Annotated in this window: 56 protein-coding genes and 1 pseudogene (2 of these 57 only partly in view); 44 read left to right on the top strand and 13 right to left on the bottom strand. The window is 72.5% G+C overall.

What is annotated here, in order from left to right; genetic code table 11:
- Window positions 1-202: the end of a nicotinate phosphoribosyltransferase gene (pncB, locus tag Q0863_RS07050; protein WP_298576773.1), read on the top strand. 1,103 nt of this gene lie to the left of the window's left edge; only the last 202 of its 1,305 coding nucleotides appear in the window; its start codon lies off the left edge, out of view; the stop codon is at window positions 200-202.
- Between the two features lie 81 nt (window positions 203-283).
- Here pncB and Q0863_RS07055 read toward each other — a convergent pair whose 3' ends face one another.
- Window positions 284-1,561, bottom strand: coding sequence for an acetyl-CoA C-acetyltransferase (locus Q0863_RS07055; protein WP_298576775.1), 1,278 nt, complete (start codon window positions 1,559-1,561; stop codon window positions 284-286).
- Between the two features lie 79 nt (window positions 1,562-1,640).
- Here Q0863_RS07055 and Q0863_RS07060 point away from each other — a divergent pair, with 79 nt between their 5' ends.
- A complete protein-coding gene (locus tag Q0863_RS07060) occupies window positions 1,641-2,546 on the top strand; it encodes a hypothetical protein (RefSeq protein ID WP_298576777.1) in 906 nt (301 codons plus the stop codon).
- A 203-nt stretch (window positions 2,547-2,749) separates the two neighbouring features.
- On the opposite strand, the gene Q0863_RS07065 is transcribed toward Q0863_RS07060, so the two are convergent.
- From Q0863_RS07065 to Q0863_RS07100, 8 genes are all read right to left on the bottom strand, one after another.
- Window positions 2,750-3,373 (bottom strand): superoxide dismutase family protein, encoded by a 624-nt coding sequence (locus Q0863_RS07065; RefSeq protein ID WP_298576779.1) that lies wholly within the window; start codon window positions 3,371-3,373, stop codon window positions 2,750-2,752.
- A 44-nt stretch (window positions 3,374-3,417) separates the two neighbouring features.
- The gene (locus Q0863_RS07070) at window positions 3,418-3,978 is read right to left on the bottom strand and encodes a superoxide dismutase family protein (protein ID WP_298576781.1); all 561 of its coding nucleotides are present in this window, start codon (window positions 3,976-3,978) and stop codon (window positions 3,418-3,420) included.
- 62 nt (window positions 3,979-4,040) lie between these two features.
- Window positions 4,041-5,450 (bottom strand): nitrogen regulation protein NR(I), encoded by a 1,410-nt coding sequence (gene ntrC / locus Q0863_RS07075; protein WP_298576783.1) that lies wholly within the window; start codon window positions 5,448-5,450, stop codon window positions 4,041-4,043.
- The gene (locus tag Q0863_RS07080) at window positions 5,440-6,537 is read right to left on the bottom strand and encodes an ATP-binding protein (protein ID WP_298576785.1); all 1,098 of its coding nucleotides are present in this window, start codon (window positions 6,535-6,537) and stop codon (window positions 5,440-5,442) included. Before Q0863_RS07080 ends, ntrC begins: the two co-directional genes overlap by 11 nt.
- Before the next feature lie 48 nt (window positions 6,538-6,585).
- On the bottom strand, window positions 6,586-7,125 hold the full coding sequence (locus Q0863_RS07085) for a spore coat U domain-containing protein (protein ID WP_298576786.1): 540 nt from the start codon (window positions 7,123-7,125) through the stop codon (window positions 6,586-6,588).
- Entirely contained in the window at window positions 7,122-9,491 is a 2,370-nt protein-coding gene (locus Q0863_RS07090; protein WP_298576787.1) for a fimbria/pilus outer membrane usher protein, read from the bottom strand. The genes Q0863_RS07085 and Q0863_RS07090 overlap by 4 nt, the downstream gene beginning before the upstream one ends.
- The gene (locus Q0863_RS07095; RefSeq protein WP_298576789.1) at window positions 9,479-10,258 is read right to left on the bottom strand and encodes a fimbria/pilus periplasmic chaperone; all 780 of its coding nucleotides are present in this window, start codon (window positions 10,256-10,258) and stop codon (window positions 9,479-9,481) included. The genes Q0863_RS07090 and Q0863_RS07095 overlap by 13 nt, the downstream gene beginning before the upstream one ends.
- A 48-nt stretch (window positions 10,259-10,306) precedes the next feature.
- Window positions 10,307-10,837 carry a spore coat U domain-containing protein gene (locus Q0863_RS07100; protein WP_298576791.1) on the bottom strand — a complete coding sequence of 177 codons (531 nt, stop codon included), beginning with the start codon at window positions 10,835-10,837 and terminating at the stop codon, window positions 10,307-10,309.
- A 356-nt stretch (window positions 10,838-11,193) separates the two neighbouring features.
- Here Q0863_RS07100 and Q0863_RS07105 point away from each other — a divergent pair, with 356 nt between their 5' ends.
- Together Q0863_RS07105 and Q0863_RS07110 are read left to right on the top strand one after the other, a co-directional pair.
- Window positions 11,194-11,625, top strand: coding sequence for a hypothetical protein (locus tag Q0863_RS07105; RefSeq protein ID WP_298576792.1), 432 nt, complete (start codon window positions 11,194-11,196; stop codon window positions 11,623-11,625).
- An 80-nt stretch (window positions 11,626-11,705) separates the two neighbouring features.
- On the top strand, window positions 11,706-13,445 hold the full coding sequence (locus tag Q0863_RS07110; RefSeq protein WP_298576794.1) for an EAL domain-containing protein: 1,740 nt from the start codon (window positions 11,706-11,708) through the stop codon (window positions 13,443-13,445).
- On the opposite strand, the gene Q0863_RS07115 is transcribed toward Q0863_RS07110, so the two are convergent.
- The 4 genes from Q0863_RS07115 to flgA form a co-directional block, all read right to left on the bottom strand.
- Window positions 13,439-14,710, bottom strand: coding sequence for an ATP-binding protein (locus Q0863_RS07115; RefSeq protein WP_298576796.1), 1,272 nt, complete (start codon window positions 14,708-14,710; stop codon window positions 13,439-13,441). The genes Q0863_RS07110 and Q0863_RS07115 overlap by 7 nt on opposite strands.
- Window positions 14,707-15,054 carry a flagellar protein FlgN gene (locus Q0863_RS07120; RefSeq protein WP_298576798.1) on the bottom strand — a complete coding sequence of 116 codons (348 nt, stop codon included), beginning with the start codon at window positions 15,052-15,054 and terminating at the stop codon, window positions 14,707-14,709. Before Q0863_RS07120 ends, Q0863_RS07115 begins: the two co-directional genes overlap by 4 nt.
- 2 nt (window positions 15,055-15,056) lie before the next feature.
- Window positions 15,057-15,365, bottom strand: a complete 309-nt coding sequence (flgM, locus tag Q0863_RS07125; RefSeq protein ID WP_298576800.1) for a flagellar biosynthesis anti-sigma factor FlgM — start codon at window positions 15,363-15,365, stop codon at window positions 15,057-15,059.
- 88 nt (window positions 15,366-15,453) lie between these two features.
- Window positions 15,454-16,161: a flagellar basal body P-ring formation chaperone FlgA gene (flgA, locus tag Q0863_RS07130; RefSeq protein ID WP_298576801.1), complete on the bottom strand. Its 708-nt coding sequence runs from the start codon at window positions 16,159-16,161 to the stop codon at window positions 15,454-15,456.
- 659 nt (window positions 16,162-16,820) lie between these two features.
- Here flgA and Q0863_RS07135 point away from each other — a divergent pair.
- From Q0863_RS07135 to Q0863_RS07330, 40 genes and pseudogenes are all read left to right on the top strand, one after another.
- Entirely contained in the window at window positions 16,821-17,741 is a 921-nt protein-coding gene (locus Q0863_RS07135; RefSeq protein ID WP_298576802.1) for a chemotaxis protein CheV, read from the top strand.
- A 257-nt stretch (window positions 17,742-17,998) separates the two neighbouring features.
- Window positions 17,999-18,361, top strand: a complete 363-nt coding sequence (flgB, locus tag Q0863_RS07140; protein WP_298576803.1) for a flagellar basal body rod protein FlgB — start codon at window positions 17,999-18,001, stop codon at window positions 18,359-18,361.
- Between the two features lie 22 nt (window positions 18,362-18,383).
- Window positions 18,384-18,791, top strand: a complete 408-nt coding sequence (flgC, locus tag Q0863_RS07145) for a flagellar basal body rod protein FlgC (RefSeq protein WP_298576804.1) — start codon at window positions 18,384-18,386, stop codon at window positions 18,789-18,791.
- 23 nt (window positions 18,792-18,814) lie between these two features.
- Entirely contained in the window at window positions 18,815-19,483 is a 669-nt protein-coding gene (locus tag Q0863_RS07150) for a flagellar hook capping FlgD N-terminal domain-containing protein (protein ID WP_298576805.1), read from the top strand.
- A gap of 48 nt (window positions 19,484-19,531) precedes the next feature.
- Complete coding sequence (flgE, locus tag Q0863_RS07155; protein WP_298576806.1) at window positions 19,532-20,752, top strand: flagellar hook protein FlgE; 1,221 nt, start codon at window positions 19,532-19,534, stop codon at window positions 20,750-20,752.
- A 103-nt stretch (window positions 20,753-20,855) separates the two neighbouring features.
- Window positions 20,856-21,602: a flagellar basal body rod protein FlgF gene (locus Q0863_RS07160; protein WP_298576807.1), complete on the top strand. Its 747-nt coding sequence runs from the start codon at window positions 20,856-20,858 to the stop codon at window positions 21,600-21,602.
- Between the two features lie 31 nt (window positions 21,603-21,633).
- Window positions 21,634-22,419, top strand: coding sequence for a flagellar basal-body rod protein FlgG (flgG, locus tag Q0863_RS07165; RefSeq protein ID WP_298576809.1), 786 nt, complete (start codon window positions 21,634-21,636; stop codon window positions 22,417-22,419).
- Window positions 22,420-22,427: 8 nt separating this feature from the next.
- Complete coding sequence (gene flgH, locus Q0863_RS07170) at window positions 22,428-23,141, top strand: flagellar basal body L-ring protein FlgH (RefSeq protein ID WP_298576811.1); 714 nt, start codon at window positions 22,428-22,430, stop codon at window positions 23,139-23,141.
- 37 nt (window positions 23,142-23,178) lie between these two features.
- The gene (locus Q0863_RS07175) at window positions 23,179-24,273 is read left to right on the top strand and encodes a flagellar basal body P-ring protein FlgI (protein ID WP_298577075.1); all 1,095 of its coding nucleotides are present in this window, start codon (window positions 23,179-23,181) and stop codon (window positions 24,271-24,273) included.
- 184 nt (window positions 24,274-24,457) lie between these two features.
- Window positions 24,458-25,534, top strand: coding sequence for a flagellar assembly peptidoglycan hydrolase FlgJ (gene flgJ, locus Q0863_RS07180; protein ID WP_298576812.1), 1,077 nt, complete (start codon window positions 24,458-24,460; stop codon window positions 25,532-25,534).
- 3 nt (window positions 25,535-25,537) lie between these two features.
- Window positions 25,538-27,415 carry a flagellar hook-associated protein FlgK gene (gene flgK, locus Q0863_RS07185; protein WP_298576814.1) on the top strand — a complete coding sequence of 626 codons (1,878 nt, stop codon included), beginning with the start codon at window positions 25,538-25,540 and terminating at the stop codon, window positions 27,413-27,415.
- 20 nt (window positions 27,416-27,435) lie between these two features.
- Complete coding sequence (gene flgL, locus Q0863_RS07190) at window positions 27,436-28,629, top strand: flagellar hook-associated protein FlgL (protein WP_298576815.1); 1,194 nt, start codon at window positions 27,436-27,438, stop codon at window positions 28,627-28,629.
- Window positions 28,630-28,801: 172 nt separating this feature from the next.
- Window positions 28,802-29,962, top strand: a complete 1,161-nt coding sequence (locus tag Q0863_RS07195) for a flagellin (RefSeq protein ID WP_298576817.1) — start codon at window positions 28,802-28,804, stop codon at window positions 29,960-29,962.
- Window positions 29,963-30,388: 426 nt separating this feature from the next.
- Window positions 30,389-31,738: a flagellar filament capping protein FliD gene (gene fliD, locus Q0863_RS07200; RefSeq protein ID WP_298576818.1), complete on the top strand. Its 1,350-nt coding sequence runs from the start codon at window positions 30,389-30,391 to the stop codon at window positions 31,736-31,738.
- Between the two features lie 4 nt (window positions 31,739-31,742).
- Complete coding sequence (fliS, locus tag Q0863_RS07205) at window positions 31,743-32,135, top strand: flagellar export chaperone FliS (RefSeq protein ID WP_298576820.1); 393 nt, start codon at window positions 31,743-31,745, stop codon at window positions 32,133-32,135.
- On the top strand, window positions 32,132-32,413 hold the full coding sequence (locus Q0863_RS07210; protein ID WP_298576821.1) for a hypothetical protein: 282 nt from the start codon (window positions 32,132-32,134) through the stop codon (window positions 32,411-32,413). Before fliS ends, Q0863_RS07210 begins: the two co-directional genes overlap by 4 nt.
- On the top strand, window positions 32,410-32,967 hold the full coding sequence (locus Q0863_RS07215; protein ID WP_298576823.1) for a PilZ domain-containing protein: 558 nt from the start codon (window positions 32,410-32,412) through the stop codon (window positions 32,965-32,967). Before Q0863_RS07210 ends, Q0863_RS07215 begins: the two co-directional genes overlap by 4 nt.
- Before the next feature lie 90 nt (window positions 32,968-33,057).
- The gene (locus Q0863_RS07220) at window positions 33,058-33,690 is read left to right on the top strand and encodes a response regulator transcription factor (protein WP_298577077.1); all 633 of its coding nucleotides are present in this window, start codon (window positions 33,058-33,060) and stop codon (window positions 33,688-33,690) included.
- Window positions 33,691-33,890: 200 nt separating this feature from the next.
- A complete protein-coding gene (gene rpoN, locus Q0863_RS07225; RefSeq protein WP_298576824.1) occupies window positions 33,891-35,285 on the top strand; it encodes an RNA polymerase factor sigma-54 in 1,395 nt (464 codons plus the stop codon).
- Window positions 35,285-35,689: a response regulator transcription factor gene (locus tag Q0863_RS07230; RefSeq protein ID WP_298576826.1), complete on the top strand. Its 405-nt coding sequence runs from the start codon at window positions 35,285-35,287 to the stop codon at window positions 35,687-35,689. The genes rpoN and Q0863_RS07230 overlap by 1 nt, the downstream gene beginning before the upstream one ends.
- The gene (locus Q0863_RS07235; protein WP_298576827.1) at window positions 35,686-37,143 is read left to right on the top strand and encodes a sigma-54 dependent transcriptional regulator; all 1,458 of its coding nucleotides are present in this window, start codon (window positions 35,686-35,688) and stop codon (window positions 37,141-37,143) included. Before Q0863_RS07230 ends, Q0863_RS07235 begins: the two co-directional genes overlap by 4 nt.
- Before the next feature lie 57 nt (window positions 37,144-37,200).
- Entirely contained in the window at window positions 37,201-37,548 is a 348-nt protein-coding gene (gene fliE / locus Q0863_RS07240; protein WP_298576828.1) for a flagellar hook-basal body complex protein FliE, read from the top strand.
- Between the two features lie 111 nt (window positions 37,549-37,659).
- Window positions 37,660-39,309, top strand: a complete 1,650-nt coding sequence (gene fliF / locus Q0863_RS07245; RefSeq protein ID WP_298576830.1) for a flagellar basal-body MS-ring/collar protein FliF — start codon at window positions 37,660-37,662, stop codon at window positions 39,307-39,309.
- Between the two features lie 13 nt (window positions 39,310-39,322).
- Window positions 39,323-40,309 carry a flagellar motor switch protein FliG gene (gene fliG / locus Q0863_RS07250; RefSeq protein WP_298577078.1) on the top strand — a complete coding sequence of 329 codons (987 nt, stop codon included), beginning with the start codon at window positions 39,323-39,325 and terminating at the stop codon, window positions 40,307-40,309.
- Window positions 40,310-40,314: 5 nt separating this feature from the next.
- On the top strand, window positions 40,315-40,950 hold the full coding sequence (locus tag Q0863_RS07255; RefSeq protein WP_298576831.1) for a FliH/SctL family protein: 636 nt from the start codon (window positions 40,315-40,317) through the stop codon (window positions 40,948-40,950).
- A complete protein-coding gene (gene fliI / locus Q0863_RS07260; RefSeq protein ID WP_298576833.1) occupies window positions 40,947-42,344 on the top strand; it encodes a flagellar protein export ATPase FliI in 1,398 nt (465 codons plus the stop codon). The genes Q0863_RS07255 and fliI overlap by 4 nt, the downstream gene beginning before the upstream one ends.
- Window positions 42,345-42,349: 5 nt before the next feature.
- The gene (gene fliJ, locus Q0863_RS07265; RefSeq protein ID WP_298576835.1) at window positions 42,350-42,805 is read left to right on the top strand and encodes a flagellar export protein FliJ; all 456 of its coding nucleotides are present in this window, start codon (window positions 42,350-42,352) and stop codon (window positions 42,803-42,805) included.
- The gene (locus Q0863_RS07270) at window positions 42,802-44,085 is read left to right on the top strand and encodes a flagellar hook-length control protein FliK (protein WP_298576836.1); all 1,284 of its coding nucleotides are present in this window, start codon (window positions 42,802-42,804) and stop codon (window positions 44,083-44,085) included. The genes fliJ and Q0863_RS07270 overlap by 4 nt, the downstream gene beginning before the upstream one ends.
- 237 nt (window positions 44,086-44,322) lie before the next feature.
- Window positions 44,323-44,814 carry a flagellar basal body-associated FliL family protein gene (locus tag Q0863_RS07275; RefSeq protein WP_298576838.1) on the top strand — a complete coding sequence of 164 codons (492 nt, stop codon included), beginning with the start codon at window positions 44,323-44,325 and terminating at the stop codon, window positions 44,812-44,814.
- Window positions 44,814-45,818 (top strand): flagellar motor switch protein FliM, encoded by a 1,005-nt coding sequence (fliM, locus tag Q0863_RS07280; protein ID WP_298576840.1) that lies wholly within the window; start codon window positions 44,814-44,816, stop codon window positions 45,816-45,818. Before Q0863_RS07275 ends, fliM begins: the two co-directional genes overlap by 1 nt.
- Window positions 45,815-46,156, top strand: coding sequence for a flagellar motor switch protein FliN (fliN, locus tag Q0863_RS07285; protein WP_298576841.1), 342 nt, complete (start codon window positions 45,815-45,817; stop codon window positions 46,154-46,156). Before fliM ends, fliN begins: the two co-directional genes overlap by 4 nt.
- A gap of 272 nt (window positions 46,157-46,428) precedes the next feature.
- Window positions 46,429-46,773 (top strand): annotated as a pseudogene (fliO, locus tag Q0863_RS07290) (flagellar biosynthetic protein FliO); the annotation flags it as partial.
- The gene (fliP, locus tag Q0863_RS07295) at window positions 46,770-47,606 is read left to right on the top strand and encodes a flagellar type III secretion system pore protein FliP (protein WP_298576842.1); all 837 of its coding nucleotides are present in this window, start codon (window positions 46,770-46,772) and stop codon (window positions 47,604-47,606) included. The pseudogene fliO and the gene fliP, both read left to right, overlap by 4 nt.
- Window positions 47,607-47,612: 6 nt before the next feature.
- The gene (locus tag Q0863_RS07300) at window positions 47,613-47,882 is read left to right on the top strand and encodes a flagellar biosynthetic protein FliQ (RefSeq protein ID WP_298576844.1); all 270 of its coding nucleotides are present in this window, start codon (window positions 47,613-47,615) and stop codon (window positions 47,880-47,882) included.
- 37 nt (window positions 47,883-47,919) lie between these two features.
- Window positions 47,920-48,684 carry a flagellar biosynthetic protein FliR gene (gene fliR, locus Q0863_RS07305; protein ID WP_298577080.1) on the top strand — a complete coding sequence of 255 codons (765 nt, stop codon included), beginning with the start codon at window positions 47,920-47,922 and terminating at the stop codon, window positions 48,682-48,684.
- A gap of 7 nt (window positions 48,685-48,691) precedes the next feature.
- Window positions 48,692-49,864 (top strand): flagellar biosynthesis protein FlhB, encoded by a 1,173-nt coding sequence (flhB, locus tag Q0863_RS07310; RefSeq protein WP_298576845.1) that lies wholly within the window; start codon window positions 48,692-48,694, stop codon window positions 49,862-49,864.
- On the top strand, window positions 49,861-51,936 hold the full coding sequence (gene flhA, locus Q0863_RS07315; RefSeq protein WP_298576847.1) for a flagellar biosynthesis protein FlhA: 2,076 nt from the start codon (window positions 49,861-49,863) through the stop codon (window positions 51,934-51,936). The genes flhB and flhA overlap by 4 nt, the downstream gene beginning before the upstream one ends.
- A 326-nt stretch (window positions 51,937-52,262) precedes the next feature.
- Complete coding sequence (locus tag Q0863_RS07320) at window positions 52,263-54,065, top strand: flagellar biosynthesis protein FlhF (RefSeq protein ID WP_345780517.1); 1,803 nt, start codon at window positions 52,263-52,265, stop codon at window positions 54,063-54,065.
- On the top strand, window positions 54,052-54,936 hold the full coding sequence (locus Q0863_RS07325; RefSeq protein ID WP_298576850.1) for a MinD/ParA family protein: 885 nt from the start codon (window positions 54,052-54,054) through the stop codon (window positions 54,934-54,936). Before Q0863_RS07320 ends, Q0863_RS07325 begins: the two co-directional genes overlap by 14 nt.
- Window positions 54,933-55,531, top strand: partial view of an RNA polymerase sigma factor FliA gene (locus Q0863_RS07330; RefSeq protein ID WP_298576851.1) — the 5' portion only. 163 nt of this gene lie beyond the right edge of the window; 599 of the gene's 762 nt are visible here — the first part of the coding sequence; the start codon lies at window positions 54,933-54,935; its stop codon lies beyond the right edge, outside the window. The genes Q0863_RS07325 and Q0863_RS07330 overlap by 4 nt, the downstream gene beginning before the upstream one ends.

A 55,531-nucleotide genomic window follows, 5' to 3' on the forward strand; every position in this document is an offset into this window, starting at 1 on the left:
CGACTTCCGCGACTGCGCGCCGTTCGCCACCGCCGCGCTCGATCCGATCTCGCTGGTGTGCAAGGTCACCGAAGCCAATGGCCGCCCGGCGGTGAAGCTGTCCGACAATCCCGCCAAGGCGACCGGCGATCCGGACGAGATCAAGCGCTACCTGCGCGTGTTCGGCGGCGACGGCCGCAGCGAGGCACCGGTGCTGGTGTAGCGGCGCAGGCGTCGATCGAGGGCGCCCGCAACCGCGGATAACGCCCCGCGCCGCCGCATCCGCGGCCGGCGCCGGCCGCGCTCAGCGCTCGAGGATCGCCACCACGCCCATGCCGCCGGCGGTGCAGATCGAGACCAGGGCGCGGCCGCCGCCGCGTTCCTTCAGCTGCTTGGCGGCAGTGGCGACGATGCGCGCGCCGGTCGCGGCGAACGGATGGCCGGCGGCCAGCGAGGAGCCGACCGGGTTGATCCTGTCCGGATCGATGCGGCCCAGCGGCGCGTCCAGGTGCAGGCGGGCGCGGCAGTAGTCCTCGCTCTCCCAGGCGCGCAGCGTGCACAGTACCTGCGCGGCGAAGGCTTCGTGGATCTCATAGACATCGAAGTCCTGCAGGGCCAGGCCGTTGCGCGCCAGCATCTCCGCCACGGCGATGGTGGGCGCCATCAGCAGGCCTTCGCCATGGACGAAGTCCACCGCCGACACGTGCACGTCGCGGATGTGGCACAGCACCTCGTGGCCGTGCGCGGCGGCCCAGGCGTCGCTGGCCAGCAGGCAGGCGGCGGCGCCGTCGGTGAGCGGGGTGGAGTTGGCGGCCGTCAGCGTGCCGCGGCCGGACACCTTGTCGAAGGCCGGCTTGAGCGTGGCCAGCTTCTCCAGCGAGGTGTCGGGGCGCAGGATGTTGTCGCGCGCGACGCCGCGGAAGCTCACCACGAGGTCGTCGAAGAACCCGCGCTCGTAGGCCGCGGCCAGCTTGCGGTGCGAGGCGACCGCCAGCTCGTCCTGCGAGTCGCGCGAGATGTTCCATTCCTTGGCCATGTCCTCGCAGTGCTCGCCCATCGACTTGCCGGTGCGCGGCTCGGCCACGCCGGGGAAGTCGGGCTTGAGTTCGCGCAGGCGGAATCCCTTGAACGCGGCCAGCTTGCCCTGGGTGGTCTTGGCCGCGTTGGCGTCCAGCAGGCGCCGGCGCAGCGACTTGCCGTAGACGATCGGCACGTCGGACGTGGTGTCCGAGCCGCCGCCGATGCCCGACTCGATCTGGCCGGTGGCGATCTTCGTCGCGATCAGGTTGAGGCTGTCGAGCGAGGTGCCGCAGGCGCGCTGCAGGGTGATGCCGGGGGTCAGCGCCGACAGGCCGGAGGACAGCGCGGCCTCGCGGCCGAGGTTCCAGTCGGACGAATGCTTGATCACCGCGCCCATCGCCACTTCGCCGAGCTGCTGGCCGTGCAGGCCGAACTTCTCGACCAGGGCGCCCAGGGTGCGCACCGACATGCCCAGGTTGCCCACGTCCGCGTAGGCGGTGTTCTGGCGGCAGAACGGAATGCGGACGCCGCCCAGCACGGCGACGGGACGACCTTGCAGCATCGTGGGACCTCTCGGGTGCGGGCCCGCCGGCGGCGGCAGGCATAATCGGCGAGTCTAACGTACCGTGGCGAATGGGCCGATGAACGAGGATCACATTGGCGGCGCGCATGCTGCCGCGCGCCTGCCGGGCAACATCGTCGCCGGCCTGGTGGCGCTGGAGCTGGCGCCGGGCAGCCGCATCGGGCGCGCGGCGCTGGCCCAGGACCAGGGCGCGCGCCTGGCCGCGCTGCTCGGCCGCGACCTCGCCGCGCTGGTGCCGGACGTGCGCAGGCTCGACCTGTGCCTGGCTGCCGCGCACTTCGATCCGGCCGAAGCCCTGCGACCGGGCTGGCCGCTGCACCGGCGGCTGATGGAACTGCATGCGCGCGCGCCGCGTGGCGGTGGCGAGCCGCGCATCATCGCCTTCGGCGCGGATGCCGGGGGCGAGGTGCCGCAGCCGCTGGCCGACGAGCCCGCGCTGCGCGGCGGCAGCCTGCGCGTGCTGCCATTCCTGCTGCACGGCGACCCGGAGGTGGCCGGCGACGTGGCCGAGGCCTTCGAGATCCGCCTGCTCGACGCCGGCATGGCCCAGGCCGATACCGCCCTGCTGCTGCAGGACGCGTTCGAGGCCCGCATCGAGCATGCCCGCTGCCTGACCCTGCACGACCTGGCGGCCATGGTCGCGCTGCAGTACGAGCACCTCGGGCTGGCGCCGCTGTGGCCCTTGATCGAGACCGCATTGCTGTCGCCGCAGCACGAGGCGCTGCTGGATGCGGTACCCGAACCGGTGCTGCACTATGCGGGTGGCGAGGCGCGGATGGCGCTGTTCTCGCCAGCGGCGTGGCGCGAACGCTACCGCCCCGACAGCGACGACACGGAGCGGCTGCGGCGCATGTTCGGGCATTTCGAGACGCGCCAGCGCCAGCTGGCCGCGGTGCTCGGCGCGCACGGCATCGACGTGGTGTTCGTTGAGGCCGATGCCGCGGTGGACGCGCGGACGCTGTAGGAAAGCGACGCTACGGTCCCTCGACCCTCCCTCACGGACGGAGGGGGCCCAAAGGCGCAATCGTCGCGCACGACCCGTTCCACCCCGCCCCTTCCCCTGCGCGTCGCCCCTTGCGGGGCGAGTCGACGCGATGGCGGTAGCGGTCCGTCCCTCGCCCTCCCCCGCGCGCGAGGAAGGGTCGGGGGCCACCGCAGGAACGGAGACTACTGCGCCGCGATCACGCCGCAGGCCAGGCGTCCGCCGGCGTTGCCGGTTGGCTGGGTGGTGTAGTCGTCGGGATCGGCGTGCACGATCACGCCCTTGCCGACGATGTCGGTGCCGGACCCATCGCCCAGGGTCACGCCCTGCAGCAGGGTGTCGACGGTGGCCACGCCCTGCGCGTTGGCGCTGATGTTGTCGCTGTCGCCGGCATGGTGTTCGCCCTGGCCGACGCGGCCATGCGCGGTGGAGGCCGGGTTGAAATGGCCGCCGGCGCTGCTGGCGTCGGGCGCGCTGCAGTCGCCGTTCTCGTGCACGTGGAAGCCGTGCTCGCCGCCCTGCAGGCCGGTGACCTGGCCGGTCACCCGCACTCCGCCATCGACCGAGGTGAACTCCAGCGTCCCGGCGACGCTGTTGCCCTCGGTGGCCTGGAGCGTGGCGCTGGCACGGGCGGAAACCGCCTCGCGCATCATGTCGGCATTGCCGGTCGCGGCCGCGTCTTCCACAGACGCCGGTGCTTCGGCCGGTGCGGCAGGCGCGTCGACCGGGTCGGGTTCGGCCGGTGCCTGCGGCTGGCAGGCGGCAAGCAGCAGGGCGGCGGGCAACAGCAGCAGCCGGGCGTGGCGCATGGCGGGATCTCCTCGCGAATGGGGACGCGAGGGTAGCCCGATCGTCATTTGCCGGCAGTGATGACGCCGCAGGCCACGCGCGCGCTGATCGCGCCAGGGGTCGCGCCGAGCACCAGCAGCGCGCGGCCGAGGATGTCGTTGTCCGCGCCGCCGCCCAGCACCGCGCCGCGCAGCAGCAGGTCGACCGTGGCCACGCCCTCGGGATCTGCGACGATGCGGCCGGGACTGGTGCCGACCGCGCCATCCTGGCGTGCCCCCGCCAGTGGATCGTAGTAGCGGCCCGCGCTGCGCGCGTCGACCGCGCTGCAGTCGCCGCGCTCGTGCACCTGCAGGCCGTGCGCGCCGTTGCGCACCAGGCCACCGACCTGGCCGCGCACGCGCACGCCTTCGGCGGCCTGCACCATCACCATGCGCCCGCTCACCAGGCTGCCGGAGGCCGAGGCCAGGTTGGCGATGGCGCGCGTAACCGTACCCGCTTCGGCGATCTGCCGCGGCGGCGGCGGCGCCGGTCCGGCTGCGGGTCGGGGGGCGGAAGCGCAGGCGGCCAGCAGCGCGGCCGTGCAGGCGGCCAGCAACAGGCCGCGGGAATGGGGGGATCGGGACATGGATGGGGGCATGGCTCGGGACTGGCTGCGGAAGCGTTGGGACCATCCGCGCCGCGCGGGGTTCAACCGCGGCGCGGGCGACGGCTGGCGCCGAGTTTGCGCGTGACCGTGTTGCGACCGAGTCCAAGCCGGGTCGCAGCCTCGGTGCGGCGTCCGCCGGTGTGCTCGAGCGCGGCCTCGAGCAGGGCCCGGTCGAAGCGTTCGCGGGCGTGCGCATGCAGGTCGCTCGCGCCCGCGGCCAGCTGCTCGCGTGCCCAGGCGCGGAGCACGCCATCCCACTCGCTGCCGGCGCCGGGCCGGCCGGCCTGCAGCATGCCGTCGAGGTCGGCGGTGGTGATCGTGTCCGCCGGCGCCAGCGCGGCCAGGCGCCAGCACAGGTTTTCCAGTTCGCGCACGTTGCCCGGCCAGTCGTGCGCCAGCAGCCGCTCGGTCGCGGCCTTGGAGAAGCGCTTGGGCGCGGCGGCGAAGCGCTCGGCGGCGCCGTGCAGGAAGCGCTCGGCCAGCGCCGGCACGTCGCCGCGCCGCTCGCGCAGCGGCGGCAGGCGCAGGCGCACCACGTCCAGGCGGTGCAGCAGGTCGGCGCGGAATCGGCCTTCCTGCACCAGCGTCTCCAGGTCCTGGTGGGTGGCGGCGATCACGCGCACGTCCACGCGGATCAGCTCCCGCCCGCCGACGCGGAAGAATTCGCCCTCGGCCAACACCCGCAGCAGCCGGGTCTGCAGCGAGGCCGGCATGTCGCCGATCTCGTCCAGGAACAGGGTGCCGCCGTCGGCCTGCTCGAAACGGCCGATATGGCGGCGCGCGGCACCGGTGAACGCGCCCGCCTCGTGCCCGAACAGCTCGCTTTCCAACAGTTCGGCCGGGATCGCGGCGGTGTTGAGCGCGACGAACGGCTGGCGCGCACGCGGCGACTCGCGATGCAGCGCGCGCGCGACCAGTTCCTTGCCGGTGCCGGTCTCGCCGGTGACCAGCACGCTCAGCGGCGCCTGCGCCAGGCGCCCGATCGCGCGGAACAGCTGCCGCATCGCCGGCGAATCGCCGACCAGCACGTCGCCGGCCGGTTCCAAGTCGGGCGCCGCCTCGGCACCGGCTTCGGCGCGCTCGCCCAGCACGCGCGCCGCCAACCCAACCGCCTCGTCCAGGTCGAAGGGCTTGGACAGGAACTCGTAGGCGCCACCGCGGAACGCGCCCGCGGTGCTGGCCACGTCGGTATAGGCCGACATCACCACCACCGGCAGCTCCGGGTGCGCCTGCTTGATCTTCTCCAGCAGCTTCAGGCCGTCCTCGCCGGGCATGCGCACATCGGTGAACAGCAGCTGCGGCGTGGCGCGGGAATCGAGCGCGGACAGCGCCGCATCGGCCGAGTCGAAGCCGGAAACGGCGTAGCCGGCGTCGCTGAGCGCGGTCGCCAGCACGAAGCGCACCGAACGGTCGTCGTCGACCACCCACACGGATGCGGCTTCACCGCTCATGTTCGCCCCCTCGCTGCACGGCCACGTCGGTGGCGGAATCCGGATCGCCGTCGCCGTCGTCCGGGGACAGCGGCAACAGCAGCGTGAATACGGTATGGCCGGGGCGCGAACGGTAGGCCAGCGAGCCGCGATGCTCGCGCGCGACCTGCTGCGCCATCGCCAGGCCGAGCCCGCTGCCGTCGGCGCGGCCGGACACCAGCGGCAGGAAGATCTGCTCGGCCAGCGCCTCGGGCACGCCGCGGCCGTCGTCGACGATTTCCATGCGCAGCGCCAGCGGATGCACCTGCTCGCCGATGCGCACCCCGTACTCGGCGCGGGTGCGCAGGTTGACGTTGGCCGCGCCGGCCTGGATGGCGTTGCGCACCAGGTTCCAGACCGCCTGCACCAGCCGGTCCGGATCGCCGCGCAGCGGCGGCAGGCTGGGGTCGTAGTCGCGCGCCAGGCGCACCGCCCAGCCCGCTTCCTGCTCAGCCAGGCGCACCACCTGCTCGAGCACGCCGTGGATGTTGAGCGGCTCGTGCGGGCGCGGCGGCGCCGGCGAGAGCAGTTGCTCGACCAGCTGGGTCAGCCGCTGCACTTCCGAGGCGATCAGGTTGACCAGCTCGCGCGCGTCGGCATCCACCGTGCGCCGGCCCAGCAGCTGCGCCGCGCCCTTGAGCCCGGCCAGCGGGTTGCGCAGTTCGTGGGCCAGGCCCTTGAGCGCGGCCGACAGCGCCAGCGGCAGCGCGCGGGTCGGATCCTCGCCGGGGAACTCGTCGACCGGATGCGCCTCGAGCAGGGTGCCGCCGTCGGCTTCGCGGGTCAGCCAGACGTCGGCGAAGCGCGGCTCGCCGCCCAGGAAGGCCAGTGCCACGCGCCGCAGCCGGCGCGGGCCGTCGGCATCGTCCAGCGCCTGCAGCGCGCTGCGCAGGCTGTCGCCCTCGGCCTCCAGCGCCACCAGCGGCTGGTCGGGCAGGCGCTTCTGGCTGACGCCCAGCCAGCGCGCGAAGGCCTGGTTGCAGCGGGTGACGCGGCCATGCCGGTCGGCCAGCAGCACCGGGGTGACCAGCGTATCGAGTACGGCATCGGCAGGGACGGGTGGCGGCATTGCACCAATATAGTGCTTTGCGGGGACGCGGGGCCGACGCGCCGGCACTCAGAACGTCACGACAACCGTGATGGTGTCGCCGTGCGGGCCGATGTTCGGATCCTGTCCGGGGGGAATCCGCCCGAAGACAGGAAAGCTTCGCTGCCAGGGTTGCCCCGTCCACCACCCTCCCACCGTGCCACCCGCGATCTGCGTGCCGCCGGCGCCATTGCCCCACACGGTGGTGCGCGACGCATCGGTGTACAGGTTGTACTGCAGGATCGACGGACCCTGGCGGAGGGTGCGGGCGGCGTAGGTGCCCGAGCTGCCCTGTCCCAGGGCGATGTCGACATACACGCCGAAAATATCCTCCAGCCAGTACGTCGCCCTGCAATCCACGCGCACGCCGCCGGTGCTGTCCACCGGGCCGGTCCCGGTGACGGGGTCGTAGCTGCCGAAGTTGATGGAGGTGGCCGAGACCCGGCAGTCGCCGGCCTGCGCGAGCCCGCCGGCGGCGGCCAGCAGGCAGGCCAGGACGAGGCGCGCATGCCGCACGCGACGTGCCTGCGGCCGGACGGGGCGGCGGGATCGGGATGGCGCGCGGGTCATGGTTCCCCCTGTGGGGCGATGCATTCGACGATCCCCAGGTCATGGATGCCCGCAGCCTGCGCGGCGGGCACTTCGATCGCGCATTCGGCGATGGCGCCTTCGCTTTCCACGCGCGCCCGGTGGCGGCCGGGCGGCAGCTGTTCGAAGTAGAAGCGGCCACCCGCGCCGAGCGGGCTGGTGTAGGTGCTGCCGGCGTGCTCGAGGTGCAGCAGGCCGAACGCGGCCGGGCGCGTGCCGCCGGCATCGCGCAGGTGCAGCAGGCCCGACAGCGCGCGCAGCGGCTGCACGTCGAGCACGGCCACCGCGCCGGTGTTGCGGAACACCGACAGCTGCGTGGCGCCATTGATGATCTCGTGGTCCAGCGGCACCTGCGCCGGGTCGAGCGCGACCTGGTTGGCGTAATAGGGAATCAGGTCGCGCACCAGCAGGTCGCCGCGCGCGTCGGTGCGGCCGACGGCCTGGTTCTCGCGCAGGATCGGCACGCCGGCCACGCCGGGCACGCGCACCAGCGCAAAGCCGCTTTCCATCGGCGGGGTGGCGAACGCGCGACCGCCAACGCCGACCACGGCGCCGCTCAGCAGCAGGCGCGCATCGCTGCGGCCCCCGAAGTGGCTGCCCTGCAGCGCATATCGGCCATGCCGGCCCTGGTACTCGACCTGCCCGAAACCGCTGTTGCCGATGGCGTCGTGCTGCAGGCTCAGGTCGTAGCCCCAGCCGGTGCCGACCGGGCGCGAGCGTCGCGCGTCCACGCCGTAGCCGTGGCTGCGCGTCTCCGCCTGGCCCGGGGCGCGGAGGCGCTGTTCGCGGGCGCTGAACGAGACGCTGTGGCGGTCCAGCGCGACACTGAGGCTGAGCAGCGCCGACAGGTCCTCGTACAGGCCTTCACTGCGCTGCACGGCCAGCAGCAGCTGGCTGCCCGGCGACAGCCGCCAGGTGGAGGACAGGCTGGCGTTGCGCTCGGCCGCCAGGCCCTCGCGCCGCTGGCGACCGTAGCCCAGCTGCAGCGACATCCGGCTGGCCGGCGACCAGGACAGGGTGCCGTAGGCGTCCTCGCGCAGGCGCGCGCCGAAGAGGTCGAACGGCGAGCCCAGCAGCCGGTAGCCTTCGCTGAAGCGGCGCACGCCCAGCGACAGGCCCGCGCGCGGACCGCCGTAGCTGTAGCTGAGCGAGGTCGCATGGCCACTGCCGGCGTCGTCGTCGCGACTGCGCGCGAGCGCCGCGCCGAACTCGCCGATGTCGGTGCGCAGCGCGAGATCGAACCCGGCATTGGCGAAGGCGTCGTCGCCCTCGCCGCGCACGCCGAGCGTGAGGCGGTCGCTCAGCCCGCGCCGGTACCAGGCCTGCCAGGCCGCGGCATCGCCGTAGTCGTCATCGCGATCACCGCCGCGCACCGCGCCCACGCGCAGTGCGTAGTCCGACAGGCCCGGCGCCAGCAGCCCGGTGCCGCCGTAGTAGCTGGCGCTGGCCAGGTCCTGGCGGTTGCCGAAGGGGTCGCGGATCACCACGCGCACGTCGCTGCGGCCGGGCGGCACGCCGAGGTTGTCGAGGTTGATCGGCCCGGCCTCGACCGGGCGGCGCCCGATCAGGGCGCCATTGGCATAGACCTCGACCACGCCCGGCGTCTCGATCACGCCTTGGTAGAACGGCTGCGGGAAGGTCACCAGGTAGGGGTCCTGGTCGAAGGCGCGGGCCACGCCGACGCCGCCGAGCAGGGCGCCGCCGCCGAGCGGATCGCGCGCCACGGCGACCTGGTCGCCGATCGTCCAGCGCCGCAGGCTCGACGGCTGGTCGATCTCGATCCGGCTCAGCCCGCGGCGCCAGCCGAAGCTGCGGTCGCGGATCGCGGTGCTGCGCAGCGCCGCCGGGCCACGGCCGATGGCGGCGTCCACGAACAGGGTTTCGAGACCGGCGCGGGTGCCCTCGGCGCCGCCGTCGCCCAGGGTCGCGGCGTAGTTGGCGAAGGCGGTCCAGGACGGGGACGACGGCGCGGCGCGGCCGCGCGTGCGCAGGTCGATCGACTGCGCAGGCATGTCCGCCGGGCGCTGGCGCAGGTCCAGGCGCAGGTTGTCGCGGTCCACCACCACCTCGATGCCGCGCCCCAGCGCCGCGGCTTCGACGAAGTCGCGGCCCTGGATGCGCTCGGCCGGCAGCGCGGTGGGATCGAGGCCGGCGGCCAGCAGCGCCTCGCGGTCGACCAGTACCCGCTCCCCGCGCACCACCACCGCGGCGATGCCGCTGCAGCGTGCGTTGAGGCACAGGTCGAGCAGCAGCACCTCGTCGCGCACCTGCGCGAACGCGGTCGAGGCCAGCAGCAGGGCGACGGCAGCGGAAATCCGGAGCTGGCGGCGCCGCTTCAGCCGCCGCATGCGCGCGGATCGGCCGGCAGCGCGGCGGCGAGGGTCGCGCCGGTTTCGGGGAGTTCGAGTTCCACCCGCGCGGCTCGCGCGCAGGCACCGGCCGGCACGGCCTGCGCCGGCAGCGGCAGGCGCGCGCCCGCCAGCACGTAGCCCACCGTGACCGGCAGCTCGCGCAGGGTGTCGCCGTCCGCGTCCAGCAGGCGCAGGCGGGCCTCCTGGGGCGGCAGGTAGTGCGTGCCGGCGTTGGCGACGGTCAGCTGCAGGCCGTCCGCGCCGAGCGCGGCGGCGGCCAGGCCGGCCTCCGCGGCGGGGGCGGGCTCCGGCTGCGCGGCAGGCTGCACGAACACGGGCACGCTCAGGCGGGTGAGCACCTCGACCTGCACGCCATCGCCGCCGCCCGTAGGCAGCTGCTGCAGCTCGACGCGGTAGGCCCGCTCGGCGCTGACGGCCGGGGCGAGCGTACCCACGCGCAGCCGCGCCTGCTGCCCGGGCTGCACCGTGAACACCAGCGGATGCACCACCACCTCATCGCTGGGTTCGAGCTGCCAGCTGCCGTCGGCGGCCATGGTCCAGCGCTTGACCGACGCCTCGAAGCTGAGCGGGCGCTGGTCGGCATTGCCGAGCACCAGGGTCTCGATCGCGCGCGCCCGGTCCAGGTGGACCCGGGTCGGATTGAGGCTGAACTCGGCGGCGGTGGCGCTGCCGGCGGCCAGGGCGTTGAACGCCAGGCACGCGGCGACGACCGCGCGCCAGGCGCGTTGTCGTTCGACTTTCAAGGGAAATCCCCGCAGGAAGCGGGACTGCCGCGGCAGTCCCGCGGGCGATCAGAACGTGACCGAAACCTGCACGGTATCGGTGTAGCTGCCGATCGCGGCGTCCTGGCCGGCCGGGATGCGGCCGTAGGTGGTCAGCTGCACCGGCGTCAGCGACGTGGTGAAGGTCGGGATCGCCTGGGTGTTGGTCGCATCGCAGCCCCACGGGGTGGCGCGGCCGGCGTCCTGGTAGATGTCGTAGCGCAGGCGCAGGGCGGCGCCGCCGTCCATCTGGCGCAGCGGGTTGGCGCAGCTCGAACCGGTGGCCGGGTTGCTGCCCTGGTCGAGCGCGGCGACGGCGGTGGCGGTGCCGCGGGTGCAGCGCACGCTGACCGTGCCGCTGGCGTCCAGCGGCGCAGCCGCGTTGGCGTCGGCCGGATCGTACTGGCCGAAGGCGAGGTTGGTGGCGCTGACCGTGCAGCTCGAGGCGACGTTGGCGGTGACCTGGAAGCTCGTCTGCTGCGGCGACGGGCCGGCGAAGGCGCCGCCGGCGGCAAGGGAGGCGCACAGGGCGAGGAGCAGGCGGGACTTGGACAGGATCATGGCGTTGGTGTCTCCGGTACGGGATGGGATGCAGGCAGGTGCCGCGGGCCGCAACCTGGCCTTCGAAGCATATCGAATGCCAAACCTGACGGTAACGGCCCCGGGAAGCAGAAGCTGAGCATCAAATCCGTGACGCCGAGCGCACTTACGTTGTATCCGAAACACGTCACGACGGGAACCCCAAACCGGTCAATCTTTGGTAGGCATTTAGTCACAATTCCGGATGGCGTCCACAAGTGACGCATGGCGTCACCCCAAACCCGTCCAGCGCGCAGGGCGTGACCTCCGCCCCAGTTCCGGCATCTGCCTTGACGCAGGCCCAACAGTTGCAGGCGCAGGCTGCCGTTAGTCCGGTCATGCGCCCATACCTGCCCCTGGCGTTCGCCCTCGCCATTGTCTTGGCCGGGCCCGCCTCGGCCCGCGATTCCGCATTGACGGTCAGCGTGCAGGTGGTGGACCGCCGCCCCGCAACCGGACTGCTCGATGCAATCCCCGTGCCGCCGCAGGCCCGGGTGTTCGACCGGCGCGTCAGCAGCCGCAGCTATGCCTTCTCCGGGCCGGCTGCGGCGGCCGCGGCGTTCTACGCCGAGCGCATGCCGGCGCTGGGATACCACGCCCTGCACCGGCACGACGGCGCATCGGCCCGGCAACTGTGGAGCGACGGACGGTCGCGGGTGCGGCTGCAGATCGATCCGGCGCTGGGCGGCGAGCTCACCCGCATCCGCGTCGACGTCGGCCTCGCCACCGCATCGGCGGCCGCCCCCGGAGCGCCGGTCGCCGCGCGCTGACGCGGCCTGCAGCGTCGCCGGCTGGTCCGGCAGCCCACCGCCACGGTGGACAGCGCCGGTCGACGGGATACCCTTCGGCCATGAACCTCGGCTACCACGAAACCAGCGGCGTCCCGCTCGATCCGGTGACCTCGCTGTACCGGCTCGGCGCCGGCGGGCCCAGCCTCACCGCTGCGGTGGCCGGGGCCAGGGCCAGCCGCCGCAGCCTGGCCGTGCTGCATGTCGACATCGACATGCTGCAGCTGATCAACGCCAACATGGGCGAGGCGGTGGGCGACCAGGTGCTGGCCGCGGTCGCGCAGCGCCTGCGCAAGGCGATGCCGCACGGCGGCTCGCTGTGGCGGCTGTCGAGCGACGAGTTCATCGCCTGCGTCGCCTACCGCGAGGGCGAACCCAACGGCGAGGCGCTCGCCGACCTGTTCCGCGACGCGCTGGAAGCTCCGCTGTCGATCCCGCCGTTCACCCTGCCGGTGACGGTCTCGATCGGCATCGCGGTGTTCCCCGAACACGGCAGCGACGCCGCCGCGCTGCTGGCCAGCGCCGAGCGCGCGCTGCTGGAGATCAAGCGCGGCGGCCACAACAACGTGGGCCTGTACTCGGGCAGCGCGGTCAAGAGCACCTCCGAGGGCGGGTTCGCCGACCGTTTCGTCGAGGCGCTCGGCAACAACGAGATGCGGCTGTACTTCCAGCCGCAGGTGGCCGCGCAGGACGGCGGCCTGGTCGGCTTCAGCGCGCTGCTGCGCTGGGATTCGCCGCACCACGGGCTGCTGCGGCCCAACCGGTTCCTGGGACGGGTCGAGCGCGCCGGACTGTCGAGCCAGCTGGGCCTGTGGGTGATCGACGCGGCGATGCAGCAGCTGGTGCAGTGGCGCGAGCGCGGGATCGACTACCTCAGCCTGTCGGTGCATATCGACAGCCTGCTGCTGGCGCGCGCCGACTGCCTGGACGTGATCGGCGAACGCCTGCACCGGCACCAGCTGCGCGGCAGCGCCTTCGAGTTCGAACTGCCCGAAAGCGCGCTGGCGCTGGACGCGCACCGCATCCTCGACACCCTGGGCGGCCTGCGCGCGCTGGGCAGCACGCTGGCGGTGCAGGACTTCGGCACCGGCGGGCTGAGCTTCGCGGCACTGGCGCAGTACCCGCTGGACCGGCTCAAGATCGGCCGCAACTTCATCCGCAACGTCGACAGCGACCCGCGCAGCGCGGCGATCGTGCGCGGCATCATCGCCATGGGCCATCGGCTGGGCATGAAGCTCACCGCCAAGGGCGTGGAAACCGAGGCCGAGCTGGGCTTCCTGCGCCGCAACCACTGCGATTTCTTCCTCGGCCACCTGTTCAGCCCGCCGCTGCCGGCCGACCTGCTCGAGCCGCTGGTGCAGCGCCGCTTCCTGCTGCCCTCGGCCTTCGCCGCCACTCGCCCGGAGCGCACCCTGCTGCTGCTCGACGACGAGGAGAACATGCTGCGCTCGCTGGTACGCCTGTTCCGGCGCGACGGCTACAAGGTGCTGACCGCCAACACCGTGCGCGAGGCCCTCGACCTGCTCGCCAGCAACACCGTGCAGGTGATCGTCTCCGACCAGCGCATGCCCGACATGAGCGGCACCGAGTTCCTGGCCAAGGTGCGCGAGCTGTACCCGGACACGGTGCGCATGATCCTGTCGGGCTATACCGACCTCGCCACCATCACCGAGGCGATCAACCGCGGCTCGATCTACCGTTTCCTGACCAAGCCCTGGAACGACGACGAACTGCGCAGCCACATCGAGGAGGCGTTCCGCGCGCACGAGCGCCACGCCGACGGTACGTATCCGGGCTACTGAGCCTGCGCGGCAGGCGCGTCCTGTGCGTCCGTCCCTTCCGGCTGCACCACCGGCAGCACCAGGCGGAACGTCGAACCCGCGCCGAGCTCGCTGCTGACCTCGATGCGGCCGTGGTGCTTGGACACGATGCTGTAGGCGATCGCCAGACCCAGCCCGGTGCCGCGGCCGATCGGCTTGCTGGTGTAGAACGGGTCGAAGATGCGCGGCAGCGCCTCGGGCGGGATCCCGCAGCCGCTGTCGGCGATGCTGATCCAGGCCTCGCCGTCCTCGGCGCCGGTGGCGATGTCGATGGTGCCGCGGTGCTCGATCGCCTGGCCGGCATTGATCAGCAGGCACATCAGCACCTGGTTGATCTCCGACAGGTGGCATTCCACCAGCGGCAGCTCGCCGTAGTGCTTCTCCACCCGGACCTTGTACTTGAGGTCGTTCCAGACAATGTTGAGGGTCGATTCCAGGCCCTTGTGCAGGTCCGAGGGCCGCATCGGCTCGCCGCGGCCGACGTAGGAGAAATCCTTCAGGTCCTGCACGATCTTGGTCACGCGCTCGATGCCTTCGCGCGACTCGGCCAGCAGCTTGGGCAGGTCGCCGAGGATGAAGTCGATGTCCAGGCGCTCGCGCTGGGCGCGCACCTGGTCGCGCGCCTCGGCCGGATCGCCCGACTGCAGCGACTCGTCCTGGCATTCGATCAGCGCGAACAGCGCGCCCATGTACTCCTGCAGCGTGCCCAGGTTGGAGTGCACGTAGCCGATGGGGTTGTTGATCTCGTGGGCCACGCCGGCGGCGAGCAGGCCGATCGAGGCCATCTTCTCCGACTGCAGCAGCTGTTCCTGGGTACCGGCCAGGCGACGGTGCGCGGCCTGGAGTTCGTCATGCCTGCGCTGCAGTTCGGCCTGCCCCGCGTTGCGCTGGGAGACATCGTCCAGGGTGACGTAGTAGCAGTCCGGACCGTCGCCAAGCCCGAGTCCGTTGCGGACCACGATCTCCAGCACGATCCCGGCGGTCGTGGCGACCTCGCCTGCCCAGCGGCCCGCCGAGCGGGCATGCGTCCAGGCGTCGGCAGGGAGCAGGGCCAGGAGGTCGAGGGGCTCGTGGCCGGGGCGGACCCGTGCGGCCAGTGCCCGGGCCGATGCGTTGGCGCGGCGCAGCCTGCGCTCGCCATCCAGCAGCACGGCGGCGTTTTCCGAGGTTCCGAACGCCCACGCCAGCTCGCCGCCGTCGGGCGGGGCAGTGCGATCGTCCTGGATGTCGTGACCGTGTGCGCTCATCCGACTCCGAGACAGCGGGCCTGGGGTCTGGCGCCCGCCTGTCCACGCGAATCGTACACGCCGGTGGACTCGACGCGCCCGATATGGCGCAGCGCCCAGCCCACTTCGCGGCGACGGCGCGAGAGCAGCACGCCGTTGGCCTGGTTCTGCAGCCGCAGCGCTTCGATCCGCCCGGCGGCTTCCACGCCCGGCTGCGCCGACTCCGCGCGCCGCAGCGCGTCGAGCTTGGCCGCGGTGGAGGCCAGCAGGGCATCCACGTCGTTGTCCAGCAGCGCCCGGCGCTCGGCCTCCAGCGCGCGTTCGAGCGCTTCGAGCGGATGTTCGGCGGCGAACGCGGCGTCCATCGTCAGCCGCCCAGCTGGTGCTCGAGGTCGAGCATGCGCGAGGCCACGGCCTGCGCGTCGACGCGGTAGCTGCCGTCGGCGATCGCCGCACGCAGCGCGTTCACCCGCGCCACGTCGATGCCGGCCGGGCCTGCACCGAGCTCGCGCTCCAGCGCCTGCAGCCCTTCGGCCTCGCCGGTGAGGCGCACGCTTTCGGTGGCCGCGACCGGCGCATTGCGCTCGGCGCTGCTGGCGCGGGCCGTCGGCAACGGCCGGCCGGTGGCTTCGGATGGCCGCGCGATGGGCGCACTGCCGTCGATCTTGTGGGTCATGGCCCGCTCCTGGGGATGCCTGGTCGAGCACTGTAACGGCGCCCGTGCCGGGAACTTGAACCCGGGAGTGGAATCGGGGCACGGCCGGTCACGGCAGCAGCTCGACGATCCCCTCGGCGACCAGCCGCCCGCGCAGGACCCGGCGCGAGGAGGCGTTCTCCACGCCGATGCGGCCGCCGGGCTGGGCCGGCCCCAGCGCGCGCCCGGGCATCCGCACCTCGACCCCGCCGGTGCGCGAGACCAGCACCACCGGATCGCCGCGGCGCAGCGGGGCGCCCAGCGACAGGTCGTGCTCGGTCGGCACCACGCCCGGGGCCAGGGCGCGGCTCGGCACCCGCCCCACCAGCGCGGCCGGGTCCTCGAACGTCGCGCCGGCGGCGGCCCCCACGTCCCGGCGCTGCACCACCAGCTGGTCGGCGGTGATCGGCACCCCGCTCGCGGCCGGCGTCCGCAGCACCACCACCTCGGCCTCGCGGCGCACCCGCACCGGCACGTACAGCTTCCAGCCCGGGCTGTCGTCGCAGCGCACCTGGGCCGTGGTCGGCCCGGTGGCCACGGCCTGCAGCGGCTGGCTGCACTGCCGCAGCCGCAGCGAGTGCGCCAGCACCGCCTCGGCCGACTGGGCGTCGCCGGCGCCGAGCGCGGCGATCGCGGCCTCGGCGATGGTGTCCAGCGGCTGCATCGTGGTCGCCAGCGCCGGGCCGGCTGCTCCGACCAATGCCAGCAACAGCCCGAGCACGGCGCGATGGCGCAATCGCCGGGCGAGACGCAGTGCCTTGGGTTGGACAACGGGCACGGATTGCTCCTGTGTGGCGGATCTACTGGGTCGCTTGCTGCAAGTGCCGTGCCGGGGTTTTTCGGACCGAGCGCCCTTTTGCTGGAAAAGCGGGACTTCGGGTGGGCCGCAGCGACGCGGGGGGAGGTGGTGCACCGCTCGGGCAGACATCCATGTCCGCACTCGCGGCCGCGGCACATCCATGTGCCGCTTGCACCACCTCCCCCCGCGTCGCTGCGGCGTCGCTGGCGTTGGTTCAAGCCTTCGGGCAGGACAGCCCGACCAGCTCCGATCTCCAGAGACAGCACGCGCGCGTCGCCTTTCCCGTGGCCAACCAGCCGGCTCCGCAAGACGGGACGGCTGGCCGGAGTCCTCAAACACAATGGGCAGGCGAACCTCGTCCTGGCGGCCGGGGGTCGCGACGAGCGCGCCATGGATGGCGCGCGCCCGAGTCAGGGCAGGAAGCCCTGACCGAGGGAAAAGCGACCCCCGGCCGCCAGGGCGAGGCGTCCATCCGGAGGCGGGAGCCCGCTCTGGGGATATCACCCCTTGGCCAGCCAGCGGCTGTTGCGGCGCATTTCGCGGGGGGATGGCAGGGCTTCCCGTCAGGGCGTGACACGTCACCCGACCGAAGACCCGGGAGCCTCAAGATCCGCCCGGCGCGGCCGACACCCTGTTCCATGAGCCAGGACCTGCTTGACCGCATCGACCAGCGTACCCGCCTGGCCGGCCACAACCGGCTGGCGCTGCTGCTGTTCCGCCTGGGCAGCCGTCAGCTTTTTGGCGTCAATGTGTTCAAGGTCAAGGAAGTGCTGCAGCGGCCGCCGCTGTTCACCCTGCCGCAGCTGCCCAAGGCCTTCGCCGGCGCCGCCGACGTGCGCGGCCGCAGCGTGCCGGTGCTCGACCTGGCGCGCGCGATCGGCCACGGCGACGACGAGCCCGGCGAGCCCCGCTACCTGGTGGTGACCGAGTTCAACCGCACCGTGCAGGGCTTCCTGGTGGCCGGCGTGGACCGCATCGTCAACATCGCCGTCGAGCACATCCAGCCGCCGCCCGACCTGGGCGGGGAGCACCATTACCTGACCGGTGTGGCCCGCCACCAGGGCGAACTGATCCAGCTGATCGACGTGGAAAGCGTGCTGGCCGAGTCCGCCCCGCGCGGCAGCGACCTGGGCACGCTGGTGCCGATGGCCGCGAACGGCGCGCCGCGCCAGGTGCTGGTGGTGGACGACTCGCGCGTGGCGCGCAACCAGATCCGTGTCGTCCTCGAGCAGCTCGGGCTGGAGGCGGTGCTGCTGTCGGACGGCCGCCAGGCCCTGGACCACCTGCAGGCGCTGGCCCGCAACGGCGAACCGCCCGAAGAACGCTACGCGATGGTGATCTCCGACATCGAGATGCCGTCCATGGACGGCTACACGCTGACGACGGAAATCCGTCGCGACCCGGCCCTGCGCAGCCTGTTCGTGCTGCTGCACACCTCGCTGTCGGGCGTGTTCAACCACGCCATGGTCGAGCGCGTGGGCGCCGACGACTTCGTGCCGAAGTACTCGGAGAACGAGCTGGCACAGCGCGTGAGCGCGCGCATCAGCACCTTCGGCTGAGGCCGGCCACGGCCAACGAAGCGCCCAGGCTGTTGAATTAGAACGCGTTCTTTCGCCGCCTGCCGCACGAGGCGACGCCTCGACCGGGTCTCCGGCTGACGTACTTCGCCCGCATCCTGGATGCGCCCTCGCGCTCGGCCATCCCGTCGGGGCGCGCCCCTGGATGTCGCGGCCGGCCCCGGTCTTGACCGCCGCCACCCCCGCTTCTGGCACAGCGCTTGCCTGCCTTCCCGGGCGTATCCGCCCCCGGAGGGCCCATGTCCGACTTCCTAGGCATCCACGGCACCGCGCTCGCCCTGCGCGAGCAGCGCCTGCAGCTGCTCAGCGCCAACATCGCCAACGCCGACACCCCGGGCTACCAGGCCCAGGACCTGGATTTCAACAGCGCCCTGTCCGCGGCGCTGCATCCGGCGACCGCGGCCGGCGGCGATGCGATCACCGCCGCCAGCGAGGCCGCGCGCTTCGCACGCCCCTCCTCGCAGCCCAGCCTGGACGGCAACACCGTCGACGGCGACCGCGAGAACGCCACCTTCGCCCAGGCCACCCTCGAGTACCGCGCCTCGATGTCGTTCGTCGAATCCAAGGTGCGCTCGATGCTGACCGCGATCACCGGCCAGTGAGCGCCATGACCGGAGCCCGCCCATGAGCAACCTCCCGATCTTCGACGTCGCCGGTTCGGCGATGAACGCGCAGTCGGTGCGCCTTTCGACCATCGCCTCCAACCTGGCCAACGCCAATTCCGTCTCGGGCAACCCCGACGAGGTGTTCCGGGCCAAGCAGCCGGTGTTCTCGGCCACGCCGATCGACGGCAACCCGGCCCTGGCCGGCGTGCGCGTGGACGAGGTCCTCGACAGCGACGCCGCGCCGCTGCGCCGCTACGAGCCGGGCCATCCCCTCGCCGACGGCCAGGGCTACGTGTACGCGCCCGACATCGATCCGGTGGCGCAGATGGTCGACCTGATCTCCGCCTCGCGCAGCTACCAGGCCAACGTCGAGGTCTTCAACAGCGCCAAGGAACTCGCCATGGCCACCCTGAACATGGGCCGCTGAGCGCGCCCTTCCGAGGATTCCAGATGACCACGATCACCGGCAACGACTACGCCGCGCTCGGCCTCGGCCAGCAGCAGACCACGCGCAGTTCCGCGCTCGGCCAGGCCGATTTCCTGCACCTGATGACCGAACAGCTCAAGAACCAGGACCCGCTCAAGCCGCTGGACAACAACCAGTTCCTCGGCCAGCTGGCGCAATTCTCCACGGTGCAGGGCATCGAGGGCATGCAGGGCGCGATGACCGCCATGGCCAGCGTGATGGAGTCCGACCAGACCCTGCGCGCGGCCACCCTGGTCGGCCACGACGCCATGGTCTCGGTCGATACCGTGCCGCTGGCCCAGGGCGCCGGCCTGCGCGGCGAAGTCGTGGCGCAGGCGGCCGGGCCGGTCACCCTGGACGTGGTCGACGCCAACGGCGTGCGGGTGCGCCGGATGACGGTGGAAGCCACGGCCGACGGGATCGCCACCTTCGACTGGGACGGCCGCGACCAGGCCGGCAACACGGTGGCCGCCGGCAACTACAGCTTCCGCGCCGTGACCGGCACCGCCGATCCGTCGGCCGGGGACGCCAACCTGCTGCCCATCCGCGCCAGCGCGCGCGTCGACAGCGTGTCGATCGAACCCGGCGGCCTGTTCCTCAACCTCGCCGGCATGGGCAGCGTCCCGCTCTCGGCCGTCCACCGCATCGGCTGACCACCAAGCAGTCCGCCCCGCGCGGACCTTCCTTCCAAGGAGCACACCATGAGTTTCCTGATCTCGCTGAGCGGCATGAACGCAGCCTCGGCCGACCTCAACATCACCTCCAACAACATCGCCAACGCCAACAGCACCGGCTTCAAGCAGTCGCGCGGCGAGTTCGGCGACGTGTTCGCCGCCACGGCGCACGGCCTGTCCAACAACACCATCGGCGCCGGCGTGCGCCTGCAGCGCGTGGCGCAGCAGTTCGCCCAGGGCAACGTCGACTACACCGGCAAGTCGCTGGACATGGCCCTGACCGGCGAGGGCTTCTTCACCCTGGCCGGCAGCAATGGCGTCTCCTACAGCCGCGCCGGCAACTTCGGCGCCGACCGCGAGGGCTACGTGGTCAATCCCACCGGCCAGCGCCTGCAGGTGTTCCTGCCCAACGCCAGCGGCGACGGTTTCGACACCGGCCGCATGGCCGACCTGCGCCTGGCCACCGGCGATGCGCCGCCGCGCGCGACCAGCGAGGTGTCGCTGGGCCTGAACCTGCCGGGCAATGCCGCCCCGCCGACCGCGGCGCCGTTCGACGCCAACGACCCGGACAGCTACAACCACACCACCTCGGTCACGGTGTACGACTCGCTGGGCGCGCCGCATTCGCAGTCGATGTACTTCGTGCGCACCTCCAACCCGAACGAGTGGCAGGTGCATACCCGCATCGACGGCGTCGACGTGGGCGGCGCGCAGACCCTGGAGTACTCCAACACCGGCGCGCTGATCGCGCCCGCCAACGGCGAGATCACGCTGCCCACGCACACCATCCCCGGCGGCGCCGCGGCGCTGGACCTGACCCTGGACCTGGAGCGCTCGACCCAGTACGGCGACCGTTTCGGCGTCTCGGCGCTGATCCAGGATGGCCATTCGACCGGGCGCCTGAGCAGCATCGAGGTCTCGGCCGAGGGCGTGGTCGCCGCTCGCTACAGCAACGGCGTGTCGACGCCGCTGGGCCAGGTGGCGCTGACCAACTTCGCCAACCCGCAGGGCCTGCAGCCGATCGGCGACAACGCCTGGGCCGAGACCCATGACTCCGGCCTGGCCCGCCGCGGCGCGGCCGGCACCGCCGAGTTCGGCGCGGTCCAGGGCGGCGCGCTGGAAGCCTCCAACGTCAACCTGACCGAGCAGCTGGTGAACATGATCACCGCGCAGCGCAACTTCCAGGCCAACGCACAGATGATCCAGGCCCAGGACGCGCTGACCCAGACGGTCATCAATATCCGCTGACGCGGATGGGATTCGGAATTCGGGATTCGGGATTCGGAACAGCGCTACGACGCGACCGGATCCCACCCGAATCCCCAATCCCCAATCCCGAATCCCGGCTCCCATGGACAAATCCCTCTACATCGCGATGACCGGCGCCAGCGCCACGCTGCGCGGCCAGGCGACGGTCGCGCACAACCTGGCCAACGTCGACACCACCGGTTTCCAGGCCGCGCTGAGCGGTACCGTCGCCGCACCGGTCGAAGGCCCCGGCCTCGCCTCGCGGGTCGCGGTCAGCCAGCGCACGCTGGGCGTGAGCGACGCCGCGGGCGCGCGCACCACCACCGGCAATCCACTCGATGTCGCGCTCGCCCAGGGCCACTGGCTGGCGGTGCAGGACCGCAACGGCGGCGTGGCCTATACCCGCGCCGGCGACCTCCAGCTCAACGCCAACGGCCTGCTGACCACCGCCAGCGGGCTGCAGGTGCTGGACGAAGGCAGCGCGCCGATGGCGCTGCCGCCCAGCGATGCGATCGAGATCGGCGGTGACGGCACCGTCTCGGTGGTGCCGCAGGGCCAGCCGATGGCGACCATGGCCGCGGTCGGCCGCCTGCAGGTGGTCGCCATCGACACCCGCGCGCTGGCCCGCGGCGATGACGGCCTGATGCGTCTGCCGCCCGGCACCGAGCCGCCCCCGCCCGCTGCCGGCAGCGTGCTCGTCGCCGGCGTGCGCGAAGGCAGCAACGTCGATGCGGCCGGAATGCTGGTGTCGATGATCGAGCTGGCGCGCCAGTTCGAGATGCAGGTACGGGTCTTGCAGAGCGGTGATGAAACCGCCCGCAGCGCCAACACCCTGCTGTCCTCGCGCTGATCGCGCCCACCTTCACTGACGGAATTCCGCCATGACCCAGGCTCTATGGATCGCCAAGACCGGCCTCGACGCGCAGCAGACGCGCATGGCGGTCATCTCCAACAACCTCGCCAACACCAACACCACCGGCTTCAAGCGCGACCGCGCCAGCTTCGAGGACCTGCTGTACCAGACCACCCGCCAGCCCGGCGGCGCCACCTCCGAGCAGACCAGCCTGCCCACCGGCCTGCAGGTCGGCACCGGCGTGCGGGTGGCCGCGACGTCCAAGGAGTTCGCCCAGGGCAGCCTCGGCCAGACCGGCGGCGCGCTGGACGTGGCGATCAACGGCCGCGGCTTCTTCGAGGTGCTGCTGCCCGACGGCAGCACCGCCTACACCCGCGACGGCAGCTTCAAGATCAACGCCCAGGCCGAGCTGGTCACCAACTCCGGCTTCCCGGTGCAGCCCGGGCTGCAGCTGCCCGAGGGCGCGCAGTCGATCACCATCGGTGCCGACGGCACGGTCAGCGTGCAGCTGGCCGGCCAGGCCGAGCCGGTGCAGGTCGGCGCGCTGACCATCGCCGACTTCGTCAACCCGGCCGGCCTGCAGGCCAAGGGCGAGAACCTGTTCGTCGAAACCGGTGCCAGCGGCCCGGCGCAGAGCGGCGCGCCTGGCGAGAACGGCACCGGCCTGGTGGTGCAGGGCTCGCTGGAAGGCTCCAACGTCAACGTGGTCGAGGAGCTGGTGTCGATGATCGAAACCCAGCGCGCCTACGAAACCAATGCCAAGGCGATCTCGACCATCGATTCGATGCTCGCCTACCTGAGCAACAAGCTGTGAGCACGCCGATGAAAGCGATCCTCGCCTGCGCCCTCGTCCTGGTCCTGGGCGGCTGCGCCGCCACCCTGGGCGATGCGCGGCCCTTCGCCGCCGCGCCCGGCCCGGCCCGCGGCTACGCGGTGGCGCCGCCCGTCGCCGCCCCGGCGCAAGCCCCGGCGGCCGGCGGTGGCTCGATCTATGCCGCGGCCGGCGGCGGCAACCGCGGCATGTCGCTGTTCCAGGACAACAAGGCGCGCGGCGTCGGCGACCTGCTGACCATCGTGCTGGTCGAGAACACCCGCGCCAGGACCAATGCCCGCACCTCGGTCAGCAAGGAAAGCGGCGTGGACATCGCCGCCCCCACCATCTTCGGCCAGGACATCACCTACAACGGCCGCCCGCTGCTGCAGGCCGGGATCGAGGGTTCGCGCGACTTCGCCGGCGCCGGCGACAGCGCCCAGAGCAACCAGCTGGCCGGCAACATCACCGTCAGCGTCGTCGAGGACCTCGGCAACGGCAACCTGCGCGTGGCCGGCGAGAAGCAGATGCGCCTGAACCAGGGCGACGAGCTGGTGCAGATTCAAGGCCTGGTGCGGGTGGCCGATATCGGTCCCGACAACCGCATCAGCTCCGATCGCGTCGGCGAGGCCCAGATCCTCTACGGCGGGCGCGGCACGCTGGCGCGTTCGAACGCGATGGGCTGGCTGGGCCGGTTCTTCAACTCCGCCGCATTCCCCTACTGAGGCCGCGAACATGCAGACGACGATCGCGACCCGGACGATGCCCGCGCTGGCCTGCCTGCTGGCGGCCCTGCTGTGTGGCGCCGCCGCGCCGGTACAGGCCGAGCGAATCAAGGACCTGGCCCAGGTGGCCGGCGTGCGCGGCAACCCGCTGGTCGGCTACGGCCTGGTGGTGGGCCTGGACGGCAGCGGCGACCGCACCAGCCAGACGTCCTTCACCGTGCAGAGCCTGAAGACCATGCTCGACCAGCTCGGCGTGACCATCCCGCCGGGCGTCAACCCGCAGCTCAAGAACGTGGCGGCCGTGGCGATCCAGGCCGAACTGCCGCCGTTCGCCAAGCCCGGCCAGACCATCGACGTCACCGTGTCCTCGATCGGCAACGCCGGTTCGCTGCGCGGCGGCAGCCTGCTGATGGCGCCGCTCAAGGGCGCCGACGGCCAGGTCTACGCGATCGCCCAGGGCACCCTGGTGGTCAGCGGCTTCGGTGCCTCGGGTCGCGATGGCTCGCGCATCTCCACCAACGCGCCCAACGGCGGCAGCATCCCCAACGGCGCGATCGTCGAGCGCGCGGTGCCGGGTGCGGCGCCGAGCGACGTGGTCACGCTGAACCTGCACGAGTCCGACTTCACCACCGCTTCGCGCATCGTCTCGGCGATCGACGGCGCCTTCGGCCCGGGCCGCGCGCGCGCACTCGACGGCGTCACCATCGAGGTCACGCCCCCGGCCGGCGACCGCGTCGGCTTCCTGGCGCGGCTGGAAACGCTGGACATCACCCCCGGCGCCGCCGCCGCCAAGGTCATCGTCAACGCCCGCACCGGCACCGTGGTGATGGGCGGCGAAGTGTCCGTGCTGCCGGCAGCGGTCTCGCACGGCTCGCTCACCGTCTCGGTCACCGAGAGCGTGCAGGTCAGCCAGCCGGAGGCCTTCGGCCGCGGCGGCACGGTGGTCGCGCCGCAGTCCACGCTGGAGGTCAGCCAGGACGGCGGGCGCATGTTCCTGTTCGAAGGCGGCTCGTCGCTGGAGTCGATCGTGCGCGCGGTCAACGCCGTCGGCGCCGCGCCCGGCGACATCGTCGCGATCCTGGAAGCGCTCAAGCGCGCCGGTGCGCTGCGCGCCGAACTCGAGGTGATATGAGGGTGAAGCCGGGATTCGGGAATGGGGAATCGGGAATCGGCATGGCGCCGGTTCCCGTTGTCGTTTCCGGTCCCCGCAGGCACGGCGCTTGCATCGCCCTCCACATGCAAAGCAACGCTGCCCCAGCCACGCTGCATCCGCTTTTCCGATTCCCCATTCCCGATTCCCGATTCCCGGCCTTCTGATGCGCCTGCCCGCCACCAGCCCGTTCGACCTCAATCCCGCGCAGGCCACGCCGCGCGCGGACATCGAGAAGGCTGCGCGCGAGCTGGAAACGCAGTTCGCGCAGATGCTGATCAAGTCGATGCGCAGCGCGTCGCCCGGTGGCGGCCTGGGCGGCGACACGCGCTACCGCGACATGTACGACCAGCAGCTGGCGCGCGAGCTGGGCAAGGGGCGCGGCCTGGGCCTGGCACCGATGATCATGCGCCAGCTCGAGCGCAGCACGGGCGCCACCACCACCGGCGTCGGCGCTGGCGCCCTGCCGCTGCGGGCGACCGGCGCGCCCGCCGCGGCGATGCCGCTGGCGCCCGCGGCCGCGATGCCGGCGATGCTGCCGCTTGCGCCCACGCGATCGGGCGTGTCGATGCCGGGCATGGACCTGCAGGCCTTCGCCATGCCGGCGCCGGCGCTGCGCCCGCCGGATTTCGACAAGGCCGCGTTCGCCGGAGTCGAAGACGGAACGCTGGACGCGAGTTCGCCGGAAGCCTTCGTGCAGTCGATCTGGCCTCAGGCGCAGAAGGCCGCCGCCGAACTGGGCGTGCCGGCCAAGGCGCTGGTGGCCCAGGCCGCGCTGGAGACCGGCTGGGGCCGGCGCTTCGCCGGCCGCGAGAACACCTCGTCGCTGAACCTGTTCGGGATCAAGGCCACCGGCGGCTGGAAGGGCGAGCGCATGGGCGCGCGCACCCACGAATACGTCGGCGGCAAGCGCGTCGACGAACGCGCCGAATTCCGCGCCTATGGTTCGGTGTCCGAAAGCTTCGCCGACTACACCCGCCTGATCGGCAAGGACCGCTACGCCGCCGCGCGCGGCACCGGCAACGACGTGCACCGCTTCGCCAGCGCGCTGCAGAAGGCCGGCTACGCCACCGACCCGTCCTACGCGGCCAAGATCACCGCCATCGCCAACGGCGCCACGCTCAACCGCGCGCTCGCCGCGATGCCGGCGCGCAACGATGCCGGCGTGCAGTACGCGGCGGCACCGCCGGCCCCGGCCGCCACCACCACGGTCGCGGCGCTCGCCGCCGGCCCCAGGGGATAAGCCATGACCGGCATGCTCAGCTCCGGCACCTCCGCGCTGCTCGCGTTCCAGCGCGCGTTGGGCACCGTCAGTCACAACGTCGCCAACGCCACGACGCCCGGCTACAGCCGGCAGCGGGTCGACCTGGCCGCGCGCCCGAGCCAGGCGGAAGGCAGCAGCTGGGTCGGCCAGGGCGTGCAGGTGGCCGCGCTGCAGCGGCTGGCCGATGGCCTGGTGTTCGCGCGGCAGGTGGACAGCAGCGGCGAGCTGGGGCGGCTGCAGCAGCTGTCTTCGCTGTCGTCGCGGGTCGACAGCCTGATGTCGGACTCGGCCACCTCGCTCGGCGCGCCGTGGTCGGCGTTCTTCGCGGCCACCGAGGGCGTGGTGGCCGAGCCCACCTCGACATCCGCGCGCAGCCAGCTGCTGGCATCGGGCGAACAGCTCGCCTCGCGCTGGCGCTCGATGGACGCGCAGATGGCGACGATCGAGGGAGAGGTCGGCGCGCGCATGCAGGCGCAGGCCGCTGCCGCCAACGCGCTTGCCGGCGAGATCGCAGCGCTCAACGGCCAGATCGCCGCCGCCGGCAGCAGCGCTTCCCCGGACCTGCTGGACCAGCGCGCGCTGCGCGTCGACAAGCTCGTGTCGCTGGTCGGGGGCAGCACGGTCGAGCAGGACGACGGCTCGCTCAACGTGTTCACCCCCGGCGGCCAGGCGATGGTGCTGGGACAGGCCTCGATGGCGCTGTCGACGGTCGTCGACCCCTACCGCCCCGACCGCCTGCAGATCGCGCTGGACAGCCCCGGCGGCCCGATCCAGCTCCCCGCCTCGGCGATCAGCGGCGAGATCGGAGGCCTGGTCGAGTTCCGCGGGCGCGTGCTCGACCCCATGCGCGCCGAACTCGGCCGCCTGGCCGTCGCCTTCGCCGAGGGCTTCAACCAGACCCAGCGCGCCGGCGTGGACTACAACGGCGCGCCCGGCAGCGACATGTTCGCGCTGCCGCCGCCCCGCGTCGACCGCCATGCCGGCAACAGCGGCAGCGCCACGCTCACCGCGGCCATCGGCGACGTCGGCGCGCTCAAGGGCCATGACCTGGTGCTGCGCTTCGAGGCCGGCAGCTGGAGCGCAGCGCGCGCCAATGGCGGCGAACCCGTACCGGTGACCGGCAGCGGCAGCGCCGCCGATCCGCTGGTGGTCGACGGCGTCGAACTGGTGGTCGGCGGCACGCCGGCCAACGGCGACCGCTTCTCGCTGCGTCCCACCTCCGGCGCCGCCGGCGGCCTCGACGTGGTGCTCGACGATCCGCTCGGCATCGCCGCGGCGCGTCCGCTGCAGGCCAGCGCGGACCCGGCCAACCTCGGCGGCGCCAGCGCCGGTGCGTCGCGCATCACCGATCCGGCCGCGTTCGCCGGCTTCGCCGGAGCGAGCGTCGAGTTCATCGATGCCACCCAGTACATGGTCGACGGCGACGGTCCGTTCGCGTGGACGCCGGGCACGCCGGTCAGCGGCGAGGGCTGGTCGCTCGAACTGGCCGGCACGCCCGCCGCCGGCGACCGCTTCGATCTCGTCGCCACGCCGCCGCGTTCGTCCGACAACGGCAATGCACGCGCGCTGGCCGCGGTCGACACCGACGGCATCCTCGACGGCGGCAGCGTCGGCCTGACAGCGGGCCTGGCCCAGCTCACCGGCCGCGCCGGCAGCGAGGCGCGCCACGCCAACCTCAGTCTCGAGGCGCAGGGCGCGATCCACGCGCAGGTCGTCGCCGAACGCGAGTCGGTGTCGGGCGTCAACCTCGACGAGGAAGCCGCCGACCTGCTGCGCTACCAGCAGGCCTACCAGGCCGCCGCGCAGATCATCAAGGCCGCCGACGAGATGTTCCAGACCCTGCTCGGCGCGGTGCGCTGAGGCCGCATGAGGACCCCCGCATGAGACTGTCCACCGCGCAGATCCACAACCAGGGGCTGCAGGGCATGCTGCAGCGCCAGCAGGCCATCTCGAAGACGCAGCAGCAGATGGTCACCGGCAACAAGCTGGTCACCGCCGCCGACGACCCGTCCGCCTTCTCCAACGCACAGCGGCTCGACCACGCGGTCTCGCAGCTGGAGCAGTTCGGCAAGAATGCCGGCCACCTGGAGCGTCGCCTCGGGCTGCAGGAGCACGCGCTGTCGGATGCCGGCGACCACCTCATCCGCGCGCGCGAACTGGTGATCCGGGCCAACACGCCCACGATGTCGAACGAGGACCGCAGGGTCATCGCGGTCGAGATGCGGCAGCTGCGCGCCGAACTGATCTCGATCGGCAACCGCGACGACGGCGCCGGCCGCGCGCTGTTCGCCGGGACCCGCGACGGCGTGGTCCCGTTCGCCGACAACGCCGGCACCGTGAGCTACGCCGGCGACTCGGGGCGCAACGATGTCGACGTCGCGCCCGACCTGGCCGTGGCCGACGCCGACCCGGGCAGCGCGCTGTTCCTGCGCGTGCCGGTCGGCGACGGCATCGTCCGCGGCAGCGCCGACGCCGCCAACACCGGCAGCGGCGTGCTGGCCTCGGCCAGCGTGACCGACCACGGCAGCTGGAATGGCGCCGGCGTCACCGTCGAGTTCATCGACGGCGCGAACTACCGCGTGCTCGACGCGGGTGGCAGCGAGGTCGGCACCGGCACCTGGCAGACCGGCCAGACCATCGGCGCCGGCGGCGTGCAGATGCAGCTCAATGGCGCACCCGCCGCCGGCGACCGCTTCAGCGTCGAGCGCGCCGGCGAGCGCGACATCTTCGCCACCCTCGACGCGCTGGCTTCTGCAATGGAGACTCCAGGCAGCAGTCCGGCGGATAGCGCGCGCCGCACCAACGCACTGACCGCGGGACTGGGCGACCTGGCCACCGCGCAGGAGCACCTGCTCGCCGCGCGCGCCAGCACCGGCGCGCGCCTGTCCACGCTCGACCACGCCGCCGAGAGCCGCAGTGCGACTTCGCTGGCGCTGGAAAGCACGCTGTCGGACCTGCGCGACACCGACTACGCCGAGGCGGCCGGCCGCTTCGCGATGCAGATGACCGCGTTGCAGGCCGCCCAGCAGGTGACCGTGCGCATCCAGGGCATGTCGCTGTTCAACCTGTTGTGAGCCTGCCTTGCCGCGCCTAGCAAGAAAGGCCGGACAAATGCAAAGAATTTCCTAAAGCCCGGCAACCCCCCGCCGTTATCCATTTCAGCAGCGGACAGGACCGGATCACGGCAAGCCCCTGCAACGCCACCCGGCGCGAATCGCCGGACTTCCGAATCCAGGAGACCTACAAATGTCTGTCATCAACACCAACGTGATGTCGCTCAACGCGCAGCGCAACCTGAGCGCCAACAGCGCGGACCTCGGCACCACCATCCAGCGCCTGTCCTCGGGCCTGCGCATCAACAGCGCCAAGGACGACGCCGCCGGCCTCGCCATCTCCGAGCGCTTCACCACCCAGATCCGCGGCATGGACCAGGCCGCCCGCAACGCCAACGACGGCATCTCGCTCGCGCAGACCGCCGAAGGCGCGCTGGGCGAGATCGGCAACAACCTGCAGCGCATCCGCGAGCTGGCCGTGCAGTCGCGCAACGCCACCAACTCCAGCGACGACCGCGCCGCGCTGCAGAAGGAAGTCGACCAGCTGAAGTCGGAGATCGACCGCGTTGCCGACACCACCAACTTCAACGGCACCAAGCTGCTCGACGGCAGCTTCACCTCGCAGTCGTTCCAGGTCGGCGCCAACCAGGGCGAGACGATCGACATCGCCGCTCTTACCGATGCCAACATCGCCTCGCTGGGCAGCTACCAGTCGCTTTCGGTTGACGGTGCCGCGGCAACAGGGTTCACCGCCATCGATGCTGGCGATCTGACGATCAACGGTGTCGATATCGGTGCGGTCGCTGCCGGTACCGATGCTCCCAGCCAGGCCGCTGCATTGTCGACCGCAATCAACCTGCTCTCCTCCAAGACTGGAGTCACGGCCGAAGTGGCAGCCGGCGGGGTCAAGCTGAGCAACATCGACGGCTCCGACATCACTATCGCGTTTGAAGGAGCCAGCGCGACCACGGCCACCACCGGCTTCACCGAAGGCACGTTCAACACCGAATCCGCTACCGGCGTAACGGTTACTGACAACGTCGGCTTCGCTAGCCTGGACATCTCCACCGCCGACGGCGCCGACAAGGCCATGCTCGCAATGGACGCCGCCCTGAAGTCGGTCAACGACGCCCGCGCCGACCTCGGTGCCGTGCAGAACCGCTTCTCCTCGGTCGTGACCAACCTGCAGACCGGCTCGGAGAACCTGTCGGCCGCACGCAGCCGGATCATGGACGCCGACTACGCCAAGGAAACCGCCAACCTGTCGCGTACGCAGATCCTGCAGCAGGCCGGTACCGCCATGCTGGCGCAGGCCAACCAGTCGTCGCAGAGCGTGCTCAGCCTGCTGCGCTGATTCCTGCACCAACGGAGATCCATCTCTCCAGACCGGTCGGGGCTTCGCCCTGGCCGGTTTTTTTTACTCTGGCGATCGCGGACGGAAGATTGCCCGGGATCACCCGCCCGGTCCGGGTCGACCATGGGGGCGACGCTGGTCGCGAAGGGCTTTCGCGCGCAAGCGCGCTCCCACAGGGGTGAGGTGCGCGGTTGATGCGCCGGGCACAGCCACGTTCGCGTCGTCTCCCCGATCGGAATGCGACCCTTCCAACGGCTCCGCATCGCCGACGACGATCCAGTTTCGACAACTAAAGGCCGGCGGCCAGCGGCCGTTACCGGCAACAGGGAAGCGCGCACCGCCCGGTGTCGATTTTCCCGGCGGAACGATTCCTGACGGGGCTTTCCGAAGCGCCCGCTCCCCGCCCACCCGCTCCAGGAGGCAGCAGTGGCATCCCTTTCCAGCCCAGGCGTCGGTTCCGGCCTCGACGTAAGCACGATGGTGACCCAGCTGGTCGCCGCCGAGCGCGCGCCGACCGAGAACCGGATCAGCCGACTCGAGAGCACCACCAAGTCGCAGATCTCCGCCTTCGGCAAGATCAGCAGCGCGCTGTCGGGCTTGCAGGATGTGCTGGCCAAGTTCGCGGGCGACGGCGCCCTGCCCGGGCGCAAGGTCAGCGTATCCGACGACGCGGGCTTTTCCGCGACCGCGAATGCCAAGGCCGCGCTCGGCCGCTACGGCGTCACCGTCGAAACCCTCGCCAGCACCCACAAGCTGCAGTCCGCCGCGCTCGCCTCCGATGCGCAGCTCGGCCACGGCAGCCTCAGCATCAGCGTCGGCGACGGTGACCCGGTGACGGTCGAGATCGCCGAAGGCAAGGGCTCGCTGTCCGACATCCGCGACGCCATCAACAAGCAGGCCGGCAGCCTCGGCGTCAGCGCCACCCTGGTGCGCGGCGACAGCGGCGATGTGCTGGTGCTCGCGTCCACTACCACGGGCAGCGAAGGCCGCCTGACGGTGAGCGCCAGCGGCGGCGATGGCGGCCTGGCCGCGCTCGGCACCAGCGGCGGCACGATGACGGTGGTCGACCCGGGCAACGACGCGCTGGTGGTGGTCGACGGCATCAGCCGCACCAGCAGCAGCAACCGCATCGACGACCTGATCGACGGCCTCACCCTCGACCTGACCAAGGCCAAGCCGGGCGAGTCGTTCGACCTCGAACTCAAGTCCGACCCGAGCACGCTCAAGGCCGGACTGCTGAACTTCGTCAGCGCGTACAACACCGCGCTGTCGCAGCTGCGCACGCAGAGCGCGGCCGGCAGCGAAGGCACGCCGGGCGCGGCACTCAGCGGCGACGCGGCGCCACGCGGGATCACCCAGGCGTTGCGCGGCTTCATCAGCCAGGGCTACGCCGAGCTGGCCGCGCTGGGCCTGGAAACCAAGGTCGACGGCTCGCTGAGCCTCGACGGCGCCACCTTCGACAAGGCCGTGGCCGAAGACCCGGCAGCCTTGCAGCGCCTGCTCGGCGACGAGGGGTCGCTGCGCCAGCCGCTGGCGGGCGCGCTGAAGTCCTGGCTCGGCGACGACGGCATGATCAGCGACCGCACCAGTGCGCTGGAGACCCGCATGGACCGCCTCGAAAGCGATCGCGTCGCGCTCGACCGGCGCATGGACAAGGTCCAGGCCAACTATCTGCGCCAGTTCACCGCGCTCGACGCGATGGTCGCGCAGATGAGCTCGGTCAGCTCCTTCCTCACCCAGCAGCTGGCACGGCTGCCCAATTACTCGCAGAGTTGACGACATGAACGCGCGCACCCTCGCCAACCAGTACCGTCAGACCGGCGTGTCCAGCGCGGCGCTGGAAGCCAGCCCGCACCGGCTGATCGCGCTGATGCTCGCCGGCGCGCGTGAACGCGCGCGCCTGGCCGCCGCCTGCCTGCAGCGCGGCGACCTGCCGCGCAAGTCGCAGGCGATCAGCGATGCCAGCGCCATCATCGGCGGCCTCAACGGTGCGCTGAACATGGAAGCCGGCGGCGAGATTGCCGACGGCCTGCAGGCGCTGTACGACTATGCGCAGCGGCGTCTGCTCACCGCCAACGTCGACAACGATCCGGCGCCCCTGCACGAGGTCGACGACCTGCTCGGCGACATCGAATCGGCCTGGCTGGCGATCGCCCCGCCGGAGGCGGCGTGATCCCGGTGCTGCCCGCCGCCGAGGTCCGCGCCGCGATCGCGGTCGAGGACTGGGACCGGGCGGCCTCGCTGCTGCAGGACCATGGCGAGGCCGTGGCCGCGGCGCTGGCGACGGTCGATTTCGAGCGCACGCCGCGCCAGGCCTGGGTCGAGCTGCTCGACGCCCAGCACGCGCTCACCGAAGAGATCCGGCTGGCCCGCGACGAGGTCATGCGCGCCATCGACAAGCTCGGCCAGGACCAGCGCGGCGCCCGCGCCTGGGCGCAGGCCCTGGCATGACCACGCCCGCGGACGCGGCCCGGCTCCTGTTTGGCGAGACCCTCGCCTGCGAGGAACTGCGCCCGGCCGCCTTCGTGGCCGGATCGGCCCAGTCCGTGCCGGTGCTGGCCGCCAGCGGCGAAGCGCTGCTGCGCGCGCTGGCGGTGGTCGAGGACGGTCCGCGGCCGGAGGAACCCGAGTCGGGCGACCACGCCCTGCCGCGCATCGAAGCCAAGCTCGACCTGCTCACCACGCTGGTGGCCGGCCTGTGCCGGATGGACGAGGATCCGGTGCGATCCCTGCAATGGTCTGCGCGCGGCGCCTGCCTGGTGCTCGAGGCGGCCCCGCCGCCCGGCGGCGCCGGCCTGTTCCGGGTGCGCCCGGCGGACTGGCTGCCCTCGACCCTGATGCTGCCGGCGACCGAGATCGCGCGCGAGCCTGCGCCCGGCGGGACGCGCGTATGGCTGCGTTTCGACGCGGTGCCGGCGGCGCTGGAAGCCGCGCTGGAGCGGCACCTGTTCCGCATCCACCGCAGGGCCGTGGCGGAAAGCCGACGTCCCCGCCAGGACTACTGAGGCCGCGGTCACACATCCGCGCGTCCTGCACACCGCCGTGGCGCGACATCGCTATGGTGGCGGTGGCGAGGCAGGGGGTGCGTTGCGTTGCTGAAAGTCCTGATCTGCGATGACCACACGCTGGTGCGGGCCGGCCTGCGCAGGCTGCTCGATTCGTTCGGCGACATCGAAGTGGTGGCCGAGGCCAGCAGCGCCGACGAAGCGGTGCTTCGCGCCCGCGAATCCCTGCCGCACATCGTGCTGCTCGACCTGTCGATGCCCGGCCGCAGCGGCTTCGACGCCCTCGCCGAACTGCGCCGCACCTGCCCCGAGTGCGCGGTGGTGATCATGTCCATGCACGACGACGCGCTGCACGTGCGCGAGGCGCTGGCGCGCGGGGCGATCGGCTTCGTGGTCAAGGAAGCCGCGCCGGCCGAACTGGAAATCGCGGTGCGCGCGGCCGCCGCCGGGCGCACCTACCTCAGCCCGCAGGTGTCGGCACCGCAATTGCATGGCTACCGCAACGGCACCCGCGGCGAGGGCAACGTCGATGCGCTGCCGCGGCGCCAGCGCGAGATCCTCGATGCGCTGGGCGCCGGCCGCACCACCAAGCAGATCGCCGGCGACCTGGGCATCAGCGTCAAGACCGTGGAAACCCACCGGGCACGGATCATGGAGGCGCTGGGCTGCCGCAACGCCGGCGAGCTGCTGCGCATCGCCATGCGGCTGTACGACCGTCCCTGATCGGGCGGGCAGCTTCCGCCGCATCGCGTCACTTTCCGGTCCGGCCACGTCGGAAACATGACGCGATGTCGGGGAATCCCCCACATCGAGGCAGGAATTCCCCGATCCTGAGCCGGGTTCGCCCCGATTCGGATTCCGTCACGCGACGATCACGATGACCTCCATGGCCGGCGACATGCCGGCGCAGGGAGTCGACGGTGATGAAAGCCAACATGCGCGTCGGAATGAGCCAGGGCGTCAACCTGACGCCGCAGCTGCTGCAGTCGATCCGGCTGCTGCAGCTGACCGCGCCGCAGCTGGAACAGGAACTGCGCCAGGCGCTGGAACGCAACCCGCTGCTGGAGCAGGAAGAAAGCGACGACGAAGCCGCGGACGACACCGCAGCGGACGCCGCCGGACTCGAAGCGGCGGCCTGGGACGAACTGCCCGAGCCCGCCTTCCTGTCCGGCGGCAGCGCCGGCGTCGGCGGCGACGAGGACGGCGTCCTGCGCATCGCCGACGGCGAGTCCAGCGACCCGCGCCTCCGCCTGCTGCGGCTGCTGTCGCTGCACTGGGCGGCCCAGGATCTCCCCGTGGCGGCCTGGTGGCTCGACCACTGCGACGATCGCGGCTACCTGGAGCAGCCGCTCGACGCGCTGCTGGCCGAGGCCCGCGCCGCCTTCCCGGAGCGCGCCGACGAAGTCGGGCTGCTGCGCCTGCGCCTGCTGCACGGCGACTGGCCGGGCATGGCCGCCGCCGATGCCGGCGAATGCCTGTCCGCGCAGCTGCGCGCCCTGCCCGCCGACGCGACCCGTGCCTTGGCCCTGCGCATCCTGGCCGCGCACCTGGACCTGCTGGCCACGCACGACGAAGCCGCCCTCGCCGCCGCCACCGGCGCCGCGCCGGACGCCGTGCGCGCCGCGATGGGGATGATCCTGGGCCTGCGCCCGCATCCGGTGCAGGCGCCGGTGGCCGAAGTCCACGAGCACATCGTCCCGGACGTGGTCGCCTGGCATGCCGGCGGCGCCTGGCGGGTCGCGCTCAACCGCCGCGGCACGCCGCAGCTGCGGATCGCCGCGCACTGCGAACGCGCCCTGGCCGGCAGCCAGCACGCCGCGCTGCGCGGCCTGCTCGACGAGGCGCGCTGGCTGGTGCGCGGCGTGGCCATGCGCAACGACACCCTGCTGCGCACCGCCCAGGTGCTGGTCGAGCGCCAGAGCGGCTTCCTCGACCAGGGCCCGGAAGCGATCCTGCCGCTGACCCTGCGCGAGGTCGCCGACGCGATCGGCGTGCACGAGTCCACCGTCTCGCGCATCGTCAGCGGCAAGTACATCCAGACCCCGCGCGGCACCTTCGAACTCAAGCGCATGTTCGCCGTGCGCCTGGAAGGCGCCGGCATCGCCGGCTCCGCCGTCAAGGCCATGGTCAAGCGCCTGATCGATGCCGAGCCGGCCACCGCACCGCTGGCCGACGACGTGATCGCCGGCCTGCTGGCCCGCCAGGGCGTGCGCATCGCGCGCCGCACCGTGGCCAAGTACCGCGACCAGCTGGCGATCGGGCCGGCCCGGTCGCGCCAGCGCCTGGCGCCCCGCCAGGCCCGACAGGAGTGTGTGTGATGCGCCAGATTTCCGTGCTGCTGGTCGACGACCATGCCGGCTTCATCTCCGCGGCCATGCGCCACTTCCGGCGCCTGCCCTGGCTGGCCGTGGCCGGTACCGCCAGCAACGGCGTGGAGGCCATCGCCCAGTGCGAGGTGCTGCGCCCGGACGTGGTGCTGATGGACCTGGCCATGCCCGAGATGGGCGGCCTGCAGGCCACCCGCCTGATCAAGGCCCAGGACAACCCGCCCTACATCGTCATCGCCAGCCACTTCGACGACGGCGAGCACCGCGAGCACGCGCTGCGCGCGGGCGCCGACGCCTTCGTCAGCAAGCTGGCCTACATCCACGAGGTGCTGCCCCTGCTGGAGAAGCTCGCGGGCGTCGACGGCGCCGGCAACGACACGGAGGCCTCGGCATGAGCGAGTCCCGCATCCTGGTCCTGGATCGCGACGAGGCGCGCGCCGAACGCGTCGCGACCCTGCTCGAGTTCATGGACTTCAACCCGCGCATCGTCGACGACGCCGCCGACATCGACCTGTCGCGCGCGCGCGGCAGCGACTGGGTCGCGATCGTGGTCGGCGACGTCGGCGACGGCGCGGCCTGGCAGGCGTTCGCCACGTGGCTGGCCGCCCAGGCCCTGCACCCGCCGGTGCTGGAACTGCCCGGCCATGCGGCCGACGCCGCCTGGCGCGCCAGCCTGCACCCGCAGGCGGTATGGCCGCTGGCCTACCCGATCCGCCGCGCCCAGCTGCAGGAGGCGCTGCGCCGCGCGAGCCTCAAGCGCATCGACGACGACGCCCGCCGTGAAGTGCCGACGTTCGGCCCGACCGGCCGCAGCGCCAGCGTGCTGCAGCTCAACCGCATGATCGACCAGGTCGCCCCGCACGACACCACCGTGCTGGTGCTGGGCGAGTCCGGCACCGGCAAGGAGGTCGCCGCGCGCGCCCTGCACGCGCGCTCGGCGCGTCGCGACAAGCCGTTCGTGGCGATCAACTGCGGCGCGATCCCGCCCGACCTGCTCGAGAGCGAGCTGTTCGGGCACGAGAAGGGCGCGTTCACCGGCGCGCTGACCCAGCGCAAGGGCCGCTTCGAGATGGCCGAGGGCGGCACCCTGCTGCTCGACGAGATCGGCGACATGAGCCTGCCGATGCAGGTCAAGCTGCTGCGCGTGCTGCAGGAACGCTGCTTCGAGCGCGTCGGCGGCACCACCACCATCAAGTGCGACGTGCGGGTGATCGCCGCGACCCATCGCAACCTCGAGGACCGCATCGCCAACGGCGAGTTCCGCGAGGACCTGTTCTACCGGCTCAACGTGTTCCCGATCGAGATGCCGGCGCTGCGCGAGCGCGGTGAGGACCTGCCCGACCTGGTGGCCGCGATCACCCGCCAGCTGGCCGAGTCCGGCCGCGGCCAGGTGACCCTGGCCTCCGACGCCATCGCCGCGCTGCGCCACTACGCCTGGCCGGGCAACGTGCGCGAGCTGAGCAACCTGCTCGAGCGCCTGGCGGTGCTGCACCCGGGCGGCACCGTGCGCGCGGCCGACCTGCCGGCGCGCTACCGCGCCGCCGCCGCGGCGGTGGGCGAAGTGTTCGATCCACCGGCCGCGTCGGCGACGACGGACGCGCCGGCCGCCGCCGATCCGGCGCAGCTGTCGCCGACCACGACCCTGCCGCCGCAGGGCATCGACCTGCGCGGGCACATGGCCGGCATCGAACTGGAGCTGCTGCGCGCCGCGCTGGAACAGTCCGGCGGCGTGGTCGCGCATGCCGCGCCGCTGCTGGGCCTGCGCCGCACCACCCTGGTGGAGAAGCTGCGCAAGTACGGCATCGACCGCGACCAGGGCGGCGCAGACCGGCAGGCGGCGGGTTTCTGACGCCTCCGTGGCACGGGAATTGCCTGATTCGATGCAGACCGACCTGCAGCCCACGCGATGACCGACGCCATCTCATCGATCCTGTCCCAGATCCGCGCGCACGAGATGCGCGCGGCTCCGCTGCAAGGCGACGTCGCGCCCTCCAACGCGATCGACGTCGGCGGCGCGGGCAAGGCCCGGGTGCCCGGGTTCGCCGAGACCCTGTCCAACACCATCGACAAGGTCAGCGCGACCCAGGCCAACGCCGGCGCCCTGCAGCAGGCCTTCGAACTGGGCGACCCGCGCGCCGACCTCGCCCGGGTGATGATGGCGATGCAGCAGTCGCAGGTCGCGTTCCGGGCCACGGTCGAGGTGCGCAACCGCCTCGTCCAGGCCTACCAGGACGTCATGAACATGCCGATCTAAGCCGGGATTCGGGATTTGGGATTGGGGATTCGCGACATCGCATCCCGCTCCCGATCCGACTCCGGTGAGACACCGCTCCGAATCCCGAATCCCGAATCCCGAATCTCCGACATGAGCGTGATCGCACTTCCCAAGGCCACTGCCAACCTGAACGACCTGGTCCGCATTCCCGCGGTGCGCCAGCTCGGCCTGCTGGCGCTGCTGGCCGTAGCCATCGCGCTGGGGCTGTGGCTGTTCTTCTGGAGCCAGAAGCCGGACTTCGTGCCGGTCCAGGCCGGGCTCGATCCCAAGTCCACCGCCGAGGCCTCCGACCTGCTGCGCAGCGCGCGCATCCCGTTCAAGCTCGATCCGGCCACCGGCGCGCTGGCGGTGCCGCTCGACCAGGTCGGCGAGGCGCGCATGGCGCTGGCCGCGGCCGGGCTGCCGGCATCGCAGGGCAACGGCTTCGAGACCATCCAGGGCGACCAGGGCTTCGGCACCAGCCAGTTCATCGAGAGCGCGCGCTACCAGCATGCGCAGGAGATCGAACTGGCCCGCACCATCGCCAACCTGCGCCCGGTGCGCGAGGCGCGCGTGCACCTGGCGCTGCCCAAGCCCAGCGCATTCACCCGCCAGAAGGACCCGGCCAGCGCCTCGGTGGTGCTGCAGCTGCGCGCCGGCAGCACGCTCGAGCAGGGCCAGGTCAACGCCATCGTGCACCTGGTGGCCTCGAGCATCCCGGGACTGCCGCCGGAAGGCGTGACCGTGGTCGACCAGTTCGGCCGCATGCTCTCCAACGCCGATCCGCAGAGCGACGACGCGATCGGCGCCAAGCAGTTCGAGCAGCAGCGCCGGCAGGAGTCGGTGTACGTGCAGCGCATCGAGGAACTGCTCGAGCCGATGACCGGGCCGGGACGGATCAGCGCCAAGGTCAGCGTGGACATGGACTTCGCCCAGACCGAGGAGGCCAGCGAGCGCTACGGCCCGCAGCCGGCGATGGTGCGTAGCGAACAGATTTCCGAGTCGGGCGTGCTGGGCGCCGACGCCCCGCCCCAGGGCGTGCCCGGCGCCGCCAGCAACACCCCGGAAGCCGCGGCCGCGGCGGCCGCGGAACCCGCGCCGGCCACCGCCACCGCGAACGGCCCGGGCAGCCGCAGCGCGGTGCGCAACTACGAGATCGACCGCACCCTCACCCACACTCGCCAGGCGCCCGGTCGGATCCGCCGCGTCACCGCCGCGGTACTGGTGGACAACGCCGCGCAGGTCGCGGCCGACGGCAAGACCGCGCCCGCCCAGGGGCGGCCGCTGAGCGCCGAGGAGCTGGCCCGCATCGAAACCCTGGTGCAGCAGGCGATCGGCTTCGACGCCGCGCGCGGCGACGTGGTCTCGGTGGTCAACGCACCGTTCGCACGCGGGGCGACCGACGACCCGGTCGAAGGCCCGCCGCTGTGGGAGCACCCGCGCGCCCGTGAATTCGCCCGCCTGGTGTTCGGCGGCCTGGCGGTGCTGCTGCTGATCTTCACCGTGCTGCGTCCGGCCACGCGCCAGCTGCTGGCGCCGCGCACGACCACCGCGACCGTACTGCCTCCGGCCGAGGCCGACGAGGAACTGCCGGTGAGCCTGTCGGCGCCGCAGCCGGCGCAGGTCGCCGCGTCCGGGGGGCCGGCCCCGGCGGTGTCGATGAACCTCGACGACAAGCTCGAGATCGCCCGCACCGCGGTCAGCACCGACCCCAAGCGCGTCGCCCAGGTCGTGCGCGACATGGTGGCCTCCGATGGCTGACCCCACGATGTCGCTGACCGGCGTGCAGCGCGCCGCCATCGTCCTGCTTTCGCTCGGCGAGGCGCAGGCGGCCGAAGTGCTCAAGCACATGGGCGCCAAGGAAGTGCAGAAGCTCGGCGTGGCGATGACCTCGCTGGGCGAAGTCGGCCGCGAGGCGGTGGCGCGCGTGTTCGACGAGTTCATCGACGTGCTGGCCCGCCCCGGCGGGATCGGCAGCGGCGCCGACGACTACGTGCGCGCGGTGCTGACCCAGGCGCTGGGCGAGGACCGCGCCAGCGGCCTGATCGACCGCATCCTGCTGGGCCGCAACACCACCGGCCTGGACACGCTGAAGTGGATGGACCCGCGCGCGATCGCCGAACTTGTGCGCAACGAACATCCGCAGATCATCGCCATCGTCATGGCCCACCTCGACGGCGACCAGGCCGCCGAGGTGCTCAAGTGCCTGCCCGAGCGCGCGCGCGTGGACGTGCTGCTGCGCCTGGCCACGCTCGACGGCATCCCGCCGCACGCGCTCAACGAACTCAACGACGTGATGGCGCGGCAGTTCGCCGGCAGCCAGAACATCAAGTCCTCGTCGGTGGGCGGGGTCAAGGTCGCCGCCAACATCCTCAACTTCATGGACTCCGGACAGGACGAAGTGCTGCTGGGCGCGATCGGCGAGGTCGACAGCGAGCTGGGCACCCGCATCCGCGACCTGATGTTCGTGTTCGACAACCTCGCCGAGCTCGACGACCGCGCGATGCAGGCGGTGCTGCGCGAAATCTCCAGCGAACAGCTGGCGCTGGCGCTGCGCGGCGCCGACAACAAGGTCCGCGAGAAGATCACGGGCAACATGTCGCAGCGCGCAGCCGAGATCCTGGTCGAGGACATGGAGGCGCGCGGCCCGGTGCGCCTGGCCGAGGTGGAAGCGGCGCAGAAGGAGATCCTGGCGGTGGTGCGGCGCATGGCCGACAACGGTGACATCCAGCTCGCGGCCAAGGCCGAGGTGCTGATTTGAACGGCATGGCCGCGCTGTCAGCCGACGATCCGCGCCTGTCCGCCGGCGTGGTGCGCTGGAACGCGCCGGGCCTGGTCGCGTTGCGCCCGGAGCCGGAACCCGAGCCCGAACCGCCCGCGCCGGCCCTGCCAAGCGTGGAGGACCTGCAGGCGCTCGAGCGCGCCGCGCGCGAGGAGGGCTACGCCCGCGGCCACGCCGAGGGCCTGGCCGCCGGACAGGCCGAGGTGCGGCGCATGGTGGCGCAGATCGAAGGCGTGCTCGACGGCTTCACCCGTCCGCTCGCCCGGCTCGACGGCGAGGTCGCCGACGCCCTGGCCGACCTCGCCGTGCGCATCGCCGGCAGCCTGCTCGGGCGCGCCTACCAGATGGACCCGACCCTGCTGGCCGACCTGGTGCGCGAGGCGCTGGAAGCCGTGGGCAGCGACAGCCGCGAGCTGGAACTGCGCCTGCACGGCGACGATTTCGGCGTGCTCGCCCCGCACCTGGCCGGCCTGGACGGCGTGCGCCTGACCATCGACGGCGCGCTCGGCCGCGGCGAGCTGCGCCTGCACAGCGAGAGCGTGCGCATCGACGGCACCATCGCCTCGCGCCTGCAGTCGGTGCTCGAGGCCACCCTGGCCGCCAGCGAGGCCCGCGCATGAGCAGCGTCGCCGCCGCCCACTGGCAGGAGGCGCGCAACCTGCGCCTGGCCGCGCGCCTGCAGGCCGCCGATCCGCATCCGCCCTCGCTGGGCCTGGCCCGCGAGGGCGTGCTGCGCCGCGCGGTCGGCCTCACCCTCGAAGCCTCCGGCTGCAGTGCCCCGCTGGGTTCGCGCTGCAAGGTCGAAACCGCCGGCGGGCGCTGGGTCGATACCGAGGTGGTCGGCTTCGCCGGCGACCGCACCTTCCTGATGCCCACCGCCGACCTGGAGGGCCTGCTGCCGAACGCGCGCGTGGTGCCCTCGCGGCGGCGCGGCGAAGTCGCGGTCGGCGAGGGCCTGCTCGGCCGCGTCATCGACAGCGACGGCGTGCCGCTGGACGGGCGCGGCCCGATCCGCGCCGAGCAGTGGGTGGGCCTGGCGGGCGCGGCAATCAATCCGCTGATGCGCGAACCGATCACGCAGTCGCTGGACGTCGGCGTGCGCGCGATCAACGCCCTGCTGCCGATCGGCCGCGGCCAGCGCATCGGCCTGTTCGCCGGCTCCGGCGTGGGCAAGTCGACCCTGCTGGGGATGATGACCCGCTTCACCGCCGCCGACATCATCGTGGTCGGGCTGATCGGCGAACGCGGCCGCGAAGTGCGCGACTTCGTCGAGAGCACCCTGGGCGAGGAAGGCCTGCGCCGTTCGGTCGTGGTCGCCACACCCGCCGACCGGCCGCCGCTGGCGCGCCTGCACGGGGCGCTGCGCGCCACCGCGATCGCCGAGTACTACCGCGACCAGGGCCTGCACGTGCTGCTGCTGATGGATTCTCTGACCCGCTTCGCGCATGCGCAGCGCGAGATCGGCCTGTCGGTGGGCGAGCCGCCGACCACGCGCGGCTATCCGCCGAGCGTGTTCGCCAAGCTGCCGCAGCTGGTCGAGCGCGCCGGCAACGGCGCCGACGGCCGCGGCTCGATCACCGCGTTCTACACCGTGCTCACCGAGGGCGACGATCAGCAGGAGCCGATCGCCGACGCCGCGCGCGCGATCCTCGACGGCCACATCGTGCTCACCCGCCGCATCGCCGATGCCGGCCAGTACCCTGCGATCGACGTCGAGGTCTCGGTCAGCCGCGTCATGCAGGACATCACCGACGCACCCTGGCGCGAGCGCATCCGCAGGCTCAAGCGGCTGATGGCCGCACACTCGGCGCAGCGCGACCTGATCGCCATCGGCGCCTATCAGCGCGGCAGCGACCCGATGGTGGACGAGGCGGTCGCACGCTGGCCGGCGATCCAGGCCTTCCTCGGCCAGGACGTGGCCGAAGCCGCCGACGTGCAGTCCAGCCGCGACGCGCTCGCCGCGCTGCTCGACGACGGCAGCCCCGCCCATTCCATTCCCACCCAGGAACCCTGATCCAGATGCGCTCGCAACGGCTCGATCCCCTGCTCAAGATCATGCAGCAGCGCCAGGATGCGGTGGCACGCGAGGTCGCCGAACGCGACCGCGCGCTGGGCGAACAGGAGCAGCGCCTGGAGGCGCTGCGCCGCTACGCCGAGGAATACGCGGCAGCGCCGACGGAGGCCTCGATCTCGCCGGCGCTGCTGGTCAATCGCCTCGCCTTCCGCGAACGGCTCAACGCCGCGGTGGTGCAGCAGGCGGGCATCGTCGACCAGAGCCGCCAGCTCAGCGACGTCGAGCGCGCGCGGCTGATGCTGGCCAGCCGCGAGACCAAGGTGCTCGAGCAGCTGGCCGACAGCTACCGGGCGCAGGAATCGAAGGTCGCCGAACAGCGCGTGCAGCGCGAAATGGACGACCTGGGCGGCCGGCGCGCGCGCATCGCCGCGCTCGCGGCCGACGAAGGCAAGTCGTCGTGATCGGCGCCGCTCTCCCCGCGATGGGCGTGGCCGCCGCCGGCGCCGGCGGCGGGGGCCGCGTTGCGCCGCGTGGCGATTCCGCGCCGCGACTCGAGGCTGGCACGGCAACGCAGGCGGCCGCCGACACGCAGGCGCCGGCGCTCGACGCAGCCGACAAGGCCGGCGCACCGGCCGAGGACGCCGCGTCCACCGACGCGCAGGACTTCGCCGGACTGCTGGTGCAGGCCCCGCCACCGCCACCGCCACCGCCGCCGCCCGCGGCACCCGCGCCCGCCGAGGCGCCCGGCGCCAGTGCCGACGCGCCGTCTCCCGAACACCTGCTGGCCCTGCTCGACGGCGCCTGGTCGGGCCTGCGCCCGGCGACCGCCGCGCCGGCGGGCAGCCTGGCCAGCGGGCACGCCGCGCAGGCCCTCGCCGCGTCGCCGGCGTCGCCCGTCCTGGCCGCAGCCCAGCCGACGGCCGAAAGCCTGCGGCTGGACGCTGCGCCCACCAGCGCGCGGCCCGCCCTGGCTCCTGCCGATGCGGCGCCGCTCGCCTTTGCCGCGACCGCCGAAGGTCTCCACGCCTACCCTGCGATCGCAAGCGACCGGCTCAACCTGACCCCTGTCGACGCTGCCTCGCTCGCCTCCGCGACGGCTGAAGGCCTGCATGACCACCATGTGATCGCCAGCAAGCAGCTCAGCCTGGCCCCTGCCGATGCCGCGCCGACCGGCCCGACCCCTGCCGCCCTGGTCGAAGCCGCGGCCAGCGCGCGCGAGGGAGCGCCTGCCACGCAGCCCGGTTTCGCCCTGGACGCAGGCGCCGTCGCTGCGGCCGCGCCGCCGCCGGCCGCGCGGCCGCAGGCGGCACCGGCCCTGCCGCCGCTGCCGATGCCGGCCGATCCCGCCGCCGGGTTCGACGAAGGCTTCGGCACCCGCGTGGTGTGGATGGCCGAACAGCGCCTGGGCCATGCCGAGATCCGGCTCAACCCCGAACACGTCGGACCGATCGAGGTGCGCGTGCAGCTCGACGGCGAACAGGTCCGCGCCGAATTCCACAGCGCAAATATCGAGGTCCGCCAGGCGATCGAAGCGAGCCTGCCGCGCCTGCGCGAGCTGCTGGGCCAGCACGGCCTGCAGCTGGGCCAGGCCGACGTGGGCCAGGGCCAGGCCGGTCGCGAGGGCGGTGACGGCCGGACGGCCGCGGCCGGACGCAGCGGGGACGGCACCGGGACCCGCGAGGAGACGTCGCAGGACCCGTCACCGGTCCGCGTGCGGGGGCTGCTCGACGAATACGCCTGAAGGGCGGGGGCGCTGAGCCTGCGACGCCGCCGCAGCACCTCCTGATCACAGCGTCGCCACGCCCCCGTCGCCGTTGCCGCGACCTCCTGTCGCGGCCATGAGCCCGCCCGCCGACGCCGCCGCCAGCCTTGCGTCAACACACCGGCGTCCGCCCAGCCGCCACGCCGTCAAAACCCCGTCATCTCCGCGGCACGGCGATTGCATACCCACCGGCATCCACCGCCGGAGTCGAATTTCGTGGCCAGTCCCGCCCCCGCAATCCAGCCTGCAACGCCCAAGCGCCGCCTCTGGCCCTGGCTGCTGATCCTCGTCCTGCTCGCCGGCGCCGGCGGCGGCGGCTGGTGGTGGTGGCAGGGCCGGCAACAGGTGGCCGCCGACGCCGAGGCCAGCGAAACCAAACCGGCCCGCCTGCCGGCGCAGTACCTCGCGCTCGAACCCTCGTTCGTGGTCAACCTCGCCGACGTCGATGCAGCCCGCTACCTGCAGGCCGACGTGCAGGTGGTGACCCGCGATCCGGCCACCTTCACCGCGCTCGGCGCGCACCTGCCCTCGATCCGCAACCGCCTGCTGCTGCTGTTCGGCCAGCAGGAGGCGGCGCAGTTGGCCCAGCGCGCGGGCAAGGAACGCCTGCAGGCGGCCGCGCGCGATGAAGTGCGCGCCCTGCTCAAGGCCGAGGGCGCGCCCGACAAGGTCGAGGCGGTGATCTTCACCAGCCTGGTGACCCAGTAATGAGCGCCGACCTGCTCTCCCAGGACGAGATCGACGCCCTGCTGCACGGCGTCGACAGCGGCGCGGTCGAGACCGAGCCGCCGGCCGCGCCGGGCGAGGCGCGCAGCTACGACTTCGCCAGCCAGGACCGCATCGTCCGCGGCAAGCTGCCGACCCTGGAGATGATCAACGAACGCTTCGCGCGCACCTGGCGCGTGGGCCTGTTCAACCTGCTGCGGCGTTCGGCCGACCTGTCGGTGCGCGGCATCGACCTGGTCCGCTTCGGCGAATACATGCACTCGCTGCAGGTGCCGACCAACCTCAACCTGGTGAAGATGAAGCCGCTGCGCGGCACCGCCATCATCACCTTCGAGCCGCGGCTGGTGTTCACCGTGGTCGACAACTTCTTCGGCGGCAACGGCAAGTACCACACCCGCATCGAGGGCCGCGAGTTCACGCCCACCGAAATGCGCGTGATCCAGCTGCTGCTCAAGCAGACCTTCGCCGACCTGGTCGACGCCTGGGCGCCGGTGATGCCGGTGGAGTTCGAGTACCTCAACTCCGAGGTCAACCCGCACTTCGCCAACATCATCAGCCCGCGCGACTACATCGTGGTCAGCCGCTTCAACGTCGAGCTCGAGGGCGGCGGCGGCGAACTCCATGTCGCGCTGCCCTACGCGATGCTCGAGCCGATCCGCGAACAGCTCGACGCCGGCGTGCAGAGCGACCGCATCGAGAAGGACGAAGGCTGGACCCGCGCCATGCGCACCCAGCTGCAGGACGCCGAGGTCGAGCTGAGTTCGGCGATCGCGCACCGCCAGATCAGCCTGCGCGAACTGTCGCGGCTGCGGGTGGGCGACGTGATCCCGATCGAGCTGGCACGCCACGTGCAGCTGCAGGTCGAGCAGATGCCGCTGTTCACCGGCGAGTTCGGCATCCACAACGGCAAGAACGCCATCAAGGTCACGCAGGTGCACGCCGCGCGGACCGTTCCCACCCTCGACTCCCTGACCAGTACGCCATGACCAACCACGACGCCGCGGCCCTGGCCGCCTTCGACCCGCTCACCGCCGACGCCGGCCAGCCCGGCCCCGCGGGCGCCGACCTCAACCTGGACGTGATCCTGGACGTGCCGGTCTCGCTGTCGCTCGAGGTCGGGCGCGCGCGGATCCCGATCCGCAACCTGCTGCAGCTCAACCAGGGCTCGGTGGTCGAGCTCGAACGCGGCGCCGGCGAACCGCTGGACGTGTACGTCAACGGCACCCTGATCGCGCAGGGCGAGGTGGTGGTGGTCAACGACCGCTTCGGCGTGCGCCTGACCGACGTGGTCAGCCCGGCCGAACGGATCAAGAGACTGCGATGAGCGCACTTTCGCTGCCGCTGGCGGTGGCCGGTGCCGGCGGCGCGCTTGCGCCGGCCGGGCTCGCCGCCGCCACGCCGGACGTGGTGGTGGCGCCGCCCGCGGCCGTGGCTGCCGTGGCGGCGCCGACCGCTGCCGCGCCGGCCGGAGCCAGTGAGGACGCGGTCGTGACGACGGCGCCGGCCACCGCCGCCGAAGCCTTCGCCGCACGCACGCAGGCCCCCGCCGGTCCCGCACCCGCCACCACCACCGCGCAGACCGTCGCGCCGGCCCCGGCGCCGGCGCCGTCCGCCACCGCCGGCAGCCTCGGCGGCGCGGTGTTCGCCCTGGTGCTGGTGGTCGGCCTGATCCTGCTGCTGTCGTGGCTGGCCAAGCGCATGCCCGGCCTGGGCGGCGGTGGCCTCGCCAATCCGGCGCTGCGCATCGTCGGCTCGCTGGCGCTCGGCCCGCGCGACCGCCTGGTGGTGGTCGAGGTCGGCGAAACCCAGCTGCTGCTCGGCGTCGGCGCCGGCGGCACCCGCACCCTGCACACCCTCGAGCAGCCGCTGCCGGCCGCGGCCGCGAAAGCGACGCCCGCCTTCGCGCAGCTGCTGGCCCAGCATTTCGGAAAGAAGCCATGACCCTCCTGCGCGCGCTGCTTCGCGCCGCCGGCGCCTGCCGCGCCACGCTGCCGGCCTGGCTGCTGGGCGCCTGCCTGGCCTTCGCGCTGGTCCCGTCCGACGCCTTCGCCCAGGCCGCGCCGGCCGCCGCGCCCGTGAGCGCGCCCGCCGCGCCCGCGCAGCCGCTGCCCTCGGTCGAGGTCGGCAACATCGGCGGCCAGCCGGTGAGCATGCCGCTGCAGGTCCTGGCGCTGATGACCGGCATCACCCTGCTGCCGGCGGCGCTGCTGGGACTGACCGCGTTCACCCGCATCATCATCGTGCTGGCGCTGCTGCGGCAGGCGCTGGGCACCGGGCAGACGCCCAGCAACCAGGTGCTGCTGGCGCTGGCGCTGTTCCTCACCGCGATGGTGATGATGCCGGTGTTCGACCAGGCCTGGGCCACCGGCATCGCGCCCTACCTGGACGGCTCGCTCGACTTCCGCGCGGCCTGGGCTGCCGCATCCGAGCCGTTCCGCGGCTTCATGCTGGCGCAGGTGCGCGAGACCGACCTGATGACCTTCGCCGGGCTGTCGCAGACCGGCCCGTACGCCACGCCGCAGGACGTGCCGTTCAGCGTGCTGGCCGCGTCCTTCCTCACCAGCGAGCTCAAGACCGCGTTCGAGATCGCGTTCCTGGTCTACATCCCGTTCGTGATCATCGACCTGGTGGTCGCCAGCGTGCTGATGTCGATGGGCATGATGATGCTCTCGCCGATGCTGATCTCGGCGCCGTTCAAGATCCTGCTGTTCGTCCTGGTGGACGGCTGGATCCTGATCGTCGGCTCGCTCGCCGCCAGCTTCAATCCGGTCTGAGCCGCCATGACTCCCGAAACCGCCCTGGGCGAGATCTCCCGCGGACTGCAGATGGCGCTGACCCTCGGCGGCCCCGCGCTGATCGCGGTGCTGGTGGTCGGCGTCGCCGTCGGCGTGCTGCAGGCGGCCACCCAGATCAACGAGCCGACCATCCCGTTCGTGGTCAAGGTGGTCGGACTGGTGGTGGTGATGGCCGCCACCGGGCATTTCCTGCTCGGGCGCATGGTCGCCTTCACCATCGACCTGTTCCACCGCATCCCGCACCTGATCGGTTGAGGCCTGCTGGCGCGTGGACACCGTCTCGCTCGCATCGATGGCCGGCGTCGACCTGTTCGGCATGCTCTCGGCCGTGCTGTGGTACGCGCTGCGCATCGGCGCGGCGCTGCAGGTGCTGCCGGTCATCGCCGGACGCGGCATGCCGGCGCAGGCGCGGCTGATCGTGACCCTGGCCCTGTCGGCCGCGCTGTCGGCGGTGCTGCCGGCGCCGCCGCCGATGGCGGTGGACGCGGCGACCGCGCTGGGCGTGCTGCGCGAGTTCAGCGTCGGCATCGCCATCGGCATGATGCTGCGGATGGCGTTCGAGGCCGGTCGCCTGGCCGGCGAACTGGTCAGCCAGGGCATGGGCCTGTCGTTCGCGACCATGGCCGATCCGCTCAGCGGCGCCTCTTCGGCGGTGCTGTCGCAGTGGTTCTACCTGGCCTTCGCGCTGCTGTTCTTCGTCACCGATGGCCACCTGGCGCTGATCGGCCTGCTGGCCGACAGCTACGGCGGGCTGCCGATCGGCGCGGCGCTGCCGGACGTGCAGGCGCTGCTGTCCGCAGTGCCGGCCTTCTTCACCGCCTGCCTGCGCGCGGGTGCGTTGCTGGCACTGCCGGTGATGATGGCGCTGCTGGCGGTGAACATCGCCTTCGGCGTGCTGGCCCGCGCCGCCGCCCAGCTCAACCCGATCGCGATCGGCCTGCCGATGTCGCTGCTGGTCGGCCTGACCCTGCTGATGCTGCTGATGCGCGAGCTGGCCTCGCCGGTCGGGCAGCTGTTCGAAGATGCCTTCACCGCCGCGCGCGCACTGACCGGATGACACGGCGATGAGCGAGCAGGCTTCCAAGGAGGACCGGACCGAACAGCCCAGCGAAAAACGGCTGCGCGAGGCCCGCGAGAAAGGCCAGGTGCCGCGCTCGCGCGAGCTGGGCAACGTCGCCGTGCTGGGCTGCGCGGTGCTGGCGCTGAAGGCCACCGGCGGCAACGTCGGCGCGGCCTCGCGCGACTGGATGCGCGGTGCGCTGAGCTTCGACCGCACGCTGCTCGATTCGCCCGACCGCCTGCTGCCGCATGCCGGCGGCCTGCTGCTCGACCTGGTCGTGCCGTTGCTGCCGCTGATGCTCACCGCGCTGGCGGCCTGCGCGATCGCGCCGGCGGCGATGGGCGGGCTGCGTTTCGCCGGCAAGGCGCTGCAGCCCGACTTCGCCCGGCTCAACCCGGCCAAGGGCCTGGCCCGCGTGTACGGCAGCGAGAGCCTGGCCGAGCTGCTGCGCTCGCTGCTGCGCGTGGGCCTGATCGGCGGCATCGGCGGCTGGGTGGTGTGGCGCGCGTTCTCGACCCTGCTGACCATGCCGCAGGCTTCGCTGGAGGCCTCCGTCGCCGGCGGCGTGGACCTGGCGCTGACCGCGCTTTTGGCGATGGTCGGCGCGCTGGCCCTGCTGGCGGCGATCGACGTGCCCTGGCAGCACCACCAGCACCGCAGCAAGCTGAAGATGACCAAGCAGGAGCTGCGCGACGAGGCCAAGGAGGCCGAGGGCAACCCCGAGGTCAAGGCGCGGGTGCGCCAGATCGCGCGGCAGATGTCGCAGCGGCGGATGATGGAGGCCGTGCCCGAGGCCGACGTGGTGGTGATGAACCCCACCCACTACGCCGTGGCCATGAAGTACAAGCCGGGCATGCGCGCGCCCACCGTGGTGGCCAAGGGCGTCGACGAGATGGCGCTGGCGATCCGCGCGCTGGCCGAGAAGCACCGGGTCGCGATCGTCGAGGCGCCGCCGCTGGCACGCGCCTTGTATAGGCAGTCGCAGGTCGACCAGGAAATCCCGGTGAAACTGTACGCCGCCGTCGCGCAAGTGCTGTCCTACGTCTACCAGCTGCGGGCCTGGGTGCCCGGCCGCGGGCCGATGCCGGTGATGGCCGAGTTCGACGTGGGCGCCGACGGCGCGCCCGATCCGGTCGATGCCGCGCCGGCCGACGGCGACGGGCGCCCGGCACGATGAGCAGCGTGCCCGGCCGCGGCGCGGTGATCCTGTCCAGCCTGCGCAACGGCGCCGCCGCCCCGGTGGTGGTGCTGGCGATCCTGGCGATGGTGATCGTGCCGCTGGCGCCGATCGTGCTGGACGCGCTGTTCACCATCAACATCGCGCTGTCGCTGGTGGTGCTGCTGGCGGTGGTCTACGTGCGGCGGCCGCTGGAGTTCTCGATCTTCCCCAGCGTGCTGCTGATGGTCACCCTGCTGCGGCTGGCGCTCAACGTCGCCTCCACCCGCGTGGTGCTGATGCACGGCCACGAGGGCGAGGCCGCCGCCGGCCACGTGATCGAATCCTTCGCCCAGTTCGTGGTCGGCGGCAGCTATGCGGTCGGCATCGTGGTGTTCGCGATCCTGACCATCGTCAACTTCGTGGTGGTCACCAAGGGCGCCGGACGCATCTCCGAGGTGTCGGCGCGCTTCATCCTCGACGCCCTGCCCGGCAAGCAGATGGCGATCGACGCCGATCTCAACGCCGGCCTGCTCACCCGCGAGGACGCCAAGGCCCGGCGCCAGGAAGTGCGCGAGGAGGCCGACTTCTACGGCTCGATGGACGGCGCCAGCAAGTTCGTGCGCGGCGACGCGATCGCCGGCATCCTGATCCTGGTGATCAACCTGGTCGGCGGCATCCTGATCGGGCTGCTGTCGCACGGCATGTCCTTCGCCGACGCCGCGCAGACCTACACCACCCTGGCGATCGGCGACGGCCTGGTGGCGCAGCTGCCGGCGCTGCTGATCGCGGTCGCCACCGCCATGCTCGTCACCCGCTCGACCGGCGAGCAGGAGATGGGCGAGACGATGTCGAAGCAGGTCTTCGGCCACCAGCGCGCACTGACCGTGTCCGCGGTGCTGATGGGCCTGATCGGCATCGTGCCGGGCATGCCCAACGTGCCGTTCCTGCTGCTCGCGGCCATCCTCGGCTGGGCGGCATGGAAGCTGCGCAAGGCGCCGGCCGCCGACGCCGACGCGGGCGAGGCCGGGCGCGGCGGCGAAGCCGCGGGGTCCGCGCCGATGGCGGAGCTGAGCTGGGACGAGATCCGCCCGGTCGAACCGCTCGCGCTGGAGGTGGGCTACCGCCTGATCGCCCTGGTCGACCAGTCCCAGGGTGGACAGCTGCTGGCGCGGCTCAAGGGCGTGCGCCGCAAGCTCACCCAGGACCTGGGCTTCCTGATCCCGGCCGTGCACGTGCGCGACAACCTCGAACTGGCGCCCGGGCAGTACCGGCTGCTGGTGCACGGCGTGCCCGTCGCCAGCGGCGAACTGGTCCCCGATCGCGAGCTGGCGCTGGACCCGGGCCGGGTGTTCGGCCCGCTCGACGGCATCCCCGGCAAGGATCCGGCCTTCGGCCTGGACGCGGTGTGGATCGCCCCGGGCCAGCGCGCGCATGCCGAATCGCTGGGCTATACCGTGGTCGACGCGGCCACGGTCGCGGCCACCCACCTCTCGCACGTGGTGCGCGAGCGCGCCTCGGAGCTGCTGGGCCACGACGAGGTGCAGAACCTGCTGTCGGCGTTGGGCCGCAGCGTGCCAAAGCTGGTCGAGGACCTGGTGCCGAAACTGCTGCCGCTGTCGGTGGTGGTCAAGGTACTGCAGTCGCTGCTGGCCGACCGGGTGCCGGTGCGGCAGATGCGGCAGATCGTCGAGACCCTGCTCGAGCACGGCGCGCAGACCCAGGACCCGGCCGCGCTGACCGCGGCGGTGCGGGTGTCGCTGGGCCGCTTCATCGTGCAGGAACTCAACGGCATGGCGCCGGAGCTGCCGGTCTACACGCTGGCGCCGGCGCTGGAGCGGGTGCTGCAGGATTCGGTGAGCGGCCAGGGCGCCGCGCTCGAACCGGGCCTGGCCGAACGCCTGCACCAGAACCTGGGCGACTGCGTCAGCCGCCAGGAAAGCCGCGGCGAGCCGGCGGTGCTGCTGGTGCCCGGCGGCGTGCGCGCCTCGGTCGCGCGACTGGTCCGCCACAGCGTGCCGTCGCTGGCCGTGCTGGCCTACGCCGAAGTGCCGGAAGACAAGCGGCTGCGGCTGGTGGGCTCGGTGGGCTGAGCCCGGCGCCGCGCGCCGCGGCGGCGTTTAGGCGGTGAGGGTGGGACGGGGTTCCTGGCCGTGCGGACGGGTGGTGCGCCGGCGTGCCCCCACCCCAACCCTCCCCCGCGCGCGGGGGAGGGTTGGGGTGGGGGCCGGTTATCCCCGCGCAACCCGCCTTCGCCCAAGCGACCGCATCCCGCCGCGCCACCCGCGCCCGGGCGGAGCCGGTTTCCCGTCGCCGCGGCAGCGCCAAGCTTCCGACATCGCCGCGCGGCGATTCAGGCCCGGCTCTTGCAGGGACAGGGGCGAGCACTCCCAACGCACTCCGAACCGGGCTCTCCGATATGCGAATCAAGCGCTTTACCGCTCCCGACATGCGCACCGCCCTGCGCATGGTCCGCGACGAGCAGGGTCCCGACGCGGTGATCCTGTCCACCCGTCCCGGTGCCGGCGGCGCCGGCATCGAGGTGGTGGCCGCCACCGACTACGACGAAGCCTTGGTAGCGCAGGCGCTGCGCGCCGCGGCCCCGGCCGCCGAGGCGGTGCCGGCACGGCAGCCCGCCGCGCCCGCGCCGGCCGCGACGCGCGACCCGTCGCCGGCATCCGCGGAAGGCGCTGCCCCGCGCGAGTCGCTGATGTCCCGTGCCCGCGCCGTGTTCCGGATCGGTGAAGGCCCGACCCTGGCCGAGCTGACCGCCGGGCAGGCGTCGGCGCAGGAGCCGGCCCGTCTTCCCGCCGCAGCGCAGCCGGTCGCGCCCGCTCCCGTCTCCGTGCCCGCACCGGTCAGTGTCCCGGTTGCGCCGGCTGCCCCGGTTGCGCCGGCTGCCCCGGTTGCCCGGACCCCGCAGCCTGCGGCCGCGGCTCCGGCACCCGTCGTAGCTCCCGCACCCGCCGCCGCGCCTGCGTCCGCGCAGGCACCGAGCCGCTTCGACGCGATGATGGCGGCGCTCGATGCCGCGCCGCGGCGCGCGGCGGTCGCCGGCGACGCCCGCCCGGCCGCCGAGGCCGAGGACTTCGTCCCGCTGCTGCCCGACAACATCCCGATGCCGCGCCGCCCCGGCGCCGACGACGAGGCGCCGGCCACTCCGCTGCCGGCCGCCCTGCCCGATTCGATCTTCGCCCAGGACCTGCCTGCCGCGATGCACGCCCCCGTCGTGCCGGTCGCCGCCGCGACCGCGGAGGCCGACACCGCAGCCGCAGCTGCGCCGCGCGCCCTGCAGATGGTCGCCACGCCCGACACCGATCCGGCCATCGCCGCCATGCGCGAGGAGATGGCACGCATGCGGCAGCTGATGGAAACGCAGATGGAGCAGCTCTCGCTCGAGCGCCTGCGCGGCTCGCCCGCGCGCGCCGCCGTGCTCGAGGCGCTGGCCGGCTACGGCTGCGAGGAATCGCTGGCGCGGGCCGTGGCCGAGCGCATCGACCCGCGCCTGCCCGTCGACGAAGTGCAGGCGCCGATGTTGGCCGAACTGGCGCGCATGCTCACCGTGCTGCGCAGCGAGCCGCTGGAAGAAGGCGGCGTGATCGCCCTGGTCGGCCCGACCGGCGCCGGCAAGACCACCACCGCGGCCAAGCTGGCCGCGCGCTTCGCCGCCCGCCACCGCGCCCGCGACGTGGCCCTGGTCACCACCGACTGCCAGCGTCCCGGCGCGCGCGAGCAGCTGCAGGCCCATGGCCGTCGCCTGGGCATCACCGTATGCGAGGCCGAAGGCCCGGAGCGGCTGCAGGACACGCTCGCCCAGCTGGTCGACTACCCGCTGGTGCTGGTCGACACCACCGGCCATGCCCCGCGCGACCGCGCGGTGTTCAGCCAGATCCTGTGGCTGCGCGCGGCCAAGCGCGTGCGCAGCCTGCTGGTGCTGCCGGCGAATGCCCATCCGCACGACCTCGGCGAAGTGATCCGCCGCTACCGCCCGGCCAAGCCCGAGGGCGTGGTGCTGACCAAGCTCGACGAGGCCGGCCAGCTGGGCTCGGCGCTGTCGGTCCTGGCCCGCCATGGCCTGGGACTTGCCTATACCGCACAGGGCCAGCAGGTGCCGTCGGATCTCGACGCCGCCGATGCCAGCCGCCTCGTCCAGTCACTGGAGAAATCCCGCCGTGCTGCCGATAACCCCCTCGCCACCGAGGACCGCCATGCAGTCGCCTGACCCCATCGTGCCCGTTTTTCCCGCAGACAAGGCCCCCGGCCCGGTGCGGGTGATCGCCGTCGCCAGCGGCAAGGGCGGCGTCGGCAAGACCTCGGTCTCGGTCAACCTCGCCACCGCCCTGGTCAACGCCGGCCAGCGCACCCTGCTGCTGGACACCGACCTGGGCCTGGCCAACGTCGACGTGATGCTCGGCCTGGCTCCGCGCCACACCCTGGCCGACGTGTTCGCCGACCGCTGCGAGCTGCGCGACACCATCATCGAAACCCCCAGCGGCCTGCTGGTGGTGCCGGCCGCCTCGGGCAAGCGCCACATGACCGAGCTCAGCCCCGCCCAGCACGTCGGCCTGGTGCACGCCTTCTCGCAGCTCGACCTCGACCTGGACGCGATGGTGGTCGACAACGCCGCCGGCATCGCCGATGGCGTGCTCACCTTCTGCCAGGCCGCGCAGGACGTGATCGTGGTGGTCTGCGACGAACCGGCCTCGGTCACCGACGCCTACGCCTTGATCAAGGTGCTCAGCCGCGACCGCGGCGTGAGCCGGGTGCAGGTGCTGGCCAACCAGGTGCAGGATCCGGCCGAGGGCCGCCAGCTGTTCGAGAAGCTGCAGCGGGTGAGCGCGCGCTTCCTCGACGTCACCCTCAACTACCTCGGCGCGATCCCGCGCGACGAATGGCTGCGGCGCGCGGTGCAGCGCCAGGAAGCGGTGGTCGACGCGTTCCCGTCGGCGCCCTCCTCGGTCGCCTTCCGCGACATCGCCCGGCGCTCGCGCCAGTGGCAGTCGCCGCCGGGCGCGCGCGGCCACGTCGAGTTCTTCCTCGAGCGCCTAGTGTCGGCACCGTCCGCCGCCGCAGCGCGGGGAGCGGCCGCATGAACGCCATCGCGACCGCGCGTTACCGCGCCAACCAGCAGGGTTCCACCGCCGAGGTCGTCGAGAAGCACGGCGAACTCGTGCGCCGCATCGCCCACCACCTCGCCGCGCGCCTGCCGGCCAGCGTCGAGATCGACGACCTGGTGCAGGCCGGCATGCTCGGCCTGATCGACGCGGCCCGGAATTTCCAGTCCGACCAGGGCGCGGCCTTCGAGACCTACGCCTCGATCCGCATCCGCGGCGCGATGATCGACGAGATCCGCCGCGGCGACTGGGTGCCGCGCTCGGTGCACCGGCGCTACCGCGACATCGTCGCCGCCACCCGCGAGGTCGAACAGCGCACCGGCCAGGCCGCGACCGCGCAGCAGGTGGCCGAAACGATGGGCGTGCCGCTGGACGAGTACCACGCCATGGTCGAGAACGCCGCGCGCGGGCAGCTGGTGAGCCTGGACGCGCACATGGACGAACACGACGGCGAGCCGCGCCTGGCCGGCGACAGCAACGCCAATCCCGCACGCGAGTTCGAGCAGGGCGCGTTCCGCGATGCGCTGGCCGCGGCCATCGACGGCCTGCCCGAACGCGAACGCCTGGTGCTGTC

This window comes from uncultured Luteimonas sp. (genome assembly GCF_947492465.1).
Classification (GTDB): domain Bacteria; phylum Pseudomonadota; class Gammaproteobacteria; order Xanthomonadales; family Xanthomonadaceae; genus Luteimonas.

Coding starts and splice junctions, on each gene's coding strand:
- Q0863_RS07055 (WP_298576775.1), bottom strand. CDS start 1,561: ATGCTGCAAGGTCGTCCCGTCGCCGTGCTGGGCGGCGTCCGCATTCCG.
- Q0863_RS07060 (WP_298576777.1), top strand. CDS start 1,641: ATGAACGAGGATCACATTGGCGGCGCGCATGCTGCCGCGCGCCTGCCG.
- Q0863_RS07065 (WP_298576779.1), bottom strand. CDS start 3,373: ATGCGCCACGCCCGGCTGCTGCTGTTGCCCGCCGCCCTGCTGCTTGCC.
- Q0863_RS07070 (WP_298576781.1), bottom strand. CDS start 3,978: ATGTCCCGATCCCCCCATTCCCGCGGCCTGTTGCTGGCCGCCTGCACG.
- ntrC (WP_298576783.1), bottom strand. CDS start 5,450: ATGAGCGGTGAAGCCGCATCCGTGTGGGTGGTCGACGACGACCGTTCG.
- Q0863_RS07080 (WP_298576785.1), bottom strand. CDS start 6,537: ATGCCGCCACCCGTCCCTGCCGATGCCGTACTCGATACGCTGGTCACC.
- Q0863_RS07085 (WP_298576786.1), bottom strand. CDS start 7,125: ATGACCCGCGCGCCATCCCGATCCCGCCGCCCCGTCCGGCCGCAGGCA.
- Q0863_RS07090 (WP_298576787.1), bottom strand. CDS start 9,491: ATGCGGCGGCTGAAGCGGCGCCGCCAGCTCCGGATTTCCGCTGCCGTC.
- Q0863_RS07100 (WP_298576791.1), bottom strand. CDS start 10,837: ATGATCCTGTCCAAGTCCCGCCTGCTCCTCGCCCTGTGCGCCTCCCTT.
- Q0863_RS07105 (WP_298576792.1), top strand. CDS start 11,194: ATGCGCCCATACCTGCCCCTGGCGTTCGCCCTCGCCATTGTCTTGGCC.
- Q0863_RS07110 (WP_298576794.1), top strand. CDS start 11,706: ATGAACCTCGGCTACCACGAAACCAGCGGCGTCCCGCTCGATCCGGTG.
- Q0863_RS07115 (WP_298576796.1), bottom strand. CDS start 14,710: ATGAGCGCACACGGTCACGACATCCAGGACGATCGCACTGCCCCGCCC.
- Q0863_RS07120 (WP_298576798.1), bottom strand. CDS start 15,054: ATGGACGCCGCGTTCGCCGCCGAACATCCGCTCGAAGCGCTCGAACGC.
- flgM (WP_298576800.1), bottom strand. CDS start 15,365: ATGACCCACAAGATCGACGGCAGTGCGCCCATCGCGCGGCCATCCGAA.
- Q0863_RS07135 (WP_298576802.1), top strand. CDS start 16,821: ATGAGCCAGGACCTGCTTGACCGCATCGACCAGCGTACCCGCCTGGCC.
- flgB (WP_298576803.1), top strand. CDS start 17,999: ATGTCCGACTTCCTAGGCATCCACGGCACCGCGCTCGCCCTGCGCGAG.
- flgC (WP_298576804.1), top strand. CDS start 18,384: ATGAGCAACCTCCCGATCTTCGACGTCGCCGGTTCGGCGATGAACGCG.
- Q0863_RS07150 (WP_298576805.1), top strand. CDS start 18,815: ATGACCACGATCACCGGCAACGACTACGCCGCGCTCGGCCTCGGCCAG.
- flgE (WP_298576806.1), top strand. CDS start 19,532: ATGAGTTTCCTGATCTCGCTGAGCGGCATGAACGCAGCCTCGGCCGAC.
- Q0863_RS07160 (WP_298576807.1), top strand. CDS start 20,856: ATGGACAAATCCCTCTACATCGCGATGACCGGCGCCAGCGCCACGCTG.
- flgG (WP_298576809.1), top strand. CDS start 21,634: ATGACCCAGGCTCTATGGATCGCCAAGACCGGCCTCGACGCGCAGCAG.
- flgH (WP_298576811.1), top strand. CDS start 22,428: ATGAAAGCGATCCTCGCCTGCGCCCTCGTCCTGGTCCTGGGCGGCTGC.
- Q0863_RS07175 (WP_298577075.1), top strand. CDS start 23,179: ATGCCCGCGCTGGCCTGCCTGCTGGCGGCCCTGCTGTGTGGCGCCGCC.
- flgJ (WP_298576812.1), top strand. CDS start 24,458: ATGCGCCTGCCCGCCACCAGCCCGTTCGACCTCAATCCCGCGCAGGCC.
- flgK (WP_298576814.1), top strand. CDS start 25,538: ATGACCGGCATGCTCAGCTCCGGCACCTCCGCGCTGCTCGCGTTCCAG.
- flgL (WP_298576815.1), top strand. CDS start 27,436: ATGAGACTGTCCACCGCGCAGATCCACAACCAGGGGCTGCAGGGCATG.
- Q0863_RS07195 (WP_298576817.1), top strand. CDS start 28,802: ATGTCTGTCATCAACACCAACGTGATGTCGCTCAACGCGCAGCGCAAC.
- fliS (WP_298576820.1), top strand. CDS start 31,743: ATGAACGCGCGCACCCTCGCCAACCAGTACCGTCAGACCGGCGTGTCC.
- Q0863_RS07215 (WP_298576823.1), top strand. CDS start 32,410: ATGACCACGCCCGCGGACGCGGCCCGGCTCCTGTTTGGCGAGACCCTC.
- rpoN (WP_298576824.1), top strand. CDS start 33,891: ATGAAAGCCAACATGCGCGTCGGAATGAGCCAGGGCGTCAACCTGACG.
- Q0863_RS07230 (WP_298576826.1), top strand. CDS start 35,285: ATGCGCCAGATTTCCGTGCTGCTGGTCGACGACCATGCCGGCTTCATC.
- Q0863_RS07235 (WP_298576827.1), top strand. CDS start 35,686: ATGAGCGAGTCCCGCATCCTGGTCCTGGATCGCGACGAGGCGCGCGCC.
- fliE (WP_298576828.1), top strand. CDS start 37,201: ATGACCGACGCCATCTCATCGATCCTGTCCCAGATCCGCGCGCACGAG.
- fliF (WP_298576830.1), top strand. CDS start 37,660: ATGAGCGTGATCGCACTTCCCAAGGCCACTGCCAACCTGAACGACCTG.
- Q0863_RS07255 (WP_298576831.1), top strand. CDS start 40,315: ATGGCCGCGCTGTCAGCCGACGATCCGCGCCTGTCCGCCGGCGTGGTG.
- fliI (WP_298576833.1), top strand. CDS start 40,947: ATGAGCAGCGTCGCCGCCGCCCACTGGCAGGAGGCGCGCAACCTGCGC.
- fliJ (WP_298576835.1), top strand. CDS start 42,350: ATGCGCTCGCAACGGCTCGATCCCCTGCTCAAGATCATGCAGCAGCGC.
- fliM (WP_298576840.1), top strand. CDS start 44,814: ATGAGCGCCGACCTGCTCTCCCAGGACGAGATCGACGCCCTGCTGCAC.
- fliN (WP_298576841.1), top strand. CDS start 45,815: ATGACCAACCACGACGCCGCGGCCCTGGCCGCCTTCGACCCGCTCACC.
- fliP (WP_298576842.1), top strand. CDS start 46,770: ATGACCCTCCTGCGCGCGCTGCTTCGCGCCGCCGGCGCCTGCCGCGCC.
- Q0863_RS07300 (WP_298576844.1), top strand. CDS start 47,613: ATGACTCCCGAAACCGCCCTGGGCGAGATCTCCCGCGGACTGCAGATG.
- fliR (WP_298577080.1), top strand. CDS start 47,920: ATGGCCGGCGTCGACCTGTTCGGCATGCTCTCGGCCGTGCTGTGGTAC.
- flhB (WP_298576845.1), top strand. CDS start 48,692: ATGAGCGAGCAGGCTTCCAAGGAGGACCGGACCGAACAGCCCAGCGAA.
- flhA (WP_298576847.1), top strand. CDS start 49,861: ATGAGCAGCGTGCCCGGCCGCGGCGCGGTGATCCTGTCCAGCCTGCGC.
- Q0863_RS07320 (WP_345780517.1), top strand. CDS start 52,263: ATGCGAATCAAGCGCTTTACCGCTCCCGACATGCGCACCGCCCTGCGC.
- Q0863_RS07325 (WP_298576850.1), top strand. CDS start 54,052: ATGCAGTCGCCTGACCCCATCGTGCCCGTTTTTCCCGCAGACAAGGCC.